Here is a 56,907-nt window from a genome sequence, read left to right on the forward strand (position 1 = left end):
AACGCACGGTCCAGTGCGCTCTTCGTCGTCCGCCTTGCCATGAGGTCACCGTGACGATCCTCGTGACGACCCCCCTATCCGCGCACCCTCTAAACTTGGCGCATGGAACTCACTGGAGAACTCAAGGACGCCATCAACGCCCAGGTCACGCACGAGATCGCGGCATCCGTCGTCTACCGGCAGCTGTCGCTCGACATGGAGGCCCTGGACCTCCCGGGAATCGCAGGCTGGTTCAAGGCACAGGCCGAGGAGGAGCTCCTCCACTCGGACAAGTTCGCCGGACACATGCTCGACCGCGGCGCGGTCCCGCTCGTCGGCCAGATCGACGCCCAGCCCCAACACGTCGACAACGTGCTCTCCGCCTTCGAGGCTGCTCTCGCCCACGAGCAGAAGGTCTCGGAGCAGATTCGCTCCCTCTACCGGCTCGCCCAGTCCTCCGGGGACATCGACGCGATGCCGCTGCTCAGCTGGTTCGTCGAGGAGCAGGTCGAGGAGGAGGCGAGCGTCGGCGCCATCATCTCGCGCGTCAAGCTCATCGGCAACGACGGGATCGGCCTCCTCCGCCTGGACGAGGAGCTCGGCGCCCGCGACACCACGACCGACTGACCGACGTGTGGACGGGGGCCCGGGCCGTCAGCTGGCTGACCGTGCCCGGGGCTCCGCCCCGCTCTGCCCCTCCTGACCCAGCGACCGGGCGATGCGAGCTGCCGCCCATTTCAGGTCCGGGAGGAAATAAGGGCCGTCCGGCGCAAGGATGCGCGGCCCCCGAAGCCTGGGCACCAGGACCCCCAGGGCCACGGGAGGACACTCCCCCACGCTCGCGACGGGCACGGCGCAGCACCAGACCTTCGGATCCCGCTCCCCCTCCTCGATGGCCATGCCAGAGGTCCGCACGGCATCCGCGTCGGCGAGCATCCGTTCCAGGTGCCCCGATGTTCGGGCCGCATCCTTGGCCAACAGATGGGTCAGGCGCGCCCGCGGCAGCGCCGCCAGCGCCGCCCTCCCCAGAGCGCTGCCCATCGCCGGGAGCCTCGTCCCGACCTGGAGCCGCACCGCCCCCGGCGCAGGTCCGGGTTCCACCCCCGCGACGCAGAAGTCCCCGGAGTCGAGCAGGCCCCACACCGTGGTCTCCTTGATCCTGCCCCTCAGCCGGGACAGCACGGGCCCCGCGGCGGCGCTCAGGAGCCGGATGAGGTTGCGGGACCGGGACAGTCGCCACAGCGTCGGACCCACGCAGAAGGTCTCCGACCGGGTGTCCTGGACGACGAAGCCGTCCTCCTCCAGCGTCTTGAGGTACTTGAAGACGGTGCTGCGAGGCACGCCGGACAGGACGCTGATCTGCCCCAGCGTGAGATTCCCCTGGGCCTCACCGATGACGGAGAGCACCTTGAGGGCCCGATTCACGGGACCCACCCGATAAGGCGAAACCGACGGGTCCGCCACGTCCTTGGGGCAGGTCAACCCCGGGTCCTGATCTGCTGTCACGACTCGCTCCTCTACCCTTGACCATTCACGGATCCGAGCGTGTGCATCAGGGATCCCGCCCCCTGATGCGCAGCCAACCATGAGAGAACCTGACAGGACCAGCTAACTTTCGGCGAATGTTTCGCCGATCGAAACGACACGCCCGCCGTGGAGCCGCATCGCAATGTCCTGACCGGCGCCGCCGACATCTCGGGCGAGCGTCGAGGTACTCGCCGCACGTTGAACCGAACCTGCGAGACTGGACCGGTACAACCCGTCACGTACTTTCGGAGGAAGACATGTCGGAGTCCCCGGCCGCCGCGCTCATCGAGGAGTTGCGCCGCTTCCGGTTCACCGTCGCCACGGCTGAGAGCCTCACGGGAGGTTTGGTCAGTGGGACCCTGGCCAGTGTCAGCGGGGCCTCGACGGTGCTGCTGGGCGGGCTCGTCGCCTACAGCCCCGTGGTCAAGAAGCGCCTCCTCGGAGTGGATCCCGAGCTGTTGGAGACCCACGGCAGCGTGCACCCAGAGGTGGCGCGCCAGATGGCACGCGGCGCCATCCAACTGCTGTACTCGGACCTGGCGCTGGCCACGACAGGGGTCGCCGGCCCCGACCCCGTCGGCCCCCACCCTCCGGGAACCGGCTTCATCGCCCTGGCCCTCCCCTTCGGCGACACCCTGGTCCGCCCCTTCACCTTCACGGGATCACGCAACGAGATCCGCGCCAAGGTCGTTGACGAGATCCTCACCTGGGCCACCCAGGAGATCACACGCTAGAGGGCCCCGACAAAGACGAGTGGCCCGGCCCCCCAAGGGGGGCCGGGCCACTCGTTGCGACCTGGGTCAGATCACTTGGCGCGCTCGACGATCTCGACCAGACGCCAGCGCTTCTGCGCCGACAGCGGGCGGGTCTCCATGACGCGGACCCGGTCGCCGATACCAGCGGTGTTCTCCTCGTCGTGGGCCTTCACACGCGACGACTTGGTCATGACCTTGCCGTACAGCGGGTGCTTCACGCGATCCTCGACCAGGACGACGATGGTCTTGTCCATCTTGTCGCTGACGACGACGCCCTGCAGCACCTTGCGGCGGCCGCGCTGCTCAGTGTTGGTGTTCTCAGACATGCTCACTTCTCCTCGATCGTGGGCTCATCGACGATGCCGAGGTTGCGCTCCTGCAGCACGGTGTAGACGCGGGCGATGTCCTTGCGGACCTCGCGCAGACGGCCGTGGGACTCGAGCTGGCCGGTCGCGGCCTGGAAACGGAGCCCGAACAGCTCCTCCTTCAGCTCCAGGACCTTGGCGTTGAGCTGCTCACGGGAGAGGCCGCGCAGGTCATTGGCAGTCAGGGACTTGCTCATCAGATATCACCTGCTTCGCGCTTGATGAAACGGGCCTTGAAGGGCAGCTTGTGGATGGCGAGACGCATGGCCTCACGGGCCAGCTCCTCGTTCACACCCGACAGCTCGAACAGCACGCGGCCCGGCTTGACGTTGGCCACCCACCACTCGGGGGAACCCTTGCCGGAACCCATGCGGGTCTCGGCCGGCTTCTTGGTCAGGGGACGGTCCGGGTACACGTTGATCCAGACCTTACCGCCACGCTTGATGTGACGGGTCATGGCGATACGAGCGGCCTCGATCTGACGGTTGGTCAGGTAGGACGGCTCCAGGGCCTGGATGCCGTACTCACCGAAGGCGAGCTTCGTGCCGCCCTTGGCAGCCCCACTCCGCTTGGGGTGGTGCTGCTTGCGGAACTTGACGCGACGAGGGATCAGCATGGCTCACTCTCCTGCGTTCGAGGTTTCAGCCGCAGCCGGGGCCTGAGCCTGGGCTGCGTCGGCGCGACGACGACCGCCGCGCTCGGGACGATCACCGCGACCCTCGCCGCGGCCGGGACGACGACCCGGACGCTGACGACCGGACGGGGCGGCGTTGCGGGCGGCCTTCTGGGCGGCACGCTCGGCACGGGTGCCGGTCACGTCGCCCTTGTAGATCCACACCTTCACGCCGATGCGGCCGAACGTGGTGCGGGCCTCGTAGAAGCCGTAGTCGATGTCGGCGCGGAGGGTGTGCAGCGGCACCTGGCCGTCGCGGTAACCCTCGGAGCGGGACATCTCAGCACCGCCGAGACGGCCGGAGCACTTGATGCGGATACCCTTGGCGCCCGCACGCATGGCGGTCTGCTGGGCCTTGCGCATGGCGCGACGGAACGCGACACGCGCCCCGAGCTGCTCGGCGACACCCTGGGCGACCAGCTGGGCATCGATCTCGGGGTTCTTCACCTCGAGGATGTTCAGCTGAACCTGCTTGCCGGTGAGCTTCTCCAGCTCGGCACGGACCCGCTCCGCCTCGGCACCGTTGCGACCGATGACGATGCCCGGACGGGCAGCGTGCAGGAAGATGGTCACGCGGCCGGAGCGGCGCTCGATCTCGATGGACGAGATCCCGGCGCGCTCGAGCGACTTGGTGAGGAAGTTGCGGATCTTCACGTCCTCGGCCACGTACTCCGCGTAGTTCTTCTCCGCGTACCAGCGGGTCACGTGGTCGGTGGTGATGCCGAGACGGAAGCCGTTCGGGTTGATCTTCTGCCCCATGCTCAGGCCTCCTTCGACTCACGGGGTTCGACGACCACGGTGATGTGGGCGCCACGCTTCAGGATCCGGGAAGCGGAACCCTTGGCACGGGGACGGATGCGACGGAGGGTGACACCCTCGTCGACGAACGCCTTGGAGATGTACAGCTCGGAGCGGTCCAGGTCCTCGGTGTTCTCTGCGTTGGCGACGGCCGAGGCCACCACCTTGTACACGGGCTCGGAAGCCGCCTGCGGGGCGAACTTCAGGGCCGTCAGGGCCTCGGTGACGTCCATGCCGCGGACGAGGTCCACGACGCGACGCACCTTGGTCGGGCTCATCCGGACGTGACGCGCGATGGCGAAGGACCCCGGACGATCACCGAGCAGGGCCTCGCGACGGGCGCTGTTGCCGTTTTCGTTGCTCATCGTTTCGAATTCCTAATCTCGCGCCTCAGCGGCGACGGGCCTTCTTGTCTTCCTTCACGTGCCCCTTGAAGGTGCGCGTGGGGGCGAACTCGCCGAGCTTGTGACCGATCATGGCCTCGGTGACGAACACCGGGACGTGCTTGCGTCCGTCGTGCACGGCGATGGTGTGACCCAGCATGTCCGGCACGATCATGGAACGGCGGGACCAGGTCTTGATGACGTTCTTGGTGCCCTTCTCGTTCTGGGCGTCCACCTTCTTGATGAGGTGGTCGTCGACGAAGGGACCCTTCTTCAGGCTGCGTGGCATTTACTCAGGCCTTCCCTATCAGCGCTTCTTGCCGGTCTTGCGGCGACGCACGATGAGACGGCTGCTCGCCTTGTTCTTGTCGCGGGTGCGGCCCTCGGGCTTGCCCCACGGGGACACCGGGTGACGACCACCCGAGGTGCGACCCTCGCCACCACCGTGCGGGTGGTCGACGGGGTTCATGACGACGCCACGCACGGTCGGGCGGATGCCCTTCCAGCGGTTGCGGCCCGCCTTGCCCCAGTTGATGTTGGACTGCTCGGCGTTGCCGACGGTCCCGACGGTGGCGCGGCAGCGCACGTCCACCATGCGCATCTCGCCCGAGGGCATGCGCAGCGTGGCGTACTTGCCCTCACGGGCGACCAGCTGGATGGCGGCACCGGCGGAGCGGCCGAGCTTGGCCCCACCGCCGGGGCGCAGCTCGACGGCGTGCACCGTGGTACCGACCGGGATCTGACGCAGCTCCAGGTTGTTGCCCGGCTTGATGTCGGACCCGGCGCCGGAGACGACGACGGTGCCCTGGGTCAGGCCGTTGGGGGCGATGATGTAGCGCTTCTCACCGTCGGCGTAGTGGAGCAGCGCGATGCGGGCGGTGCGGTTGGGGTCGTACTCGATGTGAGCGACCTTGGCCGGCACGCCGTCCTTGTCGTAGCGACGGAAGTCGATGAGGCGGTAGGCCTGCTTGTGACCGCCGCCGATGTGACGGGTCGTGATACGGCCGGTGTTGTTGCGGCCACCGGTCTTCGGCTTCGGGACGAGCAGCGACTTCTCCGGGGTGGAGCGGGTCAGCTCGACGAAGTCGGAGACGCTGGCGCCACGACGGCCCGGCGTCGTCGGCTTGTACTTACGGATACCCATGACGAATCAGTCCTTCTCACTCGCCCTGGCCGGCGAAGATGTCGATGCGGTCACCCTCGGCGACGGTCACGATGGCGCGCTTGACGTCGACCTTCTTGCCGATGCCGAAGCGGGTGCGACGACGCTTGCCCTGGCGGTTCTGGGTGTTGACGGCGGTGACGCGAACATCAAAGATCTTCTCGATCGCGATCTTGATCTCGGTCTTGTTGGCGTCGGGGGCCACGATGAACGTGTACTTGTTCTCGTCGAGAAGGTTGTAGGACTTCTCCGAGACGACGGGACGCCAGATGATGTCGCGGTGGTCGCGGATCTTCAGCTCGCTCACTTCTTCTCCTTGCCTTCCATCACGTTCACGAAGCCGGCGGCCTCAGCGGCCTCGGCGGAGTTGAACCAGACCTCGGCGATGGTGCGGGAGTACCACGGCGACTCGGGGGTGTGGAACTTCATGGAGTCCTCGTTGCCCTTGATGTCGAACCCGGCCGGGGGCTCGGAGCCCCGGTAGGAGTCCTTGCCGTAGTCCTTGACCTCGGCCGCGGGGGCCTCCGCCTTCTCCTCGGCCTTGCCCGACTTCTTGACGGGGACGTCGGCGAGCTTCTTGGCCTTCGGCTCCTGCTTCGCGGTCTCGTCGGCGACCTCGGACTCGGTGGCGACGGCCTCGACACCGCGGTTGGTGAACGCGGCCAGCGCGGCGGAGGTGAACACGACGGAGTCGTTCACGAGGACGTCGTAGGTGTTGATCTGGTCAACGGCCAGCACGTGGATCGTCGGGACGTTGCGCAGGCTCAGCCAGGCGACCTCCTCGAAACGGTCCAGGACGACGAGGACCTTCTTCAGCTCACCGAGCTGCGCGAGCGTGGCCAGCGCCTGCTTGGTGGAGGGGGTCTCGCCGGAGACGATCTCCGAGACGACGAAGATCTGGCCGTCGCGGGCGCGGTCCGAGAGGGCGCCACGCAGGGCCGCGGCGATCATCTTCTTCGGCGTGCGCTGCGAGTAGTCGCGCGGCTGCGGCCCGTGGACGGTGCCACCGCCGGTCCAGATCGGGGAGCGACGCGAGCCGTGACGGGCGCGGCCGGTGCCCTTCTGGCGCCACGGCTTGCTGCCACCGCCGCGGACCTCGCCGCGGGTCTTGGTGGCGTGGGTGCCCTGGCGGGCCGCCGCGAGCTGCGCGACGACGACCTGGTGGATCAGGGGGACGTTGGTCTGGACGTCGAAGTACTCGCCGGGGAGCTCGGCCTTGCCGGCCTTCTTGCCCTTCGGGGAGTGGACGTCAACGGTGATGGAGCTCATGCCTGACCGCCCTTCTTGGCCGCGCTGCGCACGACGACGAGCGAGCCGTTGTTGCCGGGAATGGCGCCGCGCACGAGCAGCAGACCGCGCTCGGCGTCGACGGCGTGGATCTTGAGGTTCTGGACGGTCACCTTGGCGTTGCCCATGCGACCGGCCATGCGCAGGCCCTTGAAGACGCGACCGGGGGTGGCGCACCCACCGATGGAACCGGGGGCGCGGTGCTTGCGGTGCACACCGTGCGAGGCCTTGAGACCGCCGAAGCCGTGACGCTTCATAACACCGGCAGTGCCCTTGCCCTTGGTGGTGCCCGTCACGTCGACGAACTCCCCGCCCTCGAAGAGCTCCGCGGTCAGCTCCTGGCCGAGGGTGAACTCGGCGGCATTCGCGGTACGCAGCTCCATGAGGTGCTTGCGCGGGGTGACGTCGGCCTTGTCGAAGTGGCCCTGGGCCGGCTTGGTCACCTTGCGGGAGGCGATGGCACCGAAGCCGAGCTGGACGGCGTTGTAGCCGTCGGTCTCAGGGGTGCGGACCTGCGTGACGACGCAGGGACCGGCCTGAATCACGGTGACGGGGACGACCTTGTTGTTCTCGTCCCAGAGCTGGGTCATGCCGAGCTTGGTGCCCAGGATGCCCTTGACGATTCGTTCGCTGTTGCTCATCTCGGACCTCACGGAAGCTTGATTTCGATGTCGACACCGGCCGGGAGGTCGAGACGCATGAGCGAGTCGACAGTCTTCGGCGTGGGGTCGAGGATGTCGATCAGCCGCTTGTGCGTGCGCATCTCGAAGTGCTCACGGCTGTCCTTGTACTTGTGGGGCGAACGGATCACACAGAACACGTTCTTCTCGGTCGGCAGCGGCACGGGGCCCGCCACCTTGGCACCGGTGCGAGTCACGGTGTCGACGATCTTGCGCGCCGAGCTGTCGATGACCTCGTGGTCATACGCCCGCAACCGGATGCGGATCTTTTGTCCCGCCACAGTTCGTTCCTTCTACTCGTCCCTGATGGAGTTCTCATGAACTTGTGGGGCCGTGGCCCCGGCATTGCTCCGACCCCCGAGGTCGGGAGTGTCGCGCCCGAAGCCGCAAGGAAAGACCGCCTCCAGCCTGCTGGAGGTCACATCTCGCGCTTGGGCTACCTGCTCGACCTCGACGAGGAACGGTGGCGCCAGTTGGTCACCGGACACACCACTCCCCGCGGAGCAACTTGGACATTCTTGCATGCCCGACCAACGGGACCAAATCGTCGGCCCATCGGGAGGCGGCCAGACCATGCAACGCGAGTCGACGGGGCCCTGACGGCCACCAGGCCCAGCCGGAGACGCGCACGAACCGCCGTTTCACTTCCACGAGACCCGGGCGGGTTCAGGTGAAGCGGGACGGCGATTCGTGACCGAGGTGAGGCGTGAAGGGAGGGATCACTACTCGACGGCGTGGGTCACGCCGTCGGGGTGGACCACGGTGAACTCCCCCTCGGTGCCGCTGCGCCATGCGACGACCAGGCGTTCTCCCCAGATCGGGACCAGCTTCTCGACCAGGAGGTCGCACAGGGCCTCGTGGTCGTCGTCGGCCACCAGCAGCACCTCGATGAGCAACGGTTCGCGGCTTCGATGCATCATGTGCTCGATGGCACCCAGCTCCCGCACCGCATCGAGGGTCTCCTGACTGCCGAAGAAATGGACACGACCGTCCTCCTCGGTCCCGCAGATCCGGCTGATCTCCTCCGGGCTCGGAGCGGTGACCCGGGCGAGCACCTGGGTCACCCCAGCCTCCAGGCCGAGGAGTTCATTGATGCGGTGGTAGGCCTGGTGGGAGGCGACCGCCCACTCGAGCCGCCCGGAGGAACCGAGACGGATCACACTTCCCCCGTCGAAGTACCAGGACTCCTCCGGCGCGGGCAGGGGCAGGGCGAAGGGCTCGTAGTCCTCCCGGACGGTCGTCAGGACGTCGGGCCCGGCCTGTTCGACCTCGCCGCCCATGATGCTGAAGTACAGCAGTCCGAGCGGGCCCTGCAGCTCGCCCTGACACGCCCCCACCAGGGTCTCTGACATCAGCATGGCGGCCAGCCAGGTGCTGAGCGGGGCCTCGTTCCCGCCCAGTTGCAGCGTCGGGTCCTCCCCGGAGGGCGCGGTCAGGGACCACTCCCCCGCGGCAGCACGCCACACCTCGATCAGGCCGTCGCGCAGCTGGATGTCCTGCGGGGTCGCGGGGATGTCCCGCACTGCCTGCAGGCGGTGCCCCAGCAGCTCGAACCACTCCCTGAGAGCAGTCGGCAGGGGCAGCCCAAGACGCTCCTCGATCCGGGCGATCTCCTCGGGGGAACAGCCGTCGGCCGCCCCCAGGCCCTCCATGTGCCAGTCGATCACCCGCCCGGCCTGCTGCCATCGCGGGGTGTCGAGGAGTTCCTGCTGGCGCTCGGACATCGGCACGGATCGGCTCCTTCGTCATGGACTGCCCCAAGCGTAGCCGCTCAGCGTCGTCGCAGCCCCTGGAACTCGGCGCTGACCTGCCCGGATGCCGCCCCGGTCACGGTGACCGGGCAACCGGTGCCGCAGGTGCGACGGTCGATGACGCGGTGAGCGCTGGCCCTGCCGCGGGGATCAGCGACGACGGTGCGCACCACACGACCGGCCACCTCGACCCGGACCCGCTCGCCGGGCTGGAACCCACTCAGCTTGACGACCAGAACCGCACGGTGCGGCACCATGCTCGTCGACAGCTCGACCCTGGGCTGCGTCGGCATCGGCGCTGACGGCCTCGCCGTTTCGTTGCCGACGGCCGCATGCGCCGTCACGGGCAGGGCCAGCGCTGCGGCCGTCAGCACTGCCGCCACCGCACGGGCCAAGGTCAGCCTCACTGGATTCATGTCATTCTCCCCTTCGGGTCGGATCTCAAACGACTGGGGAGGGTAGTGGGACGAAAGTGCACTCACCCAGCCCACAAAGGGCCAGAAATGCGTCATCCTTTCGGCTTGTCATAAGGAGGGTGCGCGGACAGGGCGAATCCACTGCGGTCACCCCGGTGACCCCCTGGCAGCGTTGTCCTCCTCGAACGCACGATCCAGTGCGCTCCTCGTCGTCCGCCTTGCCAGGAAGCCACCGCGACAATCCTCGTCACGATCCCCCCATCCGCGCACCCTCCAGGCGGCGCGGACAGGCTGGCCGCGATGGCCTCCCCTGTCCGCGCACCTTCTCAGCCTCGCCGGTACTCGGCGGTGACCGGGCCGGAGATCTCCCCGGTGGCGGTCACGACGCAGGCGTCGCCGCAGCCGCGACGATCCACCACCAAACGGACGGTGGCGCGACCCACGGCGTCGACCGTGACCTCCTTGGCCCCACGGTCGCCCACCTGGACGGAGACGGACTCCTGCGCGGCGAAGTCGCTCAACTTCACGACGATGACCGTGCGGCGCGGGACGTTGGCCGTCGACAGCTCAATCCTGGGCTGAGGGCGCGGCAACTCGACCCGATCGCCCGTGAAGGTCAACGTCTGGATCGGCTGGGCCGCCTCACGATCCTGCGGCGCCGCAACCTTCCACGTCATCGTCGGGACGAACCAGCCACGCGCGATGTCCTCGGCCGTGATGGTGTAGGTGGGCGGCGTCTTGCCGGAGTTCCCGGTGAGGCCACAGCTGTAGTTGCCCCTCGGCTGGGTCGGGAGATTCACCCAACGACAGGCGGGGAACAAGTTCTCCCAACCATCCCCGACGGGGTAGGCGGTCACCGGCTGGTCGGCCCGATTGCTGACCCGCACCCAGAAGGCGACCTTGTCCCCCGCCCGGTACTGGGTCTGCGGCTCGGACCTCCGCGTGATCGTGACGTCGAGGAGCTGCCTCGTGATGGTCTCGCCCTCGCGCAACTCGATCGAGAGCGGCAGCTCCTTGGTGATGACCCGGCCGTCGACCGAGTAGGCCACCTCCAACTTCAGCTCCCCGGGGTCGGCGTCATCGGGCAGGGTCAGCGGCACGGCGATGGACGCGGTTGCACCGGCGTCGATGGCAGGCACGGCCACGGGGCCCGCGGCCAATCCACCCGGCCCAGCGAGGCTGAGTTCACCGGCGGGCAGCGCCTCGCCGACGGGATTCGAGATCGTGACCCGGACCTCGTTGGCCCCACGGTGGACGACGGTGTCGGAGGTGACGGTGATTCCGGTCGCGGCGAGCCACTTCCAGGAGAGCTTGCCGAACCAGATGGTGGGATGGGCGCGCTCATAGAGGATCCCCAGCGACCCGTCCGCCAGGATGGTCATGGTCGAGTACGACATGGCTCCCGGCTCGAAGACCTTGGAGTCACTCCAGGTCTGGCCGTCGTCGAAGGACACCCGGATCGTGCCGTTGGTACGGGAGGCTGCGGCCGAGTTGGAGAACAGGAGGATCTTCGCCTCGGCCGAGCCCTGCGGGGCGTTGGGGAAGGCACGGATGATCGAGGCGTTGTTCTGTGGATCCACGAGCGACCGGTCCGTGGTGCGCTCCGACCAGGTGGCGCCGCCGTCGGTGGAGCGTGCCACGTACCGGCCGCCGGTGCCATCCGACTTGCGGGAGTTGAGCATGACGGTGCCGTCGGACAGCTCGACCACCTTGTTCTCGTCCATGCCCGGGCCGACTGGAGCCCCGGCCTGCCAGGTGGCCCCGTGGTCGTCGGAGAACAGGGACACCGCCCAGTAGTCGTTGGAGACGGTGTTGTACACGGTGTACTGCTGGATCAGTCGGCCGGCGTGAAGGCCGTACTTCAGCTGGATACCCTCCCCCGACGCCGCGAACCGCCCGGTCCACACCTCGTGGGCGGGCGCCGGATTGAGGGCGTCGGTGACCTCGGTCGGCCCCTGCCACGTCTCGCCGTTGTCGTCCGAGTGGAAGTAGACGGCGTGCATGACGTGGCGGGGATCGGTCACCGCGCGATCACGCTGGGGCCACGCCCAGTCGTAGGACATGACGAAGAACGAGAAGATACGGCCGGTCTCACGGTCGACGACGAAACTCGGGTCGGAGAAGCCACGCTGGTCGGGGTTGGGATTGCCCTGGGCCATGACCTTGACGTCGCTCCACGTCACGCCGTTGTCCTTGGAGATGGTGTAGACGACGGAGTTCGGCTGCGGCGCATCGGCGCAGGTCCCGGGGCGGCCATCCCATGCGGCGATGACCCAACCGTTGTTGGCCGTGGTGAGTGCCGGGATCCGCGAACAGGTGAACCCGGCGGTGTCGCGGTCGGCCAGCTTCTGGGTGCTCCAATCGAGGTTCAGGTCCCGGTCCAGGTCGAAGGACTGCAGACCGGAACGTGTGCGCTCCTCGGCGCGTGCAGCCGTCATGCCCAGGAGCGTAACGGCGATGACTGTCACTATCGTCAACAACAGCCGTATGAGGGTTGGTCGACCCAAGAGGGTGCACGGATGGGACATGGGCTCTCCTTCAGGCTCCAGTGCTCAGACATCAGACGTCTGAGCACGCTACTCGCCCTTTGGAACCCCCGCCACCTAACCAAAGGCCAGACCTGGAGGGGGCGCGGAGAGAGGGATCGACACGGTGAGGTGGAGGACGAAGAGCGCACTGGCTCGTGGCAGTCGAGGAGGTCCGCGACCAAGGGGTCACCGGGGCCACCGCAGTGGATGCGCCCGTCCGCGCACCCTCTCACCCCTTCGGACGATCTTCAGGACTGGAGGAAGGTGAGGATCGCCCTGACCCTGCGATTCTCGTCGCCGGGCTCGAATCCCAGCTTCGCGAAGATGGACGACACGTGTTTGGCGACGGCCGCGCCGGACAGGAACAGCCGATCGGAGATCTGACCGTTGGAGAGCCCCTGGGCCATGAGTTCGAGCACCTCGAGTTCGCGCCGGGTGAGGTCCCCCAGCCCGGAGCGGGAGTTCTGCATCATGGCCCGCGCCACCTCCGGATCGATGACCACTCCCCCGGACGCGACCATCGTCAGTGCTCCGATGAAGTCCGCCACCTGGGCGATCCGGTCCTTCAGCAGGTAGCCCGACCCGCCCGAACCGGGCGGGGAGGGCAGGGCGAACAACTCCTGGGCGTGCAGCGCCGACACGTACTGGCTCACCACGAGCACCCCCACCCCGGGGTGGGCGGTCTTGATGCGGATCGCGGCGCTGAGACCGTCGTTGGTCATCGTCGGGGGCATCCGCACGTCGGTGATGACGACATCCGGCAGCTGGCCCGCCGCGGCAAGATCCGCGACGGTGGCCTCGAGGGCGTCCGCCCGCGACTCCTGCCCCACCACCTCATGGCCCTGCCGTTCCAGGAGACCGACGAGCCCCTCCCGCAGCAGCGCCGAGTCGTCGGCGACGAGAATGCTTGTCATTGCACCACCACTCCTGATTCTCCTCGTGCCAGCAGCAACGGGATGGAGGCGGCCACCTGGGTGGGCCCACCCTCCGGGGAGGACACGGTGAGGGTGCCACCGACGGCGGCCAGCCGCTCCCGCATCCCCACCAGGCCGTGTCCAGGAAGCAGCCTCGCACCCCCGGGTCCGGTGTCGACGACGGAGACGACGAGGTTCTCGTCCGCGGCGAGCAACACCGTGACGCTGGCGCCCGGCGCGTACTTGGCGGCGTTCCCGATGGCCTCGCACGCGAAGAAGTACCCGACGGCCAGCACCCCCTCGGTCATCTCCGGGAGCGGGTTGGGAGTGATCACCCTCACCGAGTTGGCCGCCGACACCGCGACCTCCTCGAGCGCAGCGGTGAGCCCCTGCTGCGCCAGTAGTTGCGGATGGATGCCGCGGATCGTGCGACGCAGCGCGTCGAGCCCGCCCTGGATGGCGGTGGCCGCATCGGCGAGGAGCTGTCGGGTGGCGGCATCCCCCTGGACGGCGGTGGAGAGTTGCGCCTCCCCGACCTTCATCGCCGCCGCGACGAGGTACTGCTGCGCCCCATCGTGGAGGTCGCGTTCGATCCGCCGTCGTTCCACCTCGTAGGCGTCGACGATGGCGCGCCGGGAGTCGGTGAGCTCGGCAATGCGCCGGGCCGTCACCGCCTCGTTGTTCTCCGCTGCTCGCCGTCGCCACCACACGGGGATGAATCTACCGTCAGAGGCGCGAGCCCGGTGGAGGGAGAAAGGTAGTGCTGGCACCACCCCACAACGGGAGTCCATGCTGTGGTGCATGAGGTCACGCGCGGCTGGAATGGAACCATGATGAACACCTCGACCCTCACGACTCACGACATCACCCGGAGCTACGGCTCCGTGAAGGCCCTCGCAGGGGTGTCGGTGACCATCCCGGCCGGCCAGTCCGTGGCGATCATGGGCCCCTCCGGCTCGGGCAAGTCCACTCTGTTGCACTGCCTGTCCGGGGTGCTCACGCCGGACAGCGGCTCGGTCATCTTCGACGGCCGGGAACTGAGCGGCCTCTCCGACACCGAACGCTCCCACCTGCGGCTGCGGGATTTCGGTTTCGTCTTCCAGGACGGGCAGCTCATCCCCGAGCTCACGGCCCGGGAGAACGTCGCCCTGCCGCTCATGCTCACCGGGACGAGGCGGGCGGTGGCTCTCCGGCGCGCCGATGACCTGCTGGAGCGGCTGGCCCTGCACCAGCTCCGCACCCGGCACCCGGCGGAGATGTCCGGCGGCCAGGCCCAGCGGGTCGCCGTCGCCAGGGCCCTGGCGGCCGAGCCGAAGGTCATCTTCGCGGATGAACCGAGCGGCGCGCTGGATCAGGCGACGGGTCACGAGATGATGCAGCTGCTGACGGCCACCGCGGCGCAGCTCGGCGCCTCGCTGGTCATCGTCACCCACGATCCCGGCGTGGCCAGGTGGTGTTCCCGGCTCGTCGAGATCCGCGACGGTCTCATCCACGCCGACCGGGCGCTGGATCTGGAGGTGTCGCGATGAGTGGCGTGACCGGTCTGGCTCCGCTGACCCTGCAGCTCACCCGGGGGAGGTTCGCCTCCCGGCAGGGCGAGACGCTGCTGTACTTCGTGTCGATCCTCGCCAGTGCCATCTCCGCGACGCTGGCCCTCACCGTCATCGGCGGCACCGTGATGCTGTACGGCCGCTGGCAGAGCCCGCCCGCACCGCTCGCGGAGGCGATCGCGGCCGAGCCCGCCATCGAATCGGTCGTCATGGTCTACTTCGTGCTGGGCGTTCTCGCCACTGCGCTGCTGGTCCCAGCGATGGTCTCGCTGTCCGCCTCCGCCGCGGTCCTGGGCGCGAGAGGCAGGGAGCAGCGCCTGTCCGCGCTCCGGCTGCTGGGGTTGAGCTCCGGTGACGTGACACGGATGTCGCTGTTGGACTCCCTCATCCAGGCGGCGATCGGCACGCTCCTCGGCGCCGTCATCCACCTGGTGACCGTGCCGCTGTGGGCGGGGATCGAGTTGGAGGGGGTGGCCCTCACCCGCACCGACCTGTACCTTCCCTGGTGGGCGGCACTGATCGTGTGTGGCGCCAACATCGGGATCGCATTGCTGTCATCGTGGTGGGGGCTGCGTCAGGTGCGCATCTCGCCGCTGGGCGTGGCCCGCCAGGCCCCGAAGCCCCGCGTCACGTGGTTCCGAGCCGTCGTCTTCGTGGTGATCCTGGCCGGCCACTTCTGGGTGCTCCAGAGCGTGAAGTTGGGACGGGACATCTGGGGCTACCTGGTGATGGCGGGGGTGGGCCTCATGCTGGTGGTCGCCATCAACGTCGTGGGACCGTGGTTGCTGCAGTGGTTCGCCAAGGGCTTCGCACGACTTCCCGGCGCCGCTCCCCTCATGGCCGCGCGCCGGATCCAGGCGGACCCCCGGGCGACGTGGCGTCAGGTCGGCGGGCTCGGTTTCCTGGCCTTCATCAGCGGTTTCATCGCCACGATGCCCATCGAGGTGAACATCGACGGCTCCGTGCAGGGCATGAGCTTCGCCGAGGCGACGCGTTGGGATCTGACGAAGGGCGTCATCGTGATGCTGGCGGCGGGCCTCATCCTCGCGGCGACGGCGGTGCTCATCTCCCAGGCCTCGGCCGTGTTCGAGCGGGGCGAACTGACGCGCTCCCTGCGTCGCCTCGGCACCCCTGACTCCTTCCACACCAAGGTCATGTGGTGGCAGAACCTGGCCCCGCTGGTGCTCATCCTCGGCCAGGGTTACGTGCTGGGTGCGGGGATGGCGTGGCCGATGCTTCAGGTGGCGGCCCGGCTCGGCCTCACCCCACAACTCGCGGGCACCTACGTGGTGATCGGGGTGCTGCTCGGCGGGTTCCTGCTGACGGCCCTGGGCCTGATCGCGGTCCAACCACTGCAACGCCAGGTCCTGGCCACGCAGCGCCGTCGCAACGACTGACCGCCATCTTCTCCAGGTGGGTTCCCGCACGCGGGAACCCACCTCGTCAAGATTGTTGAGCAGTTTCGCTCCTCCATTGCCCTACCCAGCCCGGACAGCCATTCTGTTGTCATGGATTCGTGGACTTGGGAACCAGGGTTGTGTCTCCATTGTTTCAGAGCCGTCGACACTGACAACAATGTCGCGAAAGGAATGTACTGCAGCAGAGTCTGCCAAGACCAAGCAGAGAAGGTCCGCTATGTCAGACGCACGATCCGGGACGGCCGCCTTGCAGACCCTTGGGTGGCCACGACGCTGTGCACCAATCACATCCCCTTCCTCGCTCTTGACCTAGGGTACGTCCGACCACCTGTGACAGGACCTCTCCGCGCAGAGGTTCTTGGCCGCAACGAAGGACTGTGCGCCGAGTGTCTAGCGGCACCGGCAACTGAGGTGGACCACATCTCAGGTGGCTCGAACGACCCTGACAACCTCCGTGGACTCTGCCATCCATGCCACGAGGCCAAGCCCAGAGGCGCAATCCCCTCTGATTTGACCCGGGACGGTGAGGGAACAATCGACAGGAGCGAGGCAAGCCGGGAGTTGGCACATTGTTGGCAGGCGGTCCTGAGCACGGGAACTCCCCTTGGCCCAACGCCGGACTGGGAAGAGTTACGGCAACTTGCTCAGAGATACGAAAAGACTCGGTTCGGCTGGCTGTCACTCCAGATGCTCGCCGATTCCCCAGTCTCCCCAGGACACAACGATGAGAACTGGCAAAAAACTTGGCCAAAATACAGAAAGCTTGCTAAGGAGTACTTGGCTTCCAGAAGAACAATGCCCCAGACCACTCCGACGAAGCCCCCTCGCACACGCGTGAGCTCTCAATTCGATTGGCTGTACAAACGGGAGAAGCCGTGGCTGCGCATCGCTCGCGCATGCGGCTTTCCCTCTCAACACCAGAGATCCAGCTGGTACCGCCCCGACCACTGGGGTGATCCTCCCTAGCCACGGACACTCCCTGTTACGCGCCGGGGAGAATCAGCCATTCGAACCAAAGATTTCGCTCACAAGCGCTCTACCGGTCTCAACTTGGGCGGGAGGGAATCCAGATCCCACTCCTTCCCCGGCCGAGCCCGACCGCGAGCGTCAACGAGCCGTCTGTGTCGATACCTCTGGCACACGGCGCTGGGACTCAGGTCGGGCGGGAACCCCACGGAGGTCTCGACACGGGTCCTCCACAGGCTCCGGGCCCGGCTCGACCAACGGCGAGAAGTGCGGCACGCCTGCCGTCATGCACAACCACCTCATCCCGTGCACAGTGGCTTCTTCATCTCGTTCGAAGGTCAAGCAGGTGGGAAAGACCGCCACCGTCGAACCGACGGCAACGAATGCCACGGTTCCAGATCACAGATCGCGACGCCCGAAGGGGCCACCCCCTCTCCGGGAGGACACCGTCCCGGCGATGAGGACGATCAGGACGAACAGGACCGTCAGCAGCATGAACGACCCGAAGCCCGGCTGGGCCAGGGTCAGGGGAACACACAGGACCAGCGCCGAACCAGCCAACGCACACTCCAGGATCAAGCGCGGCAGGCTCACCCGAACCAGGGGCGCCTTCATCCTGACCTCCTCACCACATCGTGACACACCGAATGGTCCGCAACGGGATCCTCAGGGAACACTTCCACAAACCGGTGCAATGACATGACACTACGCAGCCACGGCGACGCCACGAAGTCGGCTCTTCAGCGGACCAGCCGGGACGTTCCTGCCCTCGATCAATTCAGCGGCTGCCGCCGATCCACATAGGCCTCGATGGCGCGGGCGATCCAAGCGGGCAGACCCGGGTCCACCGCCCCCGTGATGCCACACTGCAACGGATCCGTTTCGAGGAGCGCACCCAGGCGTCGATAGGAGGCCAGGTCGGCGGACCAGTACCTGGTCGTCAGATCATGATGCTGTCTCACGAGCGCACGAACCGGCGCGGAATCGGGAGGAAGCCCTTGGGTCATGAGGTCCGCGAATCGGGTCAGCAGCTGGCGCATGACCGCGGTGGTGTGCGCGACGTCGGCATCGGTGAGTGGGCCCAAGGGGTCATTCCGCAGGGCGGCACCGGCCTCCGGCCCGTACCTCTGCTCCAGGCGCTGGGCGAAGGCCTCCTTCTCCTGCTCGAACCGGGCCCGGCCCGGGACCTCGGATCCCACCCGATCCAGTTCGTCGATCAGCCCAGCGATCGACTCGATGAGTGAGTCGAGGCGGTCACGTTCGGCCCGAAGCCCCACCAGGTGTCGACGCAGCGCCTCCAGTTCGGACTCCTCATCGGCGACGATCTCAGCAATCGCCTCCAGCCCCAGCCCGGCGCGACGGAGGGCGACGATGCGCTGAAGGCGCGGCAGGGAGCGCCTGTCGTACCAGCGGTACCCGTTGCCACTCACCCTCGTGGGCCGGAAGAGACCGAGCTTGTCATAGTGACGGAGCATCCGAGCCGAGACCCCAGCCCGCTCCGCCACCTCACTGATCGACAACTCCACCATCGTTCTCCCCTGCTTGACCTTGACATCGTGTCAATTCCTAGCCTTCACGGTATGCGCGATCCAGACATGACTGTTCCACACCTTGATGTTCACCGACCCGACGGCGAGCTCGTCGGCCGCGTGAGGCCCGACGGGGTTGATCGCTGGCAGCCGTGCACCGTCTTCGGCACACCGATCGGGCCCGCGTCCTCCCGGGAGGACGCCGAGGAGTTGCTCCGTCGCGTGGGACTCGGGTACCTGGCGGAACGCTGGTCCCTCATCCAGGGAGACGATGCCATCTCGGTGCAGATCGTCGAGGCGAGTCCAGCGAGCGTCACCATTCGCTTCGTCGACCACGGTCATCCCGACCGCTACGGCCAGCTCCGGGTGCTACCGGCCCCCGTCGGTGACGTGCTGCGCATGCGCTGACTCAGAGCGTGGCGCGCAGCGCCTTCAGCCGGGCCAGGGTCATGTCGCGACCGAGGATCTCCATCGACTCGAACAACGGGGGCGAGACCTTCGCCCCGGTGAGTCCCACCCGGAGCGGCCCGAAGGCGAACTTCGGCTTGATGCCCATGTCGTCGACGAGCTTCGCCCTCAGCCCCGCCTGGATCGACTCCGCGTCGAACGGGACCGTCTCCAGCACGGCGATCCCGGCGTCGAGGACCTCGGCCGCGTTGTCAGGCAGCGAGGCACGAGCATCGTCGGCGACCTCGACCCCGTCAGTGAAGAGGAACTGCAGCTTCGGCAGGGCGTCCCCCAGCAGCACCATGCGCTCGCTGACCAGCGGTACCGCCTGATGCAGCACGTCGCGGTCGATGCTGCCGTCCCACTCCCCCCGCTCGGTGTGGAAGGCGACGATCCGGTCTGTCAGTTCCGCCGCGTCCAGGCTGCGGATGTAGTGGCCGTTCAACCAGTCCAGCTTCTTCACGTCGAAGATCGGGCCGGTCGTGGCGACCTTGTCCCACGAGAACCCGGCGACGAACTCCTCGAAGGTCGCCACCTCCACCCCGTCCTCGGCGGGCGGGTAGCCGAGCAGCTGCAGGAAGTTGCGCACCGCCTCGGGCAGGTATCCCTGCTCCCGGAACCACAGCAGCCGCGCCGCCGGGTTGCGACGCTTGGAGATCTTCGACCGATCCGGGTTCCGCAGCAGCGGCATGTGCGCGTACTGCGGCTCGGGGAAGCCCAGCCACCGGTACAGCAGCAGGTGCTTCGGCGTGGAGCTGATCCACTCCTCGCCCCGCACCACCGTCGTGATCCCCATGAGGTGGTCGTCGACGACAACCGCCAGGTGGTAGGTCGGGAATCCGTCGGCCTTGAGTATGACCTGATCGTCCGGGAAGGGGGCCTTCACCTCGCCACGGATGACGTCGGTGAACATCAGGGGGGCGTCATCAGGGACGAGCATACGAACCACCGGGGTCTCCGAGAAGCCGGGCAGCTGGGCCCGCTCCTCACGCGTCTTGCCCAGGCACAGTCGGTCGTAACCGGTCTTCGCCGACTTGTTCGTCTCCTGCTCCTTGCGCAGCTGGCCGAGCCGCTCCGAGGAGCACCAGCAGTGGTAGGCGTGCCCGTCGGCGATGAGCTGCTCGACGAAGGGACGGTAGGTCTCGAGCCGCTCTGACTGCCGGTAGGGCCCGTGCTCGCCGCCGATGCCCGGCCCCTCGTCGGGCGCGAGCCCCAGCCAGGCGAGCGACTCGTGGATCTGCTGCTCGCTGCCCGCCACGAGGCGGTTCTGGTCCGTGTCCTCGATGCGCAGCACGAACGCGCCCCCGGTCCGGGCGGCCCAGGCCTTGTCGAACAGGGCCATGAAGGCGGTACCGACGTGCGGGTCCCCCGTCGGTGAGGGGGCGACACGGGTGCGGGCAGGATGAAGAGCAGTCATAGTGGTCCAACATTACGAGATCACACCCCCCGCTGTCCTCGTCGTTCGCCCAAGGCGCGCACCTCGTGGCAAGCTTTCCCGGTGACCTCACCGAAGCCCTCCCCCCAGCCGGGAAACACCCCGTCGCCCCTCAGCCGGTCGCTGAGCCGCTGGCTCGACGAGGCGATCCAGGTACCGGGCACCAAGTTCCGTTTCGGCTTCGACCCCATCCTGTCACTGTTCCCCGTCGTCGGCAGCGCGGTCCCCGCGGTGTTGGGCTCCACCATCCTGTTCGACGCCATCCGGCTGCGCGCGCCCCTGCCCGTGCTGGCCCGCATGGTGTTCAACTACGGCATCGACTGGATCATCGGCTCGATCCCGCTCATCGGCAACGTCTTCGACTTCGCGTGGCGGTCCAACACGAGGAACGTCAAGCTCCTCGAACGCACCATCGCCGATCGGGAACAGGTCCGCAAGGCGACGGTGAAGTACTGGATCACCGCGGTCGCCCTGGTGGTGGGCAGCCTCGTCGGGTTGCTGGTGCTGTCCATCACGGTCGTGGTCTGGCTCATCACCTGGCTGCTGGGCCGCTGACGTCCCGCCCCGACGGCGGAGGTGATAGCTTCGCTCCCATGAGCGAATCGGTCGTCCCCAACAACTTCATCACCGAGGCGATCCGCCGCGACAACGAGGCGGGCACCTACGGCGGCAGGGTCCAGACCCGATTCCCACCCGAACCCAACGGCTACCTCCACATCGGGCACGCCAAGGCCATCGTCGTCGACTTCGGCACCGCCGAGGACTTCGACGGCACCTGCATGCTGCGCCTCGACGACACGAACCCGGAGACCGAGGAGGAGGAGTACGTCTCCTCCATCATCGACGACATCCGGTGGCTCGGCTACGAACCCGCCGACGTCCGGCACGCCTCCGACTACTTCGAGCAGCTGCACGACTGGGCCGTCGAGCTGATCCGCAAAGGACTGGCCTACGTCGATGACCAGGACGGCGAGGCCATCTCCGCCACCCGCGGCTCCTTCGGTGTCCCCGGCACCAACTCCCCCTTCCGGGACCGCAGCGTCGAGGAGAACCTCGACCTGTTCGCGCGGATGCGCGCCGGGGAGTTCCCCGACGGCTCGCGGGTGCTGCGCGCGAAGATCGACATGGCCCACGAGAACATGCAGCTGCGCGACCCGGTGATGTACCGCATCCGCACCATCGCGCACCACCGCACGGGCGACCAGTGGTGCATCTACCCGACCTACGACTGGGCGCACGGCCAGTCCGACGCGCACGAGGGCGTCACCCACTCGATCTGCACCCTGGAGTTCGAGTCGCACCGCCCCCTCTACGACTGGTTCCTCAGCCACCTCGACCTGCCCAGCGCACCGCCCCGCCAGTACGAGTTCGCCCGCCTGGAGCTCACCCACACGGTGACGTCGAAGCGTCGCCTCAAGAAGCTCGTCGCCGACGGCGTCGTCGACGGCTGGGACGACCCCCGAATGCCCACGATCAGAGGACTGCGGCGTCGCGGCTACCCCGCGGCCGCCCTGAGGGCCTTCTGCCGCGAGGTCGGCACCACGCGCACGAACTCCCGCAAGGCGATCGAGGAGTTGGAGAGCTACGTCCGGCGGGAACTGAACACGACGGCACAGCGGCGCATGGCGGTGCTGCGCCCGCTCAAGGTGGTGCTCGACGACTGGCCCACCGACGAGGACGGCCGTGCCGTCGTCGAGTGGTTCGACGTGGTCAACAATCCGGAGAACGAGGCCGACGGCACCCGCCGGGTCCCCTTCACCGGTGAGCTGTGGATCGAGCAGGACGACTTCCGCGAGGTTCCTCCGCCGAAGTACTTCCGACTCTCTCCCGGGCGTGAGGTTCGACTCAGGGGCGCCTACTTGGTGACGGCCCGGGAGGTCGTCAAGGACGCCGAAGGCAACGTCGTCGAGGTCCGGTGCAGCTACGACCCGGACTCCCGGGGCGGCACCCCCGCCGACGGCCGCAAGGTGAAGTCGACGATGCACTGGGTCTCGGCCCCACACGCCCTCGACTCCACGGTGGCGCTGTACGACCGGCTGTTCACGGCCGAGGCACCCGGGGAACGCACGGGCGAACCCCTCGACGACCTCAACCCGAACTCCCGGGAACTCCTCACCGACGCCAAGGTGGAGCCCGCCCTCGGTGATGCCCGCCCCGGCGAGGTGGTCCAGTTCGAGCGGCTCGGCTACTTCGCCGTCGACGAACGCGCCCCGATGACGTTCCACCGCACCGTCGGTCTCAAGGACGAGTGGGCCAGCATCCAGAAGCGAAGCTGACCCCTCCACTCTCACCGGGAATCACCGGGCGGGTCCGTGACGCCGCAGGGTTGCCGGTGGGGCTACGGTTGTTCTCATGTGGCCCCACGATGACTCCCCCGCCGAGGTTGCCCTCGACCTGCTCACCATCGTCGGACACGCCGTCGCCGGCTTCCTCATCGGCGCCGTGGCCTCGATCCTCATCTCCCTCATCATGGCGCGGGTCGTTCGGCGCAACAAGAAGCTGAGTTACCTCAGCAGGAACCTCAAGAACCCTCAGCGTCTCCTCCTGCTGCTGCTCGGGACGGGCATCGGGGTGGCCGTTGCCACCGGTCCGCTGCCCTTCCAGCCCTCACCGGCCTGGCGACCCTACTTCATGCACGGCTTCCTCATCACGATCATCCTGGCCGCCGCATACGTCATCAGCGGCATCATCGGCACGATCCGCGACGCCGTGATCGCCAGGAACACCGACGCCATCGAGACACCCCACTTCCGCCGGGTCCGCACGCAGATGCAGGTCATCTCCCGCGTGACGGTGGGAGTGGTGTGGCTGGGGGCACTCGCCGCCTCCCTCCTGACCTTCGACCAGTTCAGGGCGATCGGCGCCTCCGTGCTGGCCTCCGCCGGTGTGTTGTCCCTGGTGGTCGGCCTGGCGGCACAGTCCTCCCTGACGAATGTCTTCGCCGGTGTCCAGCTCGCCCTCACCAATGCGCTGCGGGTCGGTGACATCGTCGTCGCCGACGGCAACCAGGGCGTCGTCGAGGAGATCACCCTCACCTACGTCGTCATCAAGAGCTGGGATGCGCGGCGCTGGATCCTGCCGTCCACCCTGTTCACGACCCAGACCTTCGAGAACTGGACGCGTCTGGAACCGAAGCTCCTCGGCATCGTCGAGTTCGACCTCGACTGGCTCATCCCGGTCGAGGCGATGCGGATCGAGTTGAAACGGATTCTCCAGAACAATCCGTTGTGGGACGGTCGGGAGGCCGCACTCGAGGTCACCAACGCCACTGGTGGCACGGTGAGGGTCCGCGGCGTGGTCTCCGCCAGGAGTGCGTCCCAACTGTGGGATCTGCGTTGCCGGGTCCGCGAGGAACTCATCCACTGGCTGCAGACGAAGGCCGTCTACGCCCTGCCGAGGACCCGCCTGGAGCCGGAAACCACTACGGCACCCTCCCCCAGCGCCCGCCGCGACTTCGTCGCGCAGGTCAAGGCCGACTGGGAGGCCGAGCAGGCCGATCTCACCGCGACCCAGGTCCTGCCGCCCGTCGAGGAGGTCGCCAGCCAGTCCCAGGAGGAGGAGACCGGGCGACACAGCTGGCTCAAGGCCCTCAAGCGCAGCCTCAGCTGAACCGCGCGGAGAGCCCCTCCTCCTCGCCCGCCCCTGTCGTTTCGGTGTCTCAGGAGAGGGCAGGCGAATGCCGGAGGGGCCCACACCTTGCGGTGCAGGCCCCTCCGGCAGATTGCGACTCGGCGTCAGATCACTTGAGGATCTTGACGACCTTGCCGGCGCCGACGGTGCGGCCGCCCTCACGGATGGCGAACTTGAGGTTCTCCTCCATGGCGATGGGCTTGTTGAGGTGAACGGTCATCTCGGTGTTGTCACCGGGCATGACCATGTCGGTGCCCTCCGGCAGCTGAACCACACCGGTGACGTCGGTGGTGCGGAAGTAGAACTGCGGGGAGTAGTTCGAGAAGAACGGCTTGTGACGGCCACCCTCCTCCTTGTTGAGCACGTAGACCGTGGCCTCGAAGTCGGTGTGCGGGGTGGTGGAACCGGGCTTGATCACGACCATGCCGCGCTCCACGTCCTCCTTCTTGGTGCCACGGAGCAGCAGGCCGACGTTCTCGCCAGCGCGACCCTCGTCGAGGATCTTGCGGAACATCTCGACACCGGTGACGGTGGTGGTCTGCTTCTCGTCGCGGATACCGACGATGTCGACGGTGTCGCCGGTCTTGACGATGCCGCGCTCGATACGACCGGTGATGACGGTGCCACGACCAGTGATCGTGAAGACGTCCTCAACGGGCATCAGGAACGGCTTGTCGGTGTCACGCTCCGGCTGCGGGATGTACTCGTCCACAGCGTCCATGAGCTCGAGGATGGAGTTGGCCCACTTCTCGTCGCCGTTGAGCGCCGGGAAAGCGGCGATGCGGACGATCGGCAGGTTGTCGCCGTCGAACTCCTGGGCGGAGAGGATCTCACGGAGCTCCATCTCGACGAGGTCGATCAGGTCGGCATCCTCATCGGCGATCATGTCGCACTTGTTGAGGGCGACGACGATGGCCGGCACGCCAACCTGGCGGGCGAGGAGGATGTGCTCGTGGGTCTGCGCCATCGGGCCGTCGGTGGCGGCCACGACGAGGATCGCGCCGTCCATCTGGGCAGCGCCGGTGATCATGTTCTTCACGTAGTCGGCGTGACCGGGGCAGTCGACGTGGGCGTAGTGACGCTTCTCGGTCTGGTACTCGACGTGCGCGATGGAGATGGTGATACCGCGCTGACGCTCCTCAGGAGCCTTGTCGATGCTGTCGAACGGCGACAGCTCGTTCAGCTCCGGGTACTTGTCGTGGAGCACCTTGGTGATCGCCGCGGTCAGAGTGGTCTTGCCGTGGTCGACGTGTCCAATGGTGCCGATGTTGCAGTGCGGCTTAGTCCGCTCAAACTTGGCCTTTGCCACGTAGGGCTCCTTCTGGGTCTCACCACGCACCATGCGTGGCTTGTTTCTGGTGCACCCCTGCGCAGTGGTTCACCAGGGGTCCGACGCTCAGGAGTTTTTCCCGGGCGCATTCCCGAGTAATGCTATCGGGCAGGGGGTGGAAGTCAAACTCCGGGGCTCTCTTCTCCCGAGGTCGGGCGTGTCGGGGTCAGCAAACGTTCTCGATGAACGATGTGTCACCCCCGTCGAGCTGCACCAACTGGGCGACGCGACCGGCGTGGCGGCCACCCTCGAACTCGGTGGCAAGGAACTCCCGACACAGGTCGAACGCCACGTCAGGCCCCACCACCCGGGCCCCGAAGCACAGGACGTTGGCGTTGTTGTGGGCGCGACTCATCCGCGCCGAGTAGCTCTCGGAGACGCAGGCCGCCCGAATCCCCTGCACCTTGTTGCAGGCGATCGAGATGCCGATCCCGGAGCCGCAGATCGCGATCCCGAGGTCGAACTGCTCCGCCGCGACCTCCTCCGCGAGCCTGGCACCCCACGCTGCGTAATCCGTTCGTTCCGCGCTCGCGGGGCCCCGATCCACGATGTCGTGGCCGAGCTCACGGAGCCGGGGAATGAGGTCAACGCGCAGGTCGTGCCCGGCGTGGTCGCTGGTGATGCCGATCTTCATGACCCAAGCGTACTCCCGGGGCTTGTGAGAGTACTCTTCCCCCATGGTTCTCCGTACCTCCATCAAGCAGTTGCAGGCCCGCGCGGAGTCCGGCGACCCCACCGCGATGCTCGATCTCGCCAACTGGTACTTCGACGACGCCGATCTCGAGGATGAGGCGATGGAGTGGTGGCGACGGGCTGCCGAGGCCGGCGAGGCGGAGGCGGCCTTCAACCTGGGGTCGATGCTTGAGGACGACGACCCCGGAGCGGCGCTGTCCTGGTACGAACGCGGGGCCGAGGCAGGCCACACCGACGCGAAGGTGAACGCCGGCACGCTGCTCGCCGATGGTGGGGACTTCGTCGGCGCCGCGCGGTGGTGGGTCTCCGCCGCCGAGGACGGCGACACGGACGCGATGTACAACCTGGGACAGCTGGCCGACCGTGACGGCTCGGCGGAGGAAGCGGAACGCTGGTGGTTGCAGGCGGCCCGTCGCGGCCACGACGAGGCACTGCAGAACCTCGTCGCCCAGTGCGAGGAGCTGCACGACTCGCACGACCCCCGCACGGCCTCCCTGGCGGATCTCATCCTGGCAACGCTGGCCGAGGCGGGCCTCAGGGCTGCCGGGTCGCTCCGACGCGACCTTGAGCAGTGGGCGACCATCAGGCCCTGAACACCCGCCGCAACGACGAGTCCCCGGCTCCCTGACAGGAACCGGGGACTCGGTCGGCGCAGCGGATCACTCGCCGCCGCGGGCCTTCGCGACGATCTCGTCCGAGACGTTCTTCGGAGTCTCGGCGTAGGAGTGGAACTCCATCGAGTAGGAGGCCTGGCCCGAGGTCTTCGAGCGCAGATCACCGACGTAGCCGAACATCTCCGACAGCGGCACCAGAGCCCGCACGATGCGGTTGCCGTGCTGCTCGTCCATCGACTGGACGTGACCGCGGCGGGCATTCAGGTCGCCGATCACGGTGCCGAGGTAGTCCTCGGGGGTGGTGACCTCAACCGCCATCATCGGCTCCAGGATGGCCGGGTCGGCCTTCTTCGCGGCCTCCTTGAAGGCCATCGAACCGGCCAGCTTGAAGGCCAGCTCGGAGGAGTCGACGTCGTGGTAGGCACCGTCGACGAGGGTGACCTTGATGTCCTCGACCGGATATCCGGCGAGCACACCGAACTGCATGGCGTCCTTGATGCCCGCATCGACGGCCGGGATGTACTCCTTCGGGATGCGGCCACCGGTGACGGCATTGACGAACTCGTAGCCGGAACCGGGCTCGGTGGGCTCGAGGTCGATGATGACGCGACCGAACTGGCCGGAACCACCGGACTGCTTCTTGTGGGTGTACTCGACCTTCTCCACCTTGCGGCGGAGGGTCTCGCGGTAGGCCACCTGCGGCTTGCCGATGTTGGCCTCGACCTTGAACTCACGCTTCATCCGGTCGATCAGGACCTCGAGGTGCAGCTCGCCCATACCGGCGATGATGGTCTGCCCGGTCTCCTCGTCGGTGTGGACGCGGAAGGTCGGGTCCTCCTCGGCGAGGCGCTGGATGGCGACGGACAGCTTCTCCTGGTCCGACTTCGACTTCGGCTCGATGGCCTGCTCGATGACGGGGTTCGGGAACTCCATCGACTCCAGGATGATCGGGTGAGCCGGGTCGCAGAGGGTCTCACCGGTGGTGGTGTCCTTCAGACCCATGACGGCGCAGATCATGCCCGCACCGATCGACTCGATCTCCTCACGCTTGTTGGCGTGCATCTGGTAGATCTTGCCGATGCGCTCCTTCTTGCCCTTGGTCGCGTTGAGGACCTGGGAGCCAGCCTGCAGCACGCCGGAGTAGACGCGGATGAAGGTCAGCTTGCCGAGGTGCGGGTCGGCGGCGATCTTGAAGGCCAGGATCGACAGCGGCTCGTCCTCGGAGGGCTTGCGCTCCAGGTGGACGGACTCGTCACCCGGCTTGAAGCCGTCGATGGCGGGGACGTCGAGGGGCGAGGGCAGGTAGTCGACCACCGCGTTGAGGACCGGCTGGACACCCTTGTTCTTGAAGGAGGTGCCGCAGACGACGGCGGTGAAGGCATTGGCCAGCACGCCGCGACGGATGGCGGCCTTGATCTGCTCGACGGTGATCGATTCCGGGTCCTCGAGCCACAGCTCCATGAACTCGTCGTCGTGCTCGGCGATCGTCTCGAGCATCTCGGCCCGGGCCAGCTCGGCCTTCTCCACCATGTCCTCGGGGATGTCGGTGATCTCGTAGTCGTTGACATCCGGCTTGGTGACCTCGGTGGGCCAGATGTTGGCCTTCATGGTGACGAGGTCGACCTGGCCGCGGAAGTTGGCCTCCGCCCCGATCGGCAGCTGGAGCAGCACAGGGGTGGCGTTGAGGCGCTCACGGATGGTCTTCACGCAGTGGTCGAAGGACGCACCGGTGCGGTCGAGCTTGTTGATGTAGCAGATGCGGGGGACGCCGTACTTCGACGCCTGACGCCACACGGTCTGCGACTGCGGCTCAACGCCGGCGACGCCGTCGAACACGGCGACGGCACCGTCGAGGACACGCAGCGAACGCTCCACCTCGACGGTGAAGTCGACGTGACCCGGGGTGTCGATGATGTTGATCTGGGTGTCGTGCCAGAAGCAGGTGGTGGCGGCCGACGTGATGGTGATGCCGCGCTCCTGCTCCTGCTCCATCCAGTCCATCGTGGCGCCACCCTCGTGGACCTCACCGATCTTGTAGGACTTGCCGGTGTAGAAGAGGATGCGCTCGGTGGTGGTGGTCTTACCAGCGTCGATGTGCGCCATGATGCCGATGTTGCGCACCTTGGACAGGTCAATCTTGGCCACTGTCAGTCCTTTGCTGAAAATCTGGGGGAGAAAAGGTGTTCAGCCCCCGGGGTGGACCCGGGGGCTGGGAGATCACCAGCGGTAGTGGGCGAAGGCGCGGTTGGCCTCGGCCATCTTGTGGGTGTCCTCACGACGCTTGACGGAGGCACCGAGACCGTTGGAGGCATCCAGGATCTCGTTCATGAGGCGCTCGGTCATGGTCTTCTCGCGACGGGCGCGGGAGAAGGAGACGAGCCAGCGCATGGCCAGCGTGGTTTGGCGACCCGGCTTGACCTCGATCGGCACCTGGTAGGTGGCGCCACCGACGCGGCGGGACTTGACCTCGATGGAGGGCTTGACGTTGTCGAGGGCGCGCTTGAGGGTCTGGACGGGGTCCTGACCGGTCTTGGCACGGGTGCCCTCGAGGGCGTTGTAGACGATGGACTGGGCCACGGTCTTCTTGCCGTCGAGCAGGATCTTGCTGACGAGCTGGCTCACGAGCGGGGAGCCGTAGACCGGATCGACCAGGATGGGGCGCTTAGGCGCGGGACCCTTGCGAGGCATTACTTCTCCTTCTTCGCGCCGTAGTGGCTGCGGGCCTGCTTGCGGTTCTTGACACCCTGGGTGTCAAGCGCACCGCGGATGATCTTGTAGCGGACACCCGGCAGGTCCTTCACACGACCGCCGCGCACGAGCACCATGGAGTGCTCCTGCAGGTTGTGGCCGACGCCAGGGATGTAGGCCGTGACCTCGATGCCGGAGGAGAGACGCACACGCGCAACCTTGCGCAGGGCGGAGTTCGGCTTCTTGGGGGTGGTGGTGTACACGCGGGTACACACGCCACGGCGCTGCGGGGAGCCCTTGAGAGCGGGCGTCTTGTTCTTGCTGACCTTGTCGGTGCGGCCCTTCCGGACCAGCTGCTGAATCGTTGGCACCTGTTGGCATCACTTTCGTTGTATGGACGGGTATCCCTGGCTGGCGTTCTTTCAGCACGAGTCCCGGGTCACCGTTTCCGAGAACTTCAGCGCGATCGTTCGCCGTGCGAACTCCGCTCGGGCCCGGGATCACTTCGCAACTCAAGGATCCGCTGGACCGTGCCAGGGCACGCACACGGTGTCCGCTCAGGGCGGACGCACCCTGAAAGGGTACTCCAGCCGGAGGGGAGGGTCAAAAACACCGCTGGCGAGGACCGGAGGGCGACATACGGACCTCCCGACGGCGGGACCGCTCCCCGGACAGGACAAAGGTGGGGCCGGGAACTGAGTTCCCGGCCCCACCCCGTCGCTGCTGCGGATCAGGCTCCGGTGCGCGGCAGGCCGGCCTTCTTGCCGCCCTTGTTCTTGCCGACGGAACCACCGGTGGAGCCGTCGCCCGGCTTCTTGGTGTCGGAGTCAGGACGACCCCAGTAGAAGCTGGCGGTCAGGCTCAGGTCGGACTTGGTGCCCTTGGCGATGAGCTTGTAGCTGCCCTGCGGGACGTCGCTCTTCAGCACCAGCTTGTGGGTGAGGGCCCCGTTGGCGTCGGCAACGGCGGCGTTGTCCTGCTTCCAGTAGGACTTGCCGTCGGCCTCACGGACCATGTCCAGGGACACCGACTCGCCCGGCGCGAAGCCGAAGCCCTTGATGGTGATCTCGTCCCCGGCCTTCCAGCTGGTGGGCTCGATGAAGAGCAGGACGGACTTGATCGTGACATCCATGGCCGCGGTGGTGTCGGCACCGTTGTAGCTGCTGCACATCGCGGTCAGGGTCTGCTTGCCAACCTGGGCAGCGCCGGCCAGGACCTCGACCCCGTTGGCGCCCTGCTCAACGGTGCCATTGGCAACGACCCGGTCGCCGATACGGAGCTGGTAGCCCTTGTCGGTGCTGGCGCACATCGTCTTGACGACGAAGGGCTTGCCCTGGGTGAGTTCGGCACCCTTGTGGTTGCCACCCGCGACGTCGATGGTGATGGTGGGCTTCGGGTCCTGCTTGCCCTCGTCGGCGCCAGCCATCTGCGCACCCATGGAGAACAGGAGAGTTGTGGCAGCCACGGCAGCCAGAATCTTCTTCGCTTTCATACGCTTCCTCACGTGATTGGCCAGGAGTTTCTCAAGCCGGTGCCGATACTAACAGCACTGGGTTCACGGCGTGTCACTCGGGGCACATCCATGCGCTCCAACCGCCAAGAGAATGTCCGACCCGATGATTCACCGATGAGTTCATGCGCATTTTCCACCGCGGAAGGCGTCCAGCTGCCGTTCCCCCTCGGGGGCGAGATCAGCAGTGAGGTCGTCCTCAGCCGCCGGTTTCGTCACCAGGACCTCCGACGTCGGGGTCAGGCCCCGCAGCCCCAGGATGTCCTGCACGCCGGTTCCGGGATCGAGGGCGATTCGACGTCGCGCGGCGTCGGCCGCCGCCCACTGGAGGCCCGGCGCTGACTCGCGCATCGCCTTCATGACGGCCCCCAACACCATCCCGGTCCGCTGCTGCCGCCCCTGCATGCCACGATCCTCGGCACGCCACTGACCATCGACGAGGAGTTGCCCCTGGCGGCTCCTCACCAGCGCGAGAGCGGTCCGCCCGTCAACGCGCTGCGTGCCGGCCTCCAGGGTGAGATGGGCCGGCTCGTCACGCAACGCATGGTCCAGGTGGACCTCGACGCCGCCGAGGGCGTCGACCACCTCGACGAGACCGCCGAAATCGACCTGCACCAGGTGGCCCACCCCGACACCGAGGCCCTGGCAGAAGAGGTCGACCGTGCGCTGCGGGCCGTCCAGCCACGAGGCCCCCAGGCGCGCCGGGGTTCCCGAGGCGTCCACGACGACCACCCGCCGGTCCACCGACAGCAGCTGCAGTGCGCCGCCCTCCACCCTGGCCAGCAGCAGCACGTCCGCGCGGGCCCCGGGCTCGCCGGTTCCGGTGTCCTGGAGGATCTGGTCGTCGGCGGCCGCCCGGTCGTCGATCCCGACGATGAGCCACACCCCGCCGCGGTCGGGGAGCGACACCTGGACGCGAAGCAGGGAGGAGTTGACCCACGCCAGCGTCCCCAGGGCAGCCGCGACGGCGAGCGCCACCGTCGCTGCCAGCACCCCCAGCAGGATCTTGACCCAACGACGTCTTCGCACCCCGGCATGGTACCCAGTCGACCGCCCCCCACCGTCTACTTCAGGGCCTACGCTCATGAGTCCACGGATGAAGTACTTGCCCAGAACGATGTGGACCAGCAGCGTCGGCAGCGACGCGATGAGCACCCCCGCCATGGTCCACGCGTAATCCGGGTTCTGGGCGCTGGCCAGTTCCATGAGCGCCTGGGTCACCGGGCCGGTGTTCCGGTTGGTGAGGAACAGGGTGAAGAGGAAGTCGTTCCACGCGCTCGTGAACTGCCAGATCAGGGTCACCACGAATGCCGGGCCGAGCCCGGCAGGACGATCGAGCGCACCAGCGCCGGGGCGAGCACCTCCCACGCGCCACACGATGCCGGACGCGATGAAGGACACGGCCATCGGGAAGAGGTAGATCGAACGGAAGACCCCCTCCCCGGTCACCCCCTTCTCGAGCAGCAGCCCCGAACCCCAGTCCTTCACTTTGCGCATGGCAGATCCTTGGGAGGCCGAGGGGCCGGGCACCCCGCACACCTCGATGGGTCAGGGTGCCCGGCCGGACGGGACCACTTGTTGTTGTTCTCGGCGGCCGCGACGAGTCCGGCCACCAGACCGGCCTCATCCTTGTCGGTCCAGAACTTCGGATGGCGGTGCCGACCTCCGGGTTCCCCGCGTTGTTCGTCGCCGCACCATGGGCGATGGAGGACGCGATCCTGTCCTCCTTGAACGACTTCATGGCGCCCTCCTGGTACTCCGGGAACTCCGTGTCGGGGACATCGGTGCGGGCAGGGATCGAGCCCTTGACGATGTTGAATGCCTGCTGCCCCTCGACCCAGCCGACGAGGCGCAGCCAGTCCTTGGCCCCCTCGGCGTTCGGGGCGCCCTTGGGCAGGAACTCGTGGCCGGGGCCGAGGAGGTGCCCCCCGTTGCCACTGCACGCACTCAGGCCGACGACGCCCGCAACGCCCAGCGCGACCAGAAACTGCCTGCGACCCACAACCCGGCGTCAAGAAGGGCACCCCGTCGCACCGCAAGACATTTTGTCACATGACTCGCAGAACGTTAATCCTGACTGATCGGTTTCTTCTCACGTTTTCATCACCGTTGTACGATAAATCCCTCTACACGAAGGAGTGCAGACATGACAGTGAGACCCAGGTCACTCATCGGCGCGGCCCTCGCCGTGTTCCTCGCCCTGGCGGGCAGCGTCACCACACCGGCCAACGCGGATCCACCCGCAATCGGCCAGGAGGAGAAGCTCGAGACCTCACCCCCTCCCCCACCCAGCCTGCCCAACTACGGCACCACCTTCCTGCCCGACGGCACGCCTGTGGCCGTCATGGTCAGTGGCGGCTCCGGCGGACTGCTCAACCTCATCAACCTCAACACCTCGACACCTGTCGACGAACCCCAGGTCCTGGCCCAGGAGGGTGTCGACGCCCAGCCCTGGGGCTTCGCCCGACTGAGCGACAACAGCGTGCTCATCGGCGCCTCGAGCAATCTCTACCACTACGATCCGAGCAAGCCCCGCAACAAACGCATCACGGTGCTCTCCGTCGTGGGTCAGGAGGGATTCACCGAGGAACTCAAGAAGAAGCTGGAGTTCGTCTGGGACATCGCGGTGGACGACAACGACACCGCCTACATCTCGGTCTACAGCAAGGTCGGTGGCAGCGTCCTGACCTACCGGAAGGGAACCGGCTGGGGCACCCTGGCAGGCGGCGACCCCGTCGCCGTCGGGGACAACCACGCCCGCAGCATCGACTACGACGACGGCAAGCTCTACGTCACCGTCAGCCCCGCCAACCCGAGGCTCTTCGTCTTCGACCTCGCGAACCCGGGCAGCAAGGAGGTCATCCCCCTGCCGGCAGGGGTTGCCAACCCGAAGGAATACCTCGCCTTCCTGGAGGTCCAAGCCGGGATCGCCTACATCGGCCACAGTGACGGCAAGGCCACCACGGTCCTCAACCTCGCCACGGGAGATCACGAAACCTGGCCGGGGGTGACCAGCAACGTCATCCCCCGTCCCGGGGAGCCGAAGAAGGTCACGTACTGGAAGAAGGCCCAGGGCGATTCCGCTCGGCTGGTCGAGTACGACCCCGAGGCCAGAACACACACCGACGTACTCGTCGACAACAGCCTGCTCCGCCGGATCGCCGCGACGAGCTGGGTCACCCACGACCTGTTCGTCTCCACCGAGATGAACGGTGGCCGGGTGAGCATCTACCGCGTCGGTGAGCCGAAGTCCTCACTGCTCAGCGGCCTGGTCATCCCGATGCGCCGGGACATCGGGTCGCTCGCCGTCGCCGAGGACGGATCCCTCTACGGCGGCTGGTACATGGTCGCACGGAAGCTGCTCAGGATCACCCCCGGGCCCACGGCCAAGGACACGTCCTACAGCCTGCTCGACGCCCCACTCGGGCAGGTCGAGGGACTCGCCATCCACGGGGACCACCTGGTGACCGGTCTCTACGTCGGCGGACGTGTCGGCTACCACTCGCTCAGCGACCCCGCGAACTTCCTGGAGAAACCCGCCGGGATCGGTGAACCACAGGACCGCCCCTACGCCGTGATCCACACCACGGGCGACCAGTTCGCCGTCGGCACCGTTCCCTCAGGCGGCCACCTGGGAGGCGCCCTGGCCCTGGTCAACGCCAAGGATCGGGCCATCGAGACCGGACCCGACGGCACACCCTCGGTCCACCCGTTCAAGGAGATCAAGAACGCCCAGGGCCAGGTCGTGACGGAACTGACCCAGCAGGCCCCCATCTCCCTGGCCCACCGGGACGGCAAGCTCTACATCGGCACGACGATCAGGGGTGGCCACGGCGTCAGCGCCACGAACCCCGACGGCAGCCTGCAGGAGTCCTACATCGTGGAGTTCGACCTCGCCACACGCACGGTGACCCGTATCGTCAACCCCTTCCCCGGCAAGGGGCAGCGGGCTGTGGCCGCCCTGACCTGGGGGGAGAACGGGATGCTCCACGGCGCGACCGGCAAGTACGTGTTCACCCTCGATCCGGCGACCCTGACGGTGACGAACTCGAGGTCCATGGAAACGACCGGCGAGATGAACAACCGAACCTGGCTGCTGCACCACCGCAACGAGCTGTTCGGCATCTTCGGTGGCACGCTCTACGCGATCTCGGCAGATCTCCAGACGATCACCCCTCTCGCCCCGCCGCGGGAGATCAAGGATGAGACCCGCGAGGTCGCCTCGGAGAAGCTGCCCGTGGGTTCGTTGGTGATCGGCAAGGACGACCACATCTACTTCGCCCGTGGGCCGGAGCTGTACCGACACACCTACCTGAAGGCCAAGGCCACCGGGAACCCGACGCCCTCACCCGCCGCGACGGCATCCCCGTCCGCCGTGGCCACGGCAACGGCCCCGGTCACCAGGCCCACCCCTGTGGTGGCACCCTCACCACGGCCGGGACTGCCCCGCACGGGCCTGCCCTGCTGACCACGATCCGGGCCCGCCACGTCGTGGCGGGCCCGGATCCGGTGTGTTCCAGGAATCGGTGCGGTTCAGGCCATGGTCGCCCACGCCGTCTCGGAGATCGCGTGTCGCAGTACTTCACCGCGGGCCCAGGCACTCACCTCGTCGACGACAATGCGTCCCTGGGCCAGTCTGCCCTCCACCGTCCCGGCCGCCCGATGCGGGGTGAGCACGACATTGGGCAGTCCACGCCATGGGCTGTGAGCGGGCAGCGGCTCCTCGTCGAAGACATCGATGGCCGCATCCAGCCGCCCCGAGGACACCTCTGCCAGCAGCGCCGCCTCATCGACGAGCCAGGAGCGTGCCGTGTTGACCACCCCGACCCCGTCAGGGAGCAGGGCGAGCTCACGGGCCCCAATGAGATGATGCGTCTCCGGGAGGGAGGGGGCGTGCAGGGCTAGGATCCGGGCGCGAGCCAGCCCCTCCTCGAGCCCCACCGCCTCGGCACCCAGCTCGCGTACCTGCTCAGGGGTCAGGGTGGGATCCACGAGCAGGGGTCTCGCCCCGAGGGCGCGAAGCATCGCCAGATAGGCCCGCCCGGTCCGGGAGGCACCGACGACGAGGATCTCGGTGGCAGCCAGTTCGTGCTGCTGACCGAACAGCTCCGCGTCGTACCATGGCGCGCCCGCGTGGACCGCGTGGTTCATCCGGTGGACGCGGTGCAGGAGCATGAGGGTGAAGGTGAGGGAGACCTCCGCGACGGGGCGGGCCATGGCGTGCCCGGCCTGGGTCACCGCGATGCCGCGGGCGAACACCTCGGAGGTGACGTACCCCCGCACGCTTGCACCCGTGTGGGCCACCAGGCCGAGTCGCGGCATGGTGGCCAACAGCTGGGCGTCGAGGGTGGGGCTCCCCCAGCCGGTGACCAGCACCCGCAGGTCCGCCGCCGACACCCCGTCGAGTGAGTCGAGCCGCTCCAGGGAGCCGCCGAGTCGCCTGGCGGCCTCGACCAGTCGTGCCCAGTCCGCCGCGTCGAAGAACTCGACGCACCGGTCCTGCGGCACCAGTACCACGACGGAACCGCCGGGCGCGTTGAGGCCGCTCATCCCTTGATGCCGCTCATGGTCACGCCCTCGTAGATGTAGCGCTGGGCGAAGAGGTAGGCGAGGAAGATGGGCGCCAGGGCGACCGTCGATCCGGCCAGCTTGGTGCTGAGGGGGACGTGTTCGGCCTGCAACGACGAGATACCCACGGTGAGGGTCCACATGTCGTTGCGCCCACCCACGATGAGCGGCCACAGGAAGTCGTTCCAGTGCCACAGGAAGACGAAGAGACCGAGCGTGGCCAGGATCGGTTTGCACAGTGGCAGCACCATGGTCCAGAAGATCCTGAACTCACCGGCGCCGTCGATCCGGGCGGCCTCGAACAGTTCGTCGGGCAGGCCGAGGATGAACTGTCTCATGAGGAACACCGCCTGCACGTTGGCCAGGGAGGGCAGGATGAGGCCCCAGTAGGTTCCCACCCCGCTGAGCGAGGCGATGAGGATGAACGTGGGGGTGAGGATGACGTGGAAGGGCACCATCACCATGGCGATGAAGGACCAGAAGATGGCGTCACGTCCCGGGAAGCGTTTCTTCGCGAAGGCGTACCCGGCCATGGAGGAGAACAGCAGCACCGCGACGACGGACACCAGCGAGTAGACGAGGGTGTTGACCAGCCAACGGAGCATGTTCTGACCCGAGAGGACCTGGGCGTAGGACTCCCCGGACAGTTGACCAACGGGCACGAGGGAGTCGGGCAGCGTGATGGCCGTACCCGGCCTCAGACTCAGCACCACCATGGCGTAGAACGGGAAGAAGCAGATGAGGGCGGCGAGGCTGAGTCCCACCCATCTCAGCACCAGCCCGAACCGGTTCGGTTCCAAGGCTCGATAGGACCGGCTCATGACTGCCTCCCGACGACGAGGCGCTGCACGACAGCGACCGCCAACGACAACACCAGCAACACCACACCGACGGCAGCGCCCATGCCATAGTTGGAGTACCTGATGGTCTGGTCATAGAGCATGAAGACCAACGAGTAGCTGGCCGAGGCGGGCCCGCCTCCCGTCATGACGTAGATGGCGTCGAAGACCTGGAACGCCGCCGTGGTCTCCAGCACCGCCAGGAAGAACAGGGCGGGCTTGATGGTGGGCAGCACCACGTAGCGGAACCGCGCCCAGGGTCCGGCCCCATCCATGAGGGCCGCCTCCTCCAGTTCGCGGGGCACGTCCTGGAGAGCGGCGATGAGGATCATCATGCCGTAACCGAACCGCGACCAGATCCCCACGACGATGATCGCGGGCATGACGAGGGCGGGATTCCCGAGCCAGGACTCCCCCAGCCCGAGGGGGGCCATGAGTTTCGCCCACGGGCCGTCGGTGGCGAAGATCCACTTGAACACGGAGCCCGCCAACACGAGGGAGGTGATGACCGGCAGGAAGAAGATGGAACGGAAGAACCGTGCTCCCTTGAAGGCGCGCCGTACGCTCAGGGCCATCACCGTGGACAGGACGAGGGCGAGTGGCACGGAGAAGACGACATAGATGGAGGTGACCGACAGGGCCCGCCAGAAGACCGGACTGGAGAACAGCCTGGAGAAGTTGTCGAACCCCTTCCAGGACAGGGCTCCGGTGATCTCGTAATCCATGAGGCTGAGGCTCACCCCAGCCAGGCTCGGCCCGAACCTGAAGACCAGGAACAGCACGAGGGCGGGCAGCACGAACAGCCACGCGCTCCGACGTTCGATCCTGATCCACCGGGGTGGGCGCTTCTGCGCTGACGCGGCAGTGGTCATGTGTTCCTCCCGACCAGGGTGGGGTGGAAGGAGGGTCCCCCTTCCACCCCACGGCTGGTGTTGACTGAGAGGGTGCGCGGATAGGCGCATCTACTGCGGCCGCCCCGGTGACCCCCTGGCAGCGTTGTCCTCCTCGAACGCACAATCCAGTGCGCTCCTCGTCGTCCGCCTTGCCAGGAGATCACCGTGACGATCCTCGTTACGACCCCCCTATCCGCGCACCCTCTAACCGATGATGGACTCCGCCGCCGCCGCGGCGTCGTTCAGGGCCTGCTCCGGGGACTTCTGGCCGAGGACCGCGGCCTGGATCTCCGGGGCGAGTGCCCCCATGACGGCGCGGGCCTGGGGATGCAGTTCCCCGAACTTCATCTGCGGCAGCGTCTTCTGGATCTCGCTGAGGGCCGGGTCCTGCGAGTAGTCAGGACCCTTGCCCTCCACCGGCGAGAAGTAACCGGCCGTGGTCAGGTAGTCCACGCTGTTGGCGGGGTCGGTGGCGAAGGCGGCGAACTTCCCGGCCGCCTCCTTGTTCTTCGCATCCTTGAACATCGCGATGGTCCCGACCGTGCCGTAACCGACGGACTCCTTGCCCTTCAGAGGCGGCAGCACGACGACGTTCTCCGGCCCGACCTGGCTGCCGAGGTCCTTGGCCGTGTAGTCCCAGGCACATCCGACCTTGCCCCCGGCGATTCCGGTCTGCTCAAGTTCCAGTGCCGTGCTCAGCGGGTCAGGGTCGAGCGCCCCCAGGTCGGCGAGCTTCCTGAGGTACTCCAGCGCCTCCTTGCCCTCGGCCGCGTTGAAGTTGACCTTGCCGTCCTTGAAGACCGTCCCACCGGCCTGCCACAGCACCGGGTAGAAGGTGAGGTTGAGCGTCTGGGTGGGAACCGCAGAGTAGGCCAGGATGTGCATGCCGTTGTCCGAGAACTTCGGTGCCATGTCGACCACGTCCTGCCAGGTGCTCGGGTACTCGGTGAGCCCCACCTTCTCGAAGGCCGCCTTGTTGCACAGCAGCGGGTTGGCGCTCGCCAGCATGGGAGCCCCCATCATGGCGCCGTCCAGGGTGACGGCCTCCTTGGCATTGGGCAGCAACTCGGCGACCCGGCCCTCGCCCAGGTGGGAGTCCATCGGCTCGATGGCCTCCTTGTAGGCGGAGAGCTGGTCGGGGATGAGATAGATGAGGTCCGGGGCGGTCTTCGCGGTCAGCGCGGTCTGGATGGCCTCGTCGCGCTGCTTCCACGGGAAGAACTCGATCTTCACGTCGATACCCGGGTTGGCCTCCTTGAACTTGCTCACCATGGCGCTCCACAGTTCCTTGTTCCTGGCCTCGTCCGGGACGACGGGGTACATCCACATCGTCACCGTCTGGTTGCCCGACGCGTCACCGCCACCCTCGCTGCTCGGGGAGCAGCCGGTGGCGGCAAGCGCTGCGCTCAACGCCAGTGCGGCCAGGGTTCTCGCCAACTTCCTCATGGGTCCTCGCTCCTTCGCTCGAACGGTTCAGGGGTCCCCTTCGACCCGACTCGACGAAGTTATGCTACCAAGATGGGACAACTCAGGTACAGCCCCCTGAGGGCAAGTGAGCAATTTTGCTATCAAGATGTGATAATTCAGCCCCCTGTAGGATGAGGACGTCATGCAGGAGTCACCAGTCGTCAGAGTCGCGGTACAGCTGCGCGACTCCGCCCCCACGGGGGTGGCCACGCTGGCCCACGACCTCGACCTGTCCCGCAGCTCGATCGAGAACGCGCTCAACACGCTGACAGGTCACGATCTCGTCGCCCGAGAGCACAGCCGCCCCCAGGGCAGCGGACGACCCCCACGACTCTTCCGATTCAATTCGGAACAGGGCATCGTGGCCGGGATCGACATCGGGACCCAGAGCATCCGGGCCATCGTCGCGGACCTCGCCGGCACCACCCTCCGCAGCCATGACAGCTCCGGGGTGGACCGCACCCACAACCCGTCACGCCAACTCGATGCCGTCATCTCCTGCCTCCGCCAGGCCCTCACCGGACTCGATGCGACGCGGCTGCGTGCCCTGGGCGTCTCCCTGCCCGGCATCGTCGACGACACCGGTTCGCTCAAGGCGTCCGTCGTCTTCCCCGGCTGGGTCGGTTTCGGGGTCGGGCGCCAGTTGCAGGAGGAGTTCCACTGCCCCGTCGTCATCGACAACGGGGTTCGGCTCGCCGCAGTCGCCGAACACCACATGGGGGTCGCCCGGGGCTTCGACGACGTGCTGTACCTCTCCGTCGGGGCTCGGGTCGCCGCCGGTCTCATCCTGGGAGGCCAGCCACGGCGTGGCGCCCACAACATGGCGGGTGACATCGGGCGGGTGGCGTTCCCGGGACTCAACGGCCCCACGGGACGGATCCCATGGCGGCGGGCGGCCACGGCCAAGGACGTGTTCACCCTGGCCCGGGAGGGCGACGTCACAGCCCAGGAGGAGGTGGCCGGGTTCATCACGGAACTCGGCAACGGGCTCGCCACGCTGCTGATGACCGTGGATCCCGCGATCGTGGTGGTCGGCGGCGGCCTCTCCCTCGCCCACGAGAACCTGCTGGACCCCTTGCGTGAGGCCGTTGAGGCCCGTCTGGGGATGCCACTGAACCTGCCCATACTCGGCTCCCGCTTCGGACAACGTGTGGCCGTCCACGGCGCGCTCATCGCGGCCTACCGCGACTGCGCGGAGCAGATCTACCGCATCGCGCCGCTGCCACCGCCCGTCATCCACCCGATCCAAGGGACCTGACGACGAGGGGGTGGGCCCCAAGGACCCACCCCCTCGCAACATCGGACGGTTCAGCGCATGTCGCCGAAGTCCAGGTCGTCCAGCGGCACATCCGGCACGTCGGCATCCGTCCCGAACGAGTAGTCGTACGGGTCGTAGCTGATCGTGTAGGCGTTGGAGCGCGCCTCCTGCGTCGGCTCCACCCGGATGTTGCGGTACCGGTCGAGACCGGTGCCGGCCGGGATGAGCTTGCCGAGGATGACGTTCTCCTTCAGGCCGACGAGCGTGTCCGACTTGCCCTGGATGGCGGCGTCGGTGAGCACCTTCGTCGTCTCCTGGAAGGACGCGGCCGACAGCCACGAATCCGTCGCCAGCGACGCCTTGGTGATGCCCATGAGCACCGGACGGCCCTCCGCGGGACGGCCACCCTCCGTGAGCGCCTTCCGGTTCGCGGCCTCGTAGACCTGACGGTCGACCAGCTCACCCGGCATCATCTCGGTGTCGCCCGAGTCGATGACGGTGACGCGACGCAGCATCTGGCGGATGATGATCTCGATGTGCTTGTCGTGGATCGGGGCGCCCTGCGTGCGGTACACCCGCTGGACCTCCTCGACCAGGTGCTCCTGGACCTTGCGGAGACCACGGATGCGCAGCACGTCCTGCGGGTCGACCTGACCGGCGGTGAGCTGCTGACCGATCGAGACGTGCACGCCGTCGCGGATCGCGATTCGCTGCCCGGTGTGGTCCTCGAACTCCAGCCGGGTGCGCTTGCCGACGGGGTACTCCAGGTCCTCGCCGCCGTCGTCGCGGACGATGACGATCTTCCGGGAGCGGTCCCCCTCCTCGATGCGCACCACACCGTCGGCCTCGGCGATCGGGGCCTTGCCCTTCGGCTGGCGGGCCTCGAACAGCTCGACCACACGGGGCAGACCCTGCGTGATGTCGTCACCGGCCACACCACCGGTGTGGAAGGTACGCATCGTGAGCTGGGTGCCGGGCTCACCGATCGACTGGGCGGCGACGATACCGACGGCCTCGCCGACGTCCACCGTCTTGCCGGAGGCCAGCGACCGGCCGTAGCACATGGCGCAGGTGCCGGTGGCGGCCTCACAGGTGAGCACCGAACGGACCTTCACCTCCGTGACGCCACCCGCGATGAGCCGCTCGATCTCGGCGTCGCCGAGATCGGTGCCCGCGGAGACGATGACATTGCCCTGCGCGTCGGCGATGTCGGTGGCGGCGGCACGCGCGTAGACGGCCGTCTCCACATCGGCCACGGTGGTGACCGTCGCACCCTCCGAGAACGGCTCGGCCGACAGCTCGACCGGACGCCCCTCGGCGTCGGTGCCCATCGTGGTCCACCGGGCGATCGTCTTGACCAGGCCACGCTCCGTGCCGCAGTCCTCCTCACGGATGATGACATCCTGGCTGACGTCCACGAGACGACGGGTGAGGTAACCCGAGTCGGCGGTGCGCAGAGCCGTGTCGGCCTGGCCCTTTCGACCACCGTGGGTGGAGATGAAGTACTCCAGGACCGACAGGCCCTCACGGAAGTTCGACTTGATGGGTCGGGCGATGATGTCACCACGCGGGTTGGCCACCAGGCCACGCATAGCGGCGATCTGACGCATCTGGGTCATGTTGCCTCGGGCACCCGAGTTGACCATGACGTAGATCGGGTTGGTCTCGGAGAAGTTCTCCTTCATCGCCTGGGTCAGCTCGGCGGTGGCGTCGGTCCAGATCTGGATGAGCTCCTGACGACGCTCGTCCTCGGTCACGGAACCACGCTCGTACAGCTTGTCGATCTTCGTGGCCCGCTTCTCGTAGGCCGCCAGGATCTCCGGCTTGGTCGGCGGGGTCTGGACGTCCGCGATCGAGACGGTGACGCCCGAGCGGGAGCCCCACTTGAAGCCGAGGTCCTTGAGCCCGTCCAGGGTGCGCACCGCGTCGATGAGCGGGTACCGCTCGGCGAGATCGTTGACGATCTGGCCGATCTGCTTCTTCCCGACCCGCTCGTTGACGTACGGGAAGTCCGCCGGCAGCGCCTCGTTGAACAGGGCGCGACCCAGCGTCGTCTCCAGGATGATCGAGCCGTCGGCCCGCACCTTGTCGGCGAGGTCCGCCGGGGGCACGATCCCGGTCAGGCGGAGCCGGATCGGCGCACCCACGTGCAGTTCGCCACGGTCGAAGGCCATGATCGCCTCCGCGAGCGAGGAGAACACCCGGCCCTCACCGGTCTGACCGGCCTGCTCCATGGTCAGCCAGTACATGCCGATGATCATCTCGTGGCTCGGCACGGTGACGGGACGACCGTCGGCCGGCTTGAGGATGTTGTTCGTCGCGAGCATGAGCACGCGGGCCTCGGCCTGGGCCTCGGCAGACAGCGGCAGGTGGACAGCCATCTGGTCGCCGTCGAAGTCCGCGTTGAAGGCGGCACACACCAGCGGGTGGAGCTGGATGGCCTTGCCCTCGATGAGCTGCGGCTCGAAGGCCTGGATGCCGAGACGGTGCAGGGTTGGTGCACGGTTCAGCAGCACCGGGTGCTCCGCGATGACCTCCTCCAGCACGTCCCACACGACGGGGCGCTGGCGCTCGACCATGCGCTTGGCCGCCTTGATGTTCTGGGCGTGGTTGAGGTCGTCGAGACGCTTCATGACGAAGGGCTTGAACAACTCCAGCGCCATCGCCTTCGGCAGACCACACTGGTGCAGCTTGAGCTGCGGGCCAACCACGATGACCGAACGGCCCGAGTAGTCGACGCGCTTGCCGAGCAGGTTCTGACGGAACCGGCCCTGCTTGCCCTTGAGCATGTCCGAGATCGACTTGAGCGGACGGTTGCCCGGACCCGTGACGGGACGGCCGCGGCGACCGTTGTCGAACAGCGAGTCGACGGCCTCCTGGAGCATCCGCTTCTCGTTGTTGACGATGATCTCGGGCGCGCCGAGGTCGAGCAGCCGCTTCAGCCGGTTGTTGCGGTTGATGACGCGACGGTAGAGGTCGTTCAGGTCCGAGGTGGCGAAGCGGCCACCGTCGAGCTGCACCATCGGGCGCAGGTCCGGCGGGATGACCGGGACCGCGTCGAGCACCATGCCTGCGGGATCGTTGTTGCCCTGGAGGAACGCGGCGACGACCTTGAGGCGCTTGAGCGCACGGGTCTTGCGCTGCCCCTTGCCGTTGGCGATGACGTCACGCAGCTTCTCGGCCTCGGCCGCGAGGTCGAAGCTCTCCAGACGCTTCTGGATGGCCTCGGCACCCATGTAGCCCTTGAAGTACTTGCCGAAGCGCTGCTTCATCTCGCGGTAGAGGATCTCGTCGCCCTCGAGGTCCTGGACCTTGAGGTTCCGGAACCGATCCCACACCGCCTGGGCCCGGTCGATGCGACGCTGCGCGAGGGTGCGGATCTGCCCCGCCTCCTTCTGCGCACCGTCGGTCACCTTGCGCTTGATGTCGGCCTTGGCGCCCTCGGACTCGAGCTGCGCCAGGTCCTCCTCCAGCTTGGCCATGCGGGCCTCGATGTCGGAGTCGCGACGCTTCTCGAGCTGCTTGATCATGGCCTCGTGCTTGGCCTGCAGGCTCGGCAGATCACGGTGACGGGCCTCCTCGTCGACGTGGGTCACCATGTGCGCGGCGAAGTAGATGACCTTCTCGAGGTCCTTCGGCGCGACGTCGAGGAGGTAGCCGAGCCGCGACGGCACACCCTTGAAGTACCAGATGTGCGTCACCGGGGCGGCCAGCTCGATGTGCCCCATGCGCTCGCGGCGCACATTGGAACGGGTGACCTCGACCCCACAGCGCTCGCAGACGATGCCCTTGAAGCGGACACGCTTGTACTTGCCGCAGTAGCACTCCCAGTCCCTCGTGGGGCCGAAGATCTTCTCGCAGAACAGGCCGTCACGCTCCGGCTTCAGCGTGCGGTAGTTGATGGTCTCGGGCTTCTTGACCTCGCCGTGGCTCCACTCACGGATCTGATCCGCGCTCGCCAGCCCGATGCAGAGCTTGTCGTAGACGTTGACGTCCAGCATTGGTTCCCTATCCCCCGCGACCCGCGGGTGCCTGGTTGAACGAAATCTGAGTTGTTGGGTGCCGGATCACCCGGCGCTTCGCGACTGAGTCAGGCTCAGACTTCGCCGACGTCGAGGAAGTGGTCTCCCCCGGGACGCCGTCCAAGATCGATGCCGAAGTCCTCGGCGTTGCGGAGATCGTCCTCGGACTCCCTGAGGTCGATGACCCGGCCGTCGCCGGAGAGCACCTCGACGTTCAGGCAGAGCGACTGCATCTCCTTGACCAGCACCTTGAAGGACTCAGGGATGCCGGGCTCGGGGATGTTCTCCCCCTTGACGATGGCCTCGTACACCTTGACGCGGCCGGGCACGTCGTCCGACTTGATGGTCAGCAGCTCCTGGAGCGCCCAGGCCGCGCCGTAGGCCTCAAGTGCCCACACCTCCATCTCACCGAAACGCTGACCGCCGAACTGCGCCTTGCCGCCCAGCGGCTGCTGGGTGATCATCGAGTACGGACCCGTCGAGCGGGCGTGGATCTTGTCATCGACGAGGTGGTGCAGCTTAAGCATGTACATGTAGCCGACGCCGGTCTTCTCCGGGTAGGGCTCGCCGGAGCGGCCGTCGAACAGCTGCGCCTTGCCGCCGCCGTCGATGAGCCGCTCACCGTCGCGCGTGGTGAGGGAGTTCTCAAGCAGGCCGGTGATCTCCGCCTCGTTGGCGCCGTCGAAGACGGGGGTGGCGACGCGGGCGTCACCCTCCACCCGGCCCAGGCCGACCTCGCGCAGCCGCTCGGCCCAGGCCTCCTGCACCTCGGAGATGTCCCAGCCGGTCTTGGCGATCCAGCCGAGGTGATTCTCGAGGACCTGCCCGATGTTCATCCGGGACGGGACACCGAGCGGGTTGAGGACGATGTCGACGGGGGTGCCGTCGGCCAGGAAGGGCATGTCCTCGACCGGGAGGATCTTGGAGATGACGCCCTTGTTCCCATGGCGGCCCGCGAGCTTGTCGCCGTCGCTGATCTTGCGCTTCTGGGCGACATGGACCCGCACGAGCTGGTTGACACCGGGCGGGAGCTCGTCACCCTCGGCGGCGTCGAAGACCCGGACGCCGATCACGGTGCCGGACTCACCGTGGGGCACCTTGAGGGAGGTGTCACGGACCTCGCGCGCCTTCTCGCCGAAGATCGCGCGGAGCAGTCGCTCCTCCGGGGTCAGCTCCGTCTCACCCTTGGGGGTGACCTTGCCGACGAGGATGTCGCCCGCGGAGACCTCGGCGCCGATACGGACGATGCCACGCTCGTCGAGGTCGGAGAGCATCTCATCGGAGACGTTCGGGATGTCGCGGGTGATCTCCTCGGCGCCCAGCTTGGTGTCGCGGGCGTCGATCTCGTGCTCCTCGATGTGGATCGAGGTGAGGATGTCGTCCTGGACGAGACGCTGAGAGAGGATGATCGCGTCCTCGTAGTTGAGGCCCTCCCACGGCATGAACGCGACGAGCAGGTTCTTGCCCAGTGCCAGTTCGCCACGGTCGGTGCAGGGGCCGTCGGCCAGCGGGACACCCTCCTCGACGCGGTCACCGGCAGCCACCAGCGGGCGCTGGTTGATGCAGGTGCCGGCGTTGGAGCGGACGAACTTGTCCAGCCGGTACGTGGTGTAGGTGGCGTCGTCGTTCGCGACCTCGATGAGGTCCGCGGTCACGGACGACACGACACCGGACTTCTTGGCCAGGGTCACGTCGCCCACGTCGATGGCGGCGCGGTACTCCATGCCAGTGCCGACGAGCGGGGCCTCGTTGCGCACGAGCGGGACCGCCTGCCGCTGCATGTTCGCACCCATGAGGGCACGCGAGGCGTCGTCGTGCTCGAGGAAGGGGATGAGGGCCGTCGCGACCGAGACCATCTGGCGCGGGGACACGTCCATGTACTCGACGTCCGTGGCGGGGATCGAGTCGACGTCACCGTGCTTGAGGCGCACGAGGACCCGGTCCTCGGTCAGGCGCCCCTCATCGTCCATGAGCGCGTTGGCCTGGGCGATGGAGTAGCGGTCCTCCTCGTCGGCGGTGAGGTAGTCGATCTGGTCCGTGACCTGCCCGTTCTCGACCTTGCGGTACGGCGTCTCGATGAAGCCGAAGGCGTTGACGCGGGCGAACGAGGCCAACGAACCGATGAGGCCGATGTTCGGACCTTCGGGGGTCTCGATGGGGCACATGCGGCCGTAGTGCGAGGTGTGGACGTCGCGGACCTCCATGCCCGCGCGGTCCCGGGAGAGACCGCCGGGGCCGAGGGCCGAGAGGCGACGCTTGTGGGTCAGGCCGGCCAGCGGGTTGTTCTGGTCCATGAACTGCGACAGCTGCGAGGTGCCGAAGAACTCCTTCAGCGCGGCGGTCACGGGCCGGATGTTGATGAGGGTCTGCGGCGTGATGGCCTCGATGTCCTGCGTCGTCATGCGGTCGCGGACGACGCGCTCCATCCGGCCCAGGCCCGTGCGGAGCTGGTTCTGGATCAGCTCGCCCACCGTGCGCAGGCGACGGTTCCCGAAGTGGTCGATGTCGTCGGCCTCGACCGGGTTCCCGTTCAGTTCCTCACGGTGCTCGTGCAGGGCGACGACGTACTTGATCGCGGCGACGATGTCGTCCATGGTCAGCACGGTCTGGTCGAACAGGATGTTGAGGTCGAGCTTCTTGTTGATCTTGTACCGACCGACCTTGGCCAGGTCGTAACGCTTCGGGTTGAAGTAGTAGTTCTCCAGCAGCGCCTGGGCGGCGTCGCGGGACGGCGGTTCGCCGGGACGCAGCTTCCGGTAGATGTCGAGGAGGGCCTCGTCCTGGGTGTTGACGGTGTCCTTCTCCAGCGTCATCCGCATGGACTCGAACTCGCCGAACTCCTCCAGGATGCGGTCCTCGCTCCAGCCGAGCGCCTTGAGCAGGACGGTGACGTTCTGCTTGCGCTTGCGGTCGAGACGCACGAAGACCATGTCGCGCTTGTCGATCTCGAACTCGAGCCACGCGCCCCGCGAGGGGATGACCTTGCAGGAGTAGATGTCCTTGTCGGAGCCCTTGTCGGGGCTGACCTCGAAGTAGACGCCCGGGGAACGCACGAGCTGCGAGACGACGACACGCTCGGTGCCGTTGATGATGAAGGTGCCCTTGTCCGTCATGAGCGGGAAGTCACCGATGAAGACGGTCTGCGACTTGATCTCGCCGGTGTCGTTGTTGACGAACTCCGCCGTCACGAACAGCGGGGCGGCGTAGGTGACGTCGCGGTCCTTGCACTCCTCGATCGAGTGCTTGGGCTCCTCGAAGCGGTGGTCGCGGAAGGACAGCGACATGGTCTCGTTGAAGTCCTCGATGGGAGAGATCTCCGCGAAGATCTCCTCGAGGCCGGAGCGGGTGTTCACGTCGGTGCGCCCGGCTGCCAGGCGCTCCTCCACGTCGCTACGCCAGGCCTCGTTGCCGATGAGCCAGTTGTAGGAATCGATCTGCAGATCTAGGAGATTGGGGACCTCGAGCGGCTCGGGGATCTTCGCAAAGGAGATCCGGCCGCTGGGCAAGACGACATTGGTGTTCTTCAACGCAGAGCGCGAGGCGGCCAAGATTCGGTCCTTCCGGGAACTGAGTTGGTTCGCCGCACAACAAAGGACCCGCGTCAAGTCACGGGCGATTGCAGGGCAGGGCAAACAACCACTATAGGCATGTCGGCCGCAACACGCAAGCGGGGCCCGGACGCACCATGATAGCCGCGACGCCCGACAACGCAACGCATCCACGCGGAGTCCTCCAACCCGGACGACAACCCACCCCACAGCGTCGCGGGCACCCCCGTCACCCGACACCCCCTCGCACCCCCATCCCTCCCCCCGGCCTCCCATCAGCGTCCGTCACGAATCGCCGTTCTGCTTTGCCTGAAACGTTTCAAACGGCGTCTCGTGGAAGCAAAGCGGCGGTTCGTGCCCAGCGGCCAGACCTGGGAGGCGCGCCCCTGTCGGGGCGGGCGGTGCCCATCAGGGGACAAGAAGAGAAGAAGACCCGCCCCTGTCGGGGCGGGCGGTGCCCATCAGGAGACAAGAAGAGAAGAAGACCCGCCCCTGTCGGGGCGGGTCTTCTTGGGATCCGATGCGCCGGTTGCCCGGCCGAGATCACTTGATCTCGACGGAACCACCAGCGGCCTCGAGAGCGGCCTTGGCCTTCTCGGCGGCCTCCTTCTCGACCTGCTCGAGAACCGGCTTCGGGGCACCCTCGACGAGGTCCTTGGCCTCCTTCAGGCCGAGGTTGGTCAGGGCGCGCACCTCCTTGATGACGGCGATCTTCTTGTCGCCACCGGAGGTGAGGATGACGTCGACCTTGCCGGAGCCGGCATCGTCGGCACCGGCGTCGTCGCCACCGCCAGCGGCGGGAGCGGCAACCTGGGCGACGGCGACCGGAGCGGCGGCGGTGACCTCGAAGGTGTCCTCGAACAGCTTCACGAACTCGGACAGTTCGATGAGGGTCATCTCCTTGAAGGCGTCAAGGAGCTCTTCCTTGGTGAGCTTCGCCATGATGGGCGTTCCTTTCGGTAAGAATCGCAAGCGGTCACGCTGCGACGGATTGGTTGTTCCGCAGCAGGTGCTGCTCAGTTGGCCTCATCGGCCGGTGGGACGTCGCCGGTGGCGGCGTCTTCGTTCGTGGTCTCAGCGGCAGGCGCGGAGCCTGCCCCACCGATGATGCTCGGGTCCTCGGCAGCCTTGCTCTGCAGCGCGCCGAAGAGGCGGGCGCCCTGGGAGAGCGGGGCGGCCAGGGTGCCGGCGGCCTTGGCGAGGCTGCCCTTCATGGCACCAGCCATCTTGGACAGCAGGACCTCGCGGGACTCGAGGTCGGCAAGCTTGAGAACCGCCTTGGCGTCGAGGAACTTGCCCTCGAGAACACCACCCTTGATGACCAGGAACGGATGTGCCTTCGCGAAGTCGCGCAGCCCCTTCGTCGCCTTGGCGATGTCGCCGGAGATGAAGGTGAAGGCGGTCGGACCGACGAGCGTCTCCTCGACGCCCTCGATGCCGGCTTCCTTGGCCGCGAGAGCGGCCAGGGTGTTCTTCGCAACGGCGTAGGTGGCGTCCTCACCGAGGGACCGACGCAGTTCCTGCAGGTCCTTGACGGTGAGACCGCGGTACTCGGTCAGCACCACGGCAGCGGAGTTCGTGAAGGCCTCACTCAGTTCCGCGACCTTGGCTGCCTTCTCCGGCCTCGCCATTGGGTCTCCTTCCATTTCTGTTCACGCCGTCGACCCCAGAAACGAAAAGACCCCGTCGCCGGTGGCGCGGGGCACGATGAGCAGGGCTCACAGTTGTCACACTCACCTGCGCGGGCACCCCTTCACGAGGAATCAAGACTTCACGTCACCTGCGGTCTTCGGCGGCCCAAGCCTAGGCGAAGGACCACCCCGGGACCAAATCGCCCCCCTCACGATTCCAGCAGCGGGGCGAGCTCCCGACGCCGGTGCAGGGCCTCACCGAGCGGAAGGCCGAAGTAGAGCCACCACATGCTCAACGCGAGCGAGACGCCGCACACGAGGACACTCGCCGCCCCCTGCCACCAGCCGTGGAGCTCGTGCAGGGTGCGTACGGACACTGCGGTCCCCACGACGATCTCGCCGAGGGAGATGATGACCAGGAGGCCGTGCCGTTCCGCGATGTGGCGGGGATGGAAGAGCACCCTCCGCCGCCCTCGCCACACGAACAGCAGCGGCGCCGCGACCTCCAGCCAGATGAGGATCACCGCGATCCACAGCCGGTGACTGAACCTGTGGTCGACGAAGCACGTGGCCACCCAGAGCAGTTGCACGACGGCGGTCCACCAGGCCATGGCCCGGAACTGCCCGCCCCGGGTTGCCGCGCGCGGCCCGGAGCCACATGAGAACCATCGCCGTACGCATGACGACGTATCCGACGACCATGGTGACAGGGTCGAAGCGCCACCCATCGGCCATCCCACGGAAGAGATCGGGGATGTCCGTGGCCAGGACGAGGATGTCCACCATCTGGAAGCCGACGCACAGCCGGACCCCCCAGTCGTCGGTGTCGAAGGCCGAGGCGAACCAGCTGTAGTTCATCCACGCCCAGACCGTGGCGAACTGGACGATGCCGAAGGCCACCAGGCCGGGGAGGATCTGCCCCGATGCGATGGCGGGGCAAGTTCCACCCCGCCACCCCGAAGGCCGCGACGAGGGTGAGGTCGGAGAGCAGTTCCAGCGTCGTCGCGACGCGGTGGGGTTCGTCCGGGTCGCGCTCGACCATCGGACGCAGCCCACACAGCGTTCCCCCGGCTCCGTTCACCATCCCATCCTGACAGATGAACCACCCCCCGTTTCACGACTGGAGCACCATGCGCTAAGTTTGGGGACACCCTGTTCCAGAGAGGTAAGCCATGCCTAAGGTTGACTCGTCCGTCCGCTCCGCCCTGTCCCCCACGGGCAAACGGGCCACCCGCGGCGTCGGACTGCTCCGGATCGGCTCCGCCGCCTTCACCGCAGCCTGCCTCGTCATGCTCGGTCGCCACTGGGGTGGTGGCGGGGAGACGCCACTCCCGCTCCCCTGGCTCATCGTGTGCATCGCGGGGGCCGGGCTCCTGGCCTTCGCGGAGATCCTCCTCGGCGGCCGGGCCGCCCGACGTGAGGAGCGACGGATCCGCGCGGACCTGCTCAGCGCGCACCTCCACAACCGGGTCAGGCCACTTCGAACCCCACCCGAGGCCGAGACGCCCCGGCCCCGCGCCGCCTTCCTGAGACCTTGGCGCGGCCGAGGCCACTCCGGCCAGCCCATCGCCACCCCGGCGACACCCGCCCAACTCGTCGCCCTCATGACGGACAACACCGAACGCATGACGGAATACCGGCAGGTCTACCTCGGCTCGACCCTGGCCGCCCTCGCCATCCCCTTCCTCACCCTCATCTACGTCACCGTGGCCCTGGACACCGCCGTCGGCCTCGGCATCCTCACCGCGGTCCCGTTCGTCCCCCTGGCGATCGGCGGCTTCCTGCGACTCTTCCGCAAGGTGTCCGCGGCATCCCGCAAGGAACGGGGGAGGCTGGCCGTCCACTACCTCGACGCGCTGCGCAACCTCATCCCGATCCGCCTCTTCGGCGCCGGCCCACGCATCGAGGAGCGGCTGCGCACCCAGGGCGAGACCAACCGTCGCGCCATCATGCGGCTGCTCGCGGGGAACCAGGTGGTCATCATCGTGCTCGACGGGGTGTTCTCGCTGATCCTCATCTGCTGGTCGGTGCACCTCATCGGTGGTCGCCTCGCCAGCGGTGACCTGCTCGCCGGGGACGCCCTCGCCATCGCCCTCCTGCTGACCCTCCTCCTCGAACCCCTGACCCAGGTTGCCGGGTTCTTCTACATCGGGATGGGCGGCATGGCGTCGCAACGCACCATCAACCGCCAGCTGTCCCTCACCCCCGCGGAACATCACCCGAGCCTCACCACCCCGCGGCCGACCGAGGCGGCCATCAGCGTCCAGGGCGTCCACCACGACCACGGCCGTGGCCCTGTCCTGACGGGCCTCGACCTGGAGGTCGCGCCGGGCGCGAAGGTCGCCATCATGGGCCCCTCCGGCGTCGGCAAGTCGACGCTGCTGTCCCTGCTGTCCGGCACCCGACCCCTCCAGCAGGGCGCCATCGTCCTCGGCGGACACTCCATCGGCACCCTGCCCCCCGAGGAGACCGCGAAGCTCACGGCCACCGTCGCCCAGACGACCTGGCTCTTCAGCGGCACCGTCGCCGACAACCTCCGCCTCGCCCGCCCCGACGCCAGCGACGCCGAACTGTGGGAGGTGCTCCGTCGCGCCCACGTCGCCGACGAGGTGGCTCGGATGCCACGAGGCCTCGACTCGGACGTCGGCGAACGCGGGCAGCTCATCTCCGGGGGTCAGGCCCAGCGCATCTCGCTGGCCCGCGCCCTCCTGTCCGGACGACGCATCCTGCTCCTCGACGAACCGACGAGCCAGGTCGACGTCGCCTCGGAGGCCGAGATCATCCGAGCCCTCGACGAGATCGGCCCCGAGTGGACGGTCCTCGTCGTCACCCACCGCCCCTCCCTGCTCCGCATCGTCGACGAGGCCTACGAGCTGGTCGACGGCACGCTTCGCACCCTGGAGGTCGCCCGATGAGAACCCCCGCGCTCCCCGAACTGATTCGCTGGCTGACCGGTATCACCCGCCCGGTCCACGCCCCCCTGGCCGTGTCCTCGGTGTTCCGCATCCTCAACCTCGGCCTCGACCTGGTCCTGTTCGGCCTGGCCGGCTGGGCAGTCGCGGCCTTCGCGACGGGGACTCCGGCCTGGGGCATCGTGGCGTGGATCGTCGTGGTGGCGTTGGCCAAGGCGGGCGCCTACTACGCCGAGCAGTTCACCGGTCACTACGTCGCGTTCAAGGCCCTGGAACTGCTGCGCGGACACGCCTTCGCGACGCTGTGGCCCAAGGCTCCCGCCGTGGTGCTGCGGAACCGCTCCGGCGACCTGCTCCCGACCCTCACCCGTGACGTCGACCGGATCGAGGTGGTCTACGCGCACACCTTCGCCCCCGTCGTCTCCGCGTTCGTGGTTCCGCCGGCGGCGCTGGTGGTGACGGGTCTCGTGGCCGGTTGGGACCTCGTGGCGATCCCGGCCGCCTGTGTCGGGGTGGCGCTCCTCGTGGTCCCGTTCGTCGGGTTGCGGAGCTCCCTCCGTTCCACCGCGAAGGGGCTGGCCCTCCGCGGCGACCTGGCGGCCCACGCAACGGATTCCGTGTTCGGCAGCGACGCGGTGCTGTCCTTCGGCCTCGCGCCGCAGCGGCAGCGGGAGATGGACGAGCTGGGCGAGCGGATCGGCCGCGCCGCCGTGCCGCCCCTGGCCTTCAAGGGCATGCGGCGCGCCGCGAACCTCATGCTCACCCTGGTCACCGTCGCCTCGGTCATCGTCGTGGGCACCGGCGCGGGCCATGACCCGCTGCTGGTCGCCGCGCTGGCCGCTGCGGGGCTGCGCCTCTTCGAGGGGCCACGTGGCGTGGAGGACGCGGTGGGTTACCTCGACCACTCGTTCAGTGCCGCCCGTCGACTGTGGCAGCTGTGCCACGCGCCCCAGGTCGTCCGCGACGGCGACCGCGACCTCGACGTCGACCACGCGCCCACGATCGAGTGGCGTGACGTCCATTACGCCTACCCCGAGAGCAACCCGGACAACCCCGCCCTGAACGGGGTGAGCATCACCGCGGCGGCGGGGCGGCGGACGGTGTTCGTCGGCCGGTCGGGCTCGGGCAAGTCGACGGCGGTGCAACTGCTGCTGCGCTACGACGACCCGACCGCCGGTGAGATCCTCATCGACGGGGTCCCGGTCACCGAGTACACCCTCGACTCACTGCGTCGCGCGGTGGTGCTGGTGTCCCAGCGCGCCCAGGTGATCGACTCGACCATCGCGGACAACCTGCGTCTCGGCGCCCCCGATGCGTCGGAGGAGCAGCTGTGGCAGGCCCTCGAGACCGCAGAACTCGCGACGGAGGTGATGGCGATGCCGCAGGGACTCGCCACCCGCACCGGGCGCGACGGCTCCGAGCTGTCCGGCGGTCAGCTGCAGCGGCTGGGCCTGGCCAGGGCCCTCCTCGTCGATCCGAGGGTCCTGGTCCTCGACGAGTTCACCGCCAACCTCGACGCGGCGCTGGAATCCCGCATCCGGGAGAATCTGGAGCGGGACCACCCGGGCCTGACGGTCATCGAGGTGACGCATCGGCTGGAACATCTCGGCACCGCCGACCAGGTGCTGGAGTTCGACCGGGGCCGGCTCGTCACGTCCCGAGCAGAGCAAGTGGGATGACGCCTTTCTGACGCATCGAAACCACCCTTACTGTACATCTGCACTGTCCTGGACTGTACATCTGCACTGGGGTCACGGGGTGGCGAAGCGCAGGACCTCCATGCCCTCATCGTCGACCAGGGCCGTCCGGTCCCCCAGCACGACGGCCCGGTACCGTCGACCGTCCTCGGCCAGGAAGCTCACCGACCGTCGCGGCTCCCCCTCGAAGGGGAACTGCGGATCGCGTTCCTGGATGCCGGAGAGTTCCAATCCCGCGGCGGCGCAGGCCGCCTGCACCACGGCGACGTACCGTCTCGTCACGCGGTGGGGGCGGGTTGGCAGGGCCCCGGCCTCGGCGCGGAGCTCCGCCAGCTCGGCCTCGGGCACGATGGCGAGGTCCGGATGCCCCGCCAGGAAGGCCTCGATGAGGTCGAGGACATCGAACAGGTCACCCTCCAGCTCGGACGACCACAGCCCCCTCAGGTCCCGATCCAGGGCGCCGGGGAGCACCTCCCACTCCAGCAGCAGGTCCCTCTCCTCCGGATCCGCGTCGATCCGGGCCACGACCTCCCGGAACACCGCTTGGTGTTCCACTGCCCCGACCCGGCCCAGGGTCCGCTCCACCGCTGCCACCGCGTCGGGGTCCCACCCGGAGTTCCAGATGTGGCCCAGCAGCCCTCCCCTCATGGACAAACCGATGAAGGCGTCCAACTCGCAGGCCCCCACGGCGTCCGGATGGAGAGCGGCGGAGTCGATGACGCCACCGTCGCGACAGCTCAGGAACTCACGCACCGCGAGGGTGTTCGCAGAGTTGAGCGCCCAGTCATTGCCGGATTCGCGCTCCTTCGCCACCGTCTCCGCCGCGAGCCAGATGCGCTCCCCGATCCTCATGCCTGATCTCCTTCCTCGGCACAATGGTGCCGTGCGATCCCCCGTCAGCCACCACCGCATCAAGGGCGGCCGATTCATCGTCGCCGCCTCCCCGAAGCTCCTCGACGGCGAACTGACACGGACCTCGATCCTGCGGTCACGCTCCTGGCAGGTACCGAGTTGTCTGGTCGGGGCGCTGCTGACGCTGTGCTTCACACTCATGGCAGCGTGGACGACCCCGACCTCCCTGAACCTCACCTGCGCACGCCGGGCGGCTCACGAACCGGTCAACTGCGTGTTCACCACGACAAGCCTTTCCCAACGAGACGAGATTTCCCTCGAGGATGTCCGCAGCATCAGGAAGTCCAGGATCGGTTCCGGCCGCGGGTCCTACAACAGCTGCTCCCTCTCGACCTGGCCGAGGAGCCTCAACGGGCACACATGGGCGTGCCGCGCCATGGATCCCACTCCCTTCGCGCAGCTGATCGACGACCCTCTCCTCGTCGACGACGTGACCCATTCGGACAACTACCAGCTCGATTGGTGGGCTGTGGCGGCGTTCGCCATCACCACCCTGGTTTGTGCGTGGCTGGGCATTGGACGACGGGAGGACCTGAGATGGGAGATCGACCCGCCGCGAGGGCTTGTCAAGGTCACCCACGGCAGCCTGCTTGGCGTCGACACCGAGACGGTGCGGACCCCCGGCGTGCCCCAGCTGGAGCGCCGGGAGAAGGGCAACCTGATTCACGTCGCCGTCGCGGGCACCCAGCGACGCATGGCCCACGGCCTCGTCCGGACGACGGACGCCAGTCCTCACACCCTCGAGGCGTACCGCAGGTTCACGGACTCGCTCGTCAGTGGGCAGTGACCTCCTCGCGGCGACCTCCTGGCAGGTCACAATGTTCCCATGACCGCCACCCCGTCCTACCACCGCATCAAGGGCGGCCGTTTCATCGTCGCCGCCTCCCCGAAGCTCCTCGACGGCGAACTGAAACAGACCTCGATCCTGCGGTCGGTGTCCGCCATCACCTCGGTATACCTCGTCGGGGGGCTGGTGGCGCTCATGCTGGCGGTGGGCGTGCTCTGGCTGGACCCCGCCATGCACCTGTCGTGCGCCCGCGCGGCCGCGAATGAACCGATCAACTGCGTCCTCACCACGACCGGCCTGTCCGGACACCGACAGAGCCTGATCGAGGACGTGAGGAGCGCGAGC

The 56,907-nt window shown here is 67.4% G+C and carries 53 protein-coding genes and 2 pseudogenes (1 of these 55 only partly in view); 17 read left to right on the top strand and 38 right to left on the bottom strand.

Annotated features, from left to right (window positions below; genetic code table 11):
• Positions 1–102 precede the first annotated feature (102 nt).
• Positions 103–606, top strand: a complete 504-nt coding sequence (locus tag EII35_RS04775) for a ferritin (RefSeq protein WP_125227329.1) — start codon at positions 103–105, stop codon at positions 604–606.
• A gap of 27 nt (positions 607–633) precedes the next feature.
• On the opposite strand, the gene EII35_RS04780 is transcribed toward EII35_RS04775, so the two are convergent.
• On the bottom strand, positions 634–1,485 hold the full coding sequence (locus tag EII35_RS04780) for an IclR family transcriptional regulator (RefSeq protein ID WP_185744172.1): 852 nt from the start codon (positions 1,483–1,485) through the stop codon (positions 634–636).
• A gap of 278 nt (positions 1,486–1,763) precedes the next feature.
• On the opposite strand from EII35_RS04780, the gene EII35_RS04785 reads away from it, so the two are divergent.
• Positions 1,764–2,240, top strand: a complete 477-nt coding sequence (locus tag EII35_RS04785) for a CinA family protein (protein ID WP_125227331.1) — start codon at positions 1,764–1,766, stop codon at positions 2,238–2,240.
• A gap of 71 nt (positions 2,241–2,311) precedes the next feature.
• On the opposite strand, the gene rpsQ is transcribed toward EII35_RS04785, so the two are convergent.
• From rpsQ to EII35_RS04865, 16 genes are all read right to left on the bottom strand, one after another.
• Entirely contained in the window at positions 2,312–2,587 is a 276-nt protein-coding gene (gene rpsQ, locus EII35_RS04790; RefSeq protein ID WP_125227332.1) for a 30S ribosomal protein S17, read from the bottom strand.
• A gap of 2 nt (positions 2,588–2,589) precedes the next feature.
• Positions 2,590–2,823 carry a 50S ribosomal protein L29 gene (gene rpmC / locus EII35_RS04795; RefSeq protein ID WP_125227333.1) on the bottom strand — a complete coding sequence of 78 codons (234 nt, stop codon included), beginning with the start codon at positions 2,821–2,823 and terminating at the stop codon, positions 2,590–2,592.
• Positions 2,823–3,242, bottom strand: a complete 420-nt coding sequence (gene rplP / locus EII35_RS04800; RefSeq protein WP_125227334.1) for a 50S ribosomal protein L16 — start codon at positions 3,240–3,242, stop codon at positions 2,823–2,825. The genes rpmC and rplP overlap by 1 nt, the downstream gene beginning before the upstream one ends.
• Positions 3,243–3,245: 3 nt before the next feature.
• On the bottom strand, positions 3,246–4,058 hold the full coding sequence (rpsC, locus tag EII35_RS04805) for a 30S ribosomal protein S3 (protein ID WP_125227335.1): 813 nt from the start codon (positions 4,056–4,058) through the stop codon (positions 3,246–3,248).
• 2 nt (positions 4,059–4,060) lie between these two features.
• Positions 4,061–4,462, bottom strand: a complete 402-nt coding sequence (gene rplV / locus EII35_RS04810) for a 50S ribosomal protein L22 (protein WP_125227336.1) — start codon at positions 4,460–4,462, stop codon at positions 4,061–4,063.
• A 25-nt stretch (positions 4,463–4,487) separates the two neighbouring features.
• Positions 4,488–4,769, bottom strand: a complete 282-nt coding sequence (rpsS, locus tag EII35_RS04815; protein ID WP_125227337.1) for a 30S ribosomal protein S19 — start codon at positions 4,767–4,769, stop codon at positions 4,488–4,490.
• A gap of 18 nt (positions 4,770–4,787) precedes the next feature.
• Entirely contained in the window at positions 4,788–5,624 is an 837-nt protein-coding gene (gene rplB / locus EII35_RS04820; RefSeq protein WP_125227338.1) for a 50S ribosomal protein L2, read from the bottom strand.
• Between the two features lie 16 nt (positions 5,625–5,640).
• Positions 5,641–5,949, bottom strand: a complete 309-nt coding sequence (gene rplW / locus EII35_RS04825) for a 50S ribosomal protein L23 (protein ID WP_185744173.1) — start codon at positions 5,947–5,949, stop codon at positions 5,641–5,643.
• Positions 5,946–6,911, bottom strand: a complete 966-nt coding sequence (gene rplD / locus EII35_RS04830; protein ID WP_125227339.1) for a 50S ribosomal protein L4, sunset domain variant — start codon at positions 6,909–6,911, stop codon at positions 5,946–5,948. Before rplD ends, rplW begins: the two co-directional genes overlap by 4 nt.
• Positions 6,908–7,570, bottom strand: a complete 663-nt coding sequence (gene rplC / locus EII35_RS04835; RefSeq protein WP_125227340.1) for a 50S ribosomal protein L3 — start codon at positions 7,568–7,570, stop codon at positions 6,908–6,910. Before rplC ends, rplD begins: the two co-directional genes overlap by 4 nt.
• Before the next feature lie 8 nt (positions 7,571–7,578).
• The gene (gene rpsJ / locus EII35_RS04840; protein WP_015071250.1) at positions 7,579–7,890 is read right to left on the bottom strand and encodes a 30S ribosomal protein S10; all 312 of its coding nucleotides are present in this window, start codon (positions 7,888–7,890) and stop codon (positions 7,579–7,581) included.
• A gap of 441 nt (positions 7,891–8,331) precedes the next feature.
• Complete coding sequence (locus EII35_RS04845; protein WP_125227341.1) at positions 8,332–9,339, bottom strand: SMI1/KNR4 family protein; 1,008 nt, start codon at positions 9,337–9,339, stop codon at positions 8,332–8,334.
• Between the two features lie 41 nt (positions 9,340–9,380).
• Entirely contained in the window at positions 9,381–9,776 is a 396-nt protein-coding gene (locus tag EII35_RS04850; RefSeq protein ID WP_125227342.1) for a hypothetical protein, read from the bottom strand.
• Positions 9,777–10,102: 326 nt separating this feature from the next.
• Positions 10,103–12,214: an exo-alpha-sialidase gene (locus EII35_RS04855; protein WP_185744175.1), complete on the bottom strand. Its 2,112-nt coding sequence runs from the start codon at positions 12,212–12,214 to the stop codon at positions 10,103–10,105.
• Positions 12,215–12,552: 338 nt separating this feature from the next.
• A complete protein-coding gene (locus tag EII35_RS04860) occupies positions 12,553–13,218 on the bottom strand; it encodes a response regulator transcription factor (RefSeq protein WP_125227344.1) in 666 nt (221 codons plus the stop codon).
• On the bottom strand, positions 13,215–13,928 hold the full coding sequence (locus EII35_RS04865; RefSeq protein ID WP_260465014.1) for a sensor histidine kinase: 714 nt from the start codon (positions 13,926–13,928) through the stop codon (positions 13,215–13,217). Before EII35_RS04865 ends, EII35_RS04860 begins: the two co-directional genes overlap by 4 nt.
• Before the next feature lie 120 nt (positions 13,929–14,048).
• Between EII35_RS04865 and EII35_RS04870 the strand changes: the two genes are divergently transcribed.
• From EII35_RS04870 to EII35_RS16690, 3 genes are all read left to right on the top strand, one after another.
• Positions 14,049–14,747 carry an ABC transporter ATP-binding protein gene (locus tag EII35_RS04870; protein WP_395858225.1) on the top strand — a complete coding sequence of 233 codons (699 nt, stop codon included), beginning with the start codon at positions 14,049–14,051 and terminating at the stop codon, positions 14,745–14,747.
• Positions 14,744–16,165 (top strand): FtsX-like permease family protein, encoded by a 1,422-nt coding sequence (locus EII35_RS04875; protein ID WP_125227346.1) that lies wholly within the window; start codon positions 14,744–14,746, stop codon positions 16,163–16,165. Before EII35_RS04870 ends, EII35_RS04875 begins: the two co-directional genes overlap by 4 nt.
• A gap of 192 nt (positions 16,166–16,357) precedes the next feature.
• Positions 16,358–17,152, top strand: a complete 795-nt coding sequence (locus EII35_RS16690) for an HNH endonuclease (protein WP_395858227.1) — start codon at positions 16,358–16,360, stop codon at positions 17,150–17,152.
• A 399-nt stretch (positions 17,153–17,551) separates the two neighbouring features.
• On the opposite strand, the gene EII35_RS04885 is transcribed toward EII35_RS16690, so the two are convergent.
• Complete coding sequence (locus EII35_RS04885; RefSeq protein WP_125227347.1) at positions 17,552–17,767, bottom strand: hypothetical protein; 216 nt, start codon at positions 17,765–17,767, stop codon at positions 17,552–17,554.
• A 158-nt stretch (positions 17,768–17,925) separates the two neighbouring features.
• Positions 17,926–18,681, bottom strand: coding sequence for a MerR family transcriptional regulator (locus EII35_RS04890; RefSeq protein ID WP_125227348.1), 756 nt, complete (start codon positions 18,679–18,681; stop codon positions 17,926–17,928).
• A 66-nt stretch (positions 18,682–18,747) separates the two neighbouring features.
• On the opposite strand from EII35_RS04890, the gene EII35_RS04895 reads away from it, so the two are divergent.
• Positions 18,748–19,089, top strand: coding sequence for a hypothetical protein (locus EII35_RS04895; protein ID WP_125227349.1), 342 nt, complete (start codon positions 18,748–18,750; stop codon positions 19,087–19,089).
• Position 19,090: 1 nt separating this feature from the next.
• On the opposite strand, the gene gltX is transcribed toward EII35_RS04895, so the two are convergent.
• A complete protein-coding gene (gltX, locus tag EII35_RS04900) occupies positions 19,091–20,545 on the bottom strand; it encodes a glutamate--tRNA ligase (protein ID WP_125227350.1) in 1,455 nt (484 codons plus the stop codon).
• An 81-nt stretch (positions 20,546–20,626) separates the two neighbouring features.
• On the opposite strand from gltX, the gene EII35_RS04905 reads away from it, so the two are divergent.
• The 3 genes from EII35_RS04905 to EII35_RS04915 all read left to right on the top strand — a co-directional run bounded on the left by EII35_RS04905 (position 20,627) and on the right by EII35_RS04915 (position 24,172).
• Entirely contained in the window at positions 20,627–21,118 is a 492-nt protein-coding gene (locus EII35_RS04905) for a DUF4112 domain-containing protein (RefSeq protein WP_185744176.1), read from the top strand.
• A gap of 38 nt (positions 21,119–21,156) precedes the next feature.
• The gene (locus EII35_RS04910) at positions 21,157–22,839 is read left to right on the top strand and encodes a glutamine--tRNA ligase/YqeY domain fusion protein (RefSeq protein WP_125227352.1); all 1,683 of its coding nucleotides are present in this window, start codon (positions 21,157–21,159) and stop codon (positions 22,837–22,839) included.
• Positions 22,840–22,915: 76 nt separating this feature from the next.
• The gene (locus EII35_RS04915) at positions 22,916–24,172 is read left to right on the top strand and encodes a mechanosensitive ion channel family protein (protein ID WP_125227353.1); all 1,257 of its coding nucleotides are present in this window, start codon (positions 22,916–22,918) and stop codon (positions 24,170–24,172) included.
• A 130-nt stretch (positions 24,173–24,302) separates the two neighbouring features.
• Here EII35_RS04915 and tuf read toward each other — a convergent pair whose 3' ends face one another.
• On the bottom strand, positions 24,303–25,502 hold the full coding sequence (gene tuf / locus EII35_RS04920; RefSeq protein WP_125227354.1) for an elongation factor Tu: 1,200 nt from the start codon (positions 25,500–25,502) through the stop codon (positions 24,303–24,305).
• Between the two features lie 187 nt (positions 25,503–25,689).
• Positions 25,690–26,157, bottom strand: a complete 468-nt coding sequence (gene rpiB, locus EII35_RS04925) for a ribose 5-phosphate isomerase B (RefSeq protein ID WP_125227355.1) — start codon at positions 26,155–26,157, stop codon at positions 25,690–25,692.
• Positions 26,158–26,200: 43 nt separating this feature from the next.
• Here rpiB and EII35_RS04930 point away from each other — a divergent pair, with 43 nt between their 5' ends.
• Positions 26,201–26,809, top strand: a complete 609-nt coding sequence (locus EII35_RS04930; RefSeq protein ID WP_125227356.1) for a tetratricopeptide repeat protein — start codon at positions 26,201–26,203, stop codon at positions 26,807–26,809.
• Positions 26,810–26,875: 66 nt separating this feature from the next.
• Here the strand turns inward: EII35_RS04930 and fusA are convergent, their stop codons facing one another.
• The 6 genes and pseudogenes from fusA to EII35_RS16430 form a co-directional block, all read right to left on the bottom strand.
• Positions 26,876–28,975: an elongation factor G gene (gene fusA / locus EII35_RS04935; RefSeq protein WP_125227357.1), complete on the bottom strand. Its 2,100-nt coding sequence runs from the start codon at positions 28,973–28,975 to the stop codon at positions 26,876–26,878.
• A 72-nt stretch (positions 28,976–29,047) separates the two neighbouring features.
• The gene (gene rpsG / locus EII35_RS04940) at positions 29,048–29,518 is read right to left on the bottom strand and encodes a 30S ribosomal protein S7 (RefSeq protein ID WP_125227358.1); all 471 of its coding nucleotides are present in this window, start codon (positions 29,516–29,518) and stop codon (positions 29,048–29,050) included.
• Positions 29,518–29,889, bottom strand: a complete 372-nt coding sequence (rpsL, locus tag EII35_RS04945) for a 30S ribosomal protein S12 (protein WP_125227359.1) — start codon at positions 29,887–29,889, stop codon at positions 29,518–29,520. Before rpsL ends, rpsG begins: the two co-directional genes overlap by 1 nt.
• 359 nt (positions 29,890–30,248) lie before the next feature.
• On the bottom strand, positions 30,249–30,983 hold the full coding sequence (locus EII35_RS04950) for a hypothetical protein (RefSeq protein WP_221739679.1): 735 nt from the start codon (positions 30,981–30,983) through the stop codon (positions 30,249–30,251).
• A gap of 168 nt (positions 30,984–31,151) precedes the next feature.
• Positions 31,152–32,114, bottom strand: a complete 963-nt coding sequence (locus EII35_RS04955; protein WP_260465019.1) for an LCP family protein — start codon at positions 32,112–32,114, stop codon at positions 31,152–31,154.
• Positions 32,109–32,342 (bottom strand): annotated as a pseudogene (locus EII35_RS16430) (carbohydrate ABC transporter permease); the annotation flags it as partial. The pseudogene EII35_RS16430 and the gene EII35_RS04955, both read right to left, overlap by 6 nt.
• Positions 32,343–33,174: 832 nt before the next feature.
• On the opposite strand from EII35_RS16430, the gene EII35_RS04960 reads away from it, so the two are divergent.
• Complete coding sequence (locus tag EII35_RS04960; protein WP_125227362.1) at positions 33,175–35,496, top strand: hypothetical protein; 2,322 nt, start codon at positions 33,175–33,177, stop codon at positions 35,494–35,496.
• Between the two features lie 65 nt (positions 35,497–35,561).
• Here EII35_RS04960 and EII35_RS04965 read toward each other — a convergent pair whose 3' ends face one another.
• From EII35_RS04965 to EII35_RS04980, 4 genes are all read right to left on the bottom strand, one after another.
• A complete protein-coding gene (locus EII35_RS04965) occupies positions 35,562–36,578 on the bottom strand; it encodes a hydroxyacid dehydrogenase (protein WP_125227363.1) in 1,017 nt (338 codons plus the stop codon).
• Positions 36,575–37,417 carry a carbohydrate ABC transporter permease gene (locus tag EII35_RS04970; RefSeq protein ID WP_125227364.1) on the bottom strand — a complete coding sequence of 281 codons (843 nt, stop codon included), beginning with the start codon at positions 37,415–37,417 and terminating at the stop codon, positions 36,575–36,577. The genes EII35_RS04965 and EII35_RS04970 overlap by 4 nt, the downstream gene beginning before the upstream one ends.
• A complete protein-coding gene (locus tag EII35_RS04975) occupies positions 37,414–38,307 on the bottom strand; it encodes a carbohydrate ABC transporter permease (RefSeq protein WP_125227365.1) in 894 nt (297 codons plus the stop codon). Before EII35_RS04975 ends, EII35_RS04970 begins: the two co-directional genes overlap by 4 nt.
• Positions 38,308–38,532: 225 nt before the next feature.
• Positions 38,533–39,774, bottom strand: a complete 1,242-nt coding sequence (locus EII35_RS04980) for an ABC transporter substrate-binding protein (protein ID WP_125227366.1) — start codon at positions 39,772–39,774, stop codon at positions 38,533–38,535.
• Between the two features lie 163 nt (positions 39,775–39,937).
• Here EII35_RS04980 and EII35_RS04985 point away from each other — a divergent pair, with 163 nt between their 5' ends.
• A complete protein-coding gene (locus EII35_RS04985; protein ID WP_125227367.1) occupies positions 39,938–41,053 on the top strand; it encodes an ROK family protein in 1,116 nt (371 codons plus the stop codon).
• Positions 41,054–41,103: 50 nt separating this feature from the next.
• Here the strand turns inward: EII35_RS04985 and EII35_RS04990 are convergent, their stop codons facing one another.
• The 5 genes and pseudogenes from EII35_RS04990 to EII35_RS16440 all read right to left on the bottom strand — a co-directional run bounded on the left by EII35_RS04990 (position 41,104) and on the right by EII35_RS16440 (position 51,112).
• Positions 41,104–45,054: a DNA-directed RNA polymerase subunit beta' gene (locus tag EII35_RS04990; RefSeq protein WP_125227368.1), complete on the bottom strand. Its 3,951-nt coding sequence runs from the start codon at positions 45,052–45,054 to the stop codon at positions 41,104–41,106.
• A 95-nt stretch (positions 45,055–45,149) separates the two neighbouring features.
• Positions 45,150–48,623 carry a DNA-directed RNA polymerase subunit beta gene (gene rpoB, locus EII35_RS04995; protein WP_185744177.1) on the bottom strand — a complete coding sequence of 1,158 codons (3,474 nt, stop codon included), beginning with the start codon at positions 48,621–48,623 and terminating at the stop codon, positions 45,150–45,152.
• 543 nt (positions 48,624–49,166) lie between these two features.
• On the bottom strand, positions 49,167–49,565 hold the full coding sequence (rplL, locus tag EII35_RS05000) for a 50S ribosomal protein L7/L12 (protein WP_125227370.1): 399 nt from the start codon (positions 49,563–49,565) through the stop codon (positions 49,167–49,169).
• Between the two features lie 74 nt (positions 49,566–49,639).
• Positions 49,640–50,254 (bottom strand): 50S ribosomal protein L10, encoded by a 615-nt coding sequence (gene rplJ / locus EII35_RS05005; RefSeq protein WP_125227371.1) that lies wholly within the window; start codon positions 50,252–50,254, stop codon positions 49,640–49,642.
• Positions 50,255–50,463: 209 nt separating this feature from the next.
• Positions 50,464–51,112, bottom strand: a pseudogene (locus tag EII35_RS16440) (low temperature requirement protein A).
• Positions 51,113–51,177: 65 nt separating this feature from the next.
• Here EII35_RS16440 and EII35_RS16445 point away from each other — a divergent pair.
• The 3 genes from EII35_RS16445 to EII35_RS05025 all read left to right on the top strand — a co-directional run bounded on the left by EII35_RS16445 (position 51,178) and on the right by EII35_RS05025 (position 54,845).
• Entirely contained in the window at positions 51,178–51,348 is a 171-nt protein-coding gene (locus EII35_RS16445) for a hypothetical protein (RefSeq protein WP_260465015.1), read from the top strand.
• Positions 51,349–51,426: 78 nt separating this feature from the next.
• Positions 51,427–53,169 (top strand): ATP-binding cassette domain-containing protein, encoded by a 1,743-nt coding sequence (locus EII35_RS05020; protein ID WP_125227373.1) that lies wholly within the window; start codon positions 51,427–51,429, stop codon positions 53,167–53,169.
• 23 nt (positions 53,170–53,192) lie between these two features.
• A complete protein-coding gene (locus tag EII35_RS05025; RefSeq protein ID WP_125227413.1) occupies positions 53,193–54,845 on the top strand; it encodes an amino acid ABC transporter ATP-binding/permease protein in 1,653 nt (550 codons plus the stop codon).
• Positions 54,846–54,917: 72 nt separating this feature from the next.
• On the opposite strand, the gene EII35_RS05030 is transcribed toward EII35_RS05025, so the two are convergent.
• A complete protein-coding gene (locus EII35_RS05030; RefSeq protein WP_125227374.1) occupies positions 54,918–55,715 on the bottom strand; it encodes a DMP19 family protein in 798 nt (265 codons plus the stop codon).
• Between the two features lie 31 nt (positions 55,716–55,746).
• On the opposite strand from EII35_RS05030, the gene EII35_RS05035 reads away from it, so the two are divergent.
• On the top strand, positions 55,747–56,562 hold the full coding sequence (locus EII35_RS05035; RefSeq protein ID WP_125227375.1) for a hypothetical protein: 816 nt from the start codon (positions 55,747–55,749) through the stop codon (positions 56,560–56,562).
• Positions 56,563–56,601: 39 nt separating this feature from the next.
• Positions 56,602–56,907: the 5' end (the start) of a hypothetical protein gene (locus EII35_RS05040; RefSeq protein ID WP_125227376.1), read on the top strand. The gene runs 495 nt beyond the window's last position; only the first 306 of its 801 coding nucleotides appear in the window; the start codon lies at positions 56,602–56,604; its stop codon lies beyond the right edge, outside the window.

The sequence above is a fragment of the Arachnia propionica genome, from assembly GCF_003932785.1.
GTDB classification, from domain to species: domain Bacteria; phylum Actinomycetota; class Actinomycetes; order Propionibacteriales; family Propionibacteriaceae; genus Arachnia; species Arachnia propionica_B.

Excerpts from the sequence above, each read along its gene's own strand:
- EII35_RS04775 (WP_125227329.1), top strand. The coding sequence starts at position 103 with ATGGAACTCACTGGAGAACTCAAGGACGCCATCAACGCCCAGGTCACG.
- EII35_RS04785 (WP_125227331.1), top strand. The coding sequence starts at position 1,764 with ATGTCGGAGTCCCCGGCCGCCGCGCTCATCGAGGAGTTGCGCCGCTTC.
- rpsQ (WP_125227332.1), bottom strand. The coding sequence starts at position 2,587 with ATGTCTGAGAACACCAACACTGAGCAGCGCGGCCGCCGCAAGGTGCTG.
- rpmC (WP_125227333.1), bottom strand. The coding sequence starts at position 2,823 with ATGAGCAAGTCCCTGACTGCCAATGACCTGCGCGGCCTCTCCCGTGAG.
- rplP (WP_125227334.1), bottom strand. The coding sequence starts at position 3,242 with ATGCTGATCCCTCGTCGCGTCAAGTTCCGCAAGCAGCACCACCCCAAG.
- rpsC (WP_125227335.1), bottom strand. The coding sequence starts at position 4,058 with ATGGGGCAGAAGATCAACCCGAACGGCTTCCGTCTCGGCATCACCACC.
- rplV (WP_125227336.1), bottom strand. The coding sequence starts at position 4,462 with ATGAGCAACGAAAACGGCAACAGCGCCCGTCGCGAGGCCCTGCTCGGT.
- rpsS (WP_125227337.1), bottom strand. The coding sequence starts at position 4,769 with ATGCCACGCAGCCTGAAGAAGGGTCCCTTCGTCGACGACCACCTCATC.
- rplB (WP_125227338.1), bottom strand. The coding sequence starts at position 5,624 with ATGGGTATCCGTAAGTACAAGCCGACGACGCCGGGCCGTCGTGGCGCC.
- rplD (WP_125227339.1), bottom strand. The coding sequence starts at position 6,911 with ATGAGCTCCATCACCGTTGACGTCCACTCCCCGAAGGGCAAGAAGGCC.
- rplC (WP_125227340.1), bottom strand. The coding sequence starts at position 7,570 with ATGAGCAACAGCGAACGAATCGTCAAGGGCATCCTGGGCACCAAGCTC.
- EII35_RS04850 (WP_125227342.1), bottom strand. The coding sequence starts at position 9,776 with ATGAATCCAGTGAGGCTGACCTTGGCCCGTGCGGTGGCGGCAGTGCTG.
- EII35_RS04855 (WP_185744175.1), bottom strand. The coding sequence starts at position 12,214 with ATGACGGCTGCACGCGCCGAGGAGCGCACACGTTCCGGTCTGCAGTCC.
- EII35_RS04860 (WP_125227344.1), bottom strand. The coding sequence starts at position 13,218 with ATGACAAGCATTCTCGTCGCCGACGACTCGGCGCTGCTGCGGGAGGGG.
- EII35_RS04870 (WP_395858225.1), top strand. The coding sequence starts at position 14,049 with ATGATGAACACCTCGACCCTCACGACTCACGACATCACCCGGAGCTAC.
- EII35_RS04875 (WP_125227346.1), top strand. The coding sequence starts at position 14,744 with ATGAGTGGCGTGACCGGTCTGGCTCCGCTGACCCTGCAGCTCACCCGG.
- EII35_RS16690 (WP_395858227.1), top strand. The coding sequence starts at position 16,358 with ATGTACTGCAGCAGAGTCTGCCAAGACCAAGCAGAGAAGGTCCGCTAT.
- EII35_RS04885 (WP_125227347.1), bottom strand. The coding sequence starts at position 17,767 with ATGAAGGCGCCCCTGGTTCGGGTGAGCCTGCCGCGCTTGATCCTGGAG.
- EII35_RS04890 (WP_125227348.1), bottom strand. The coding sequence starts at position 18,681 with ATGGTGGAGTTGTCGATCAGTGAGGTGGCGGAGCGGGCTGGGGTCTCG.
- EII35_RS04895 (WP_125227349.1), top strand. The coding sequence starts at position 18,748 with ATGACTGTTCCACACCTTGATGTTCACCGACCCGACGGCGAGCTCGTC.
- gltX (WP_125227350.1), bottom strand. The coding sequence starts at position 20,545 with ATGACTGCTCTTCATCCTGCCCGCACCCGTGTCGCCCCCTCACCGACG.
- EII35_RS04910 (WP_125227352.1), top strand. The coding sequence starts at position 21,157 with ATGAGCGAATCGGTCGTCCCCAACAACTTCATCACCGAGGCGATCCGC.
- EII35_RS04915 (WP_125227353.1), top strand. The coding sequence starts at position 22,916 with ATGTGGCCCCACGATGACTCCCCCGCCGAGGTTGCCCTCGACCTGCTC.
- rpiB (WP_125227355.1), bottom strand. The coding sequence starts at position 26,157 with ATGAAGATCGGCATCACCAGCGACCACGCCGGGCACGACCTGCGCGTT.
- EII35_RS04930 (WP_125227356.1), top strand. The coding sequence starts at position 26,201 with ATGGTTCTCCGTACCTCCATCAAGCAGTTGCAGGCCCGCGCGGAGTCC.
- rpsG (WP_125227358.1), bottom strand. The coding sequence starts at position 29,518 with ATGCCTCGCAAGGGTCCCGCGCCTAAGCGCCCCATCCTGGTCGATCCG.
- EII35_RS04955 (WP_260465019.1), bottom strand. The coding sequence starts at position 32,114 with ATGAGCGTAGGCCCTGAAGTAGACGGTGGGGGGCGGTCGACTGGGTAC.
- EII35_RS04960 (WP_125227362.1), top strand. The coding sequence starts at position 33,175 with ATGACAGTGAGACCCAGGTCACTCATCGGCGCGGCCCTCGCCGTGTTC.
- EII35_RS04965 (WP_125227363.1), bottom strand. The coding sequence starts at position 36,578 with ATGAGCGGCCTCAACGCGCCCGGCGGTTCCGTCGTGGTACTGGTGCCG.
- EII35_RS04970 (WP_125227364.1), bottom strand. The coding sequence starts at position 37,417 with ATGAGCCGGTCCTATCGAGCCTTGGAACCGAACCGGTTCGGGCTGGTG.
- EII35_RS04975 (WP_125227365.1), bottom strand. The coding sequence starts at position 38,307 with ATGACCACTGCCGCGTCAGCGCAGAAGCGCCCACCCCGGTGGATCAGG.
- EII35_RS04980 (WP_125227366.1), bottom strand. The coding sequence starts at position 39,774 with ATGAGGAAGTTGGCGAGAACCCTGGCCGCACTGGCGTTGAGCGCAGCG.
- EII35_RS04985 (WP_125227367.1), top strand. The coding sequence starts at position 39,938 with ATGCAGGAGTCACCAGTCGTCAGAGTCGCGGTACAGCTGCGCGACTCC.
- EII35_RS04990 (WP_125227368.1), bottom strand. The coding sequence starts at position 45,054 with ATGCTGGACGTCAACGTCTACGACAAGCTCTGCATCGGGCTGGCGAGC.
- rplL (WP_125227370.1), bottom strand. The coding sequence starts at position 49,565 with ATGGCGAAGCTCACCAAGGAAGAGCTCCTTGACGCCTTCAAGGAGATG.
- rplJ (WP_125227371.1), bottom strand. The coding sequence starts at position 50,254 with ATGGCGAGGCCGGAGAAGGCAGCCAAGGTCGCGGAACTGAGTGAGGCC.
- EII35_RS16445 (WP_260465015.1), top strand. The coding sequence starts at position 51,178 with ATGCGATGGCGGGGCAAGTTCCACCCCGCCACCCCGAAGGCCGCGACG.
- EII35_RS05020 (WP_125227373.1), top strand. The coding sequence starts at position 51,427 with ATGCCTAAGGTTGACTCGTCCGTCCGCTCCGCCCTGTCCCCCACGGGC.
- EII35_RS05030 (WP_125227374.1), bottom strand. The coding sequence starts at position 55,715 with ATGAGGATCGGGGAGCGCATCTGGCTCGCGGCGGAGACGGTGGCGAAG.